At 73.0% G+C, this 57,671-nt stretch carries 38 protein-coding genes (2 of these 38 cut by a window edge); 25 read left to right on the top strand and 13 right to left on the bottom strand.

The genetic code is table 11. The annotated features are described in order from the left end of the window. The 6 genes from ACWD4U_RS22315 to ACWD4U_RS22290 form a co-directional block, all read left to right on the top strand. Positions 1 to 233, top strand: the 3' end of a protein-coding gene (locus ACWD4U_RS22315; RefSeq protein ID WP_363454070.1) for a carbohydrate ABC transporter permease. The gene continues 751 nt to the left of window position 1, outside the view; the window shows 233 of its 984 coding nt (coding positions 752-984); its start codon lies beyond the left edge, outside the window; the stop codon is at positions 231 to 233. A gap of 28 nt (positions 234 to 261) precedes the next feature. Next, positions 262 to 1,290: a LacI family DNA-binding transcriptional regulator gene (locus ACWD4U_RS22310; protein ID WP_363454072.1), complete on the top strand. Its 1,029-nt coding sequence runs from the start codon at positions 262 to 264 to the stop codon at positions 1,288 to 1,290. Positions 1,291 to 1,356: 66 nt separating this feature from the next. Then, positions 1,357 to 3,501, top strand: a complete 2,145-nt coding sequence (locus tag ACWD4U_RS22305) for a glycoside hydrolase family 36 protein (protein ID WP_363454074.1) — start codon at positions 1,357 to 1,359, stop codon at positions 3,499 to 3,501. A 120-nt stretch (positions 3,502 to 3,621) separates the two neighbouring features. Then, complete coding sequence (locus tag ACWD4U_RS22300; RefSeq protein ID WP_363454076.1) at positions 3,622 to 5,133, top strand: glycoside hydrolase family 43 protein; 1,512 nt, start codon at positions 3,622 to 3,624, stop codon at positions 5,131 to 5,133. 43 nt (positions 5,134 to 5,176) lie between these two features. After that, positions 5,177 to 6,922 (top strand): cellulase family glycosylhydrolase, encoded by a 1,746-nt coding sequence (locus tag ACWD4U_RS22295; RefSeq protein ID WP_363454078.1) that lies wholly within the window; start codon positions 5,177 to 5,179, stop codon positions 6,920 to 6,922. 39 nt (positions 6,923 to 6,961) lie between these two features. After that, a complete protein-coding gene (locus ACWD4U_RS22290; RefSeq protein WP_363454080.1) occupies positions 6,962 to 7,828 on the top strand; it encodes a zinc-dependent alcohol dehydrogenase family protein in 867 nt (288 codons plus the stop codon). A gap of 175 nt (positions 7,829 to 8,003) precedes the next feature. Here the strand turns inward: ACWD4U_RS22290 and ACWD4U_RS22285 are convergent, their stop codons facing one another. Then, positions 8,004 to 10,199, bottom strand: coding sequence for an MMPL family transporter (locus ACWD4U_RS22285; protein WP_363454082.1), 2,196 nt, complete (start codon positions 10,197 to 10,199; stop codon positions 8,004 to 8,006). Between the two features lie 262 nt (positions 10,200 to 10,461). Between ACWD4U_RS22285 and ACWD4U_RS22280 the strand changes: the two genes are divergently transcribed. From ACWD4U_RS22280 to ACWD4U_RS22270, 3 genes are all read left to right on the top strand, one after another. Continuing rightward, entirely contained in the window at positions 10,462 to 11,733 is a 1,272-nt protein-coding gene (locus ACWD4U_RS22280) for a sensor histidine kinase (RefSeq protein ID WP_363454084.1), read from the top strand. Beyond that, on the top strand, positions 11,730 to 12,428 hold the full coding sequence (locus tag ACWD4U_RS22275; protein ID WP_363454086.1) for a response regulator transcription factor: 699 nt from the start codon (positions 11,730 to 11,732) through the stop codon (positions 12,426 to 12,428). Before ACWD4U_RS22280 ends, ACWD4U_RS22275 begins: the two co-directional genes overlap by 4 nt. A gap of 283 nt (positions 12,429 to 12,711) precedes the next feature. Further along, complete coding sequence (locus ACWD4U_RS22270) at positions 12,712 to 13,653, top strand: hypothetical protein (protein ID WP_363454088.1); 942 nt, start codon at positions 12,712 to 12,714, stop codon at positions 13,651 to 13,653. Between the two features lie 129 nt (positions 13,654 to 13,782). Here the strand turns inward: ACWD4U_RS22270 and ACWD4U_RS22265 are convergent, their stop codons facing one another. Further along, on the bottom strand, positions 13,783 to 14,028 hold the full coding sequence (locus ACWD4U_RS22265; protein ID WP_449787270.1) for a putative Ig domain-containing protein: 246 nt from the start codon (positions 14,026 to 14,028) through the stop codon (positions 13,783 to 13,785). A gap of 707 nt (positions 14,029 to 14,735) precedes the next feature. On the opposite strand from ACWD4U_RS22265, the gene ACWD4U_RS22260 reads away from it, so the two are divergent. The 3 genes from ACWD4U_RS22260 (at position 14,736) to ACWD4U_RS22250 (ending at position 18,921) form a co-directional block, all read left to right on the top strand. Continuing rightward, a complete protein-coding gene (locus ACWD4U_RS22260; protein ID WP_363454092.1) occupies positions 14,736 to 14,915 on the top strand; it encodes a hypothetical protein in 180 nt (59 codons plus the stop codon). 1,527 nt (positions 14,916 to 16,442) lie between these two features. Continuing rightward, positions 16,443 to 17,576: a lytic polysaccharide monooxygenase gene (locus ACWD4U_RS22255; RefSeq protein WP_363454094.1), complete on the top strand. Its 1,134-nt coding sequence runs from the start codon at positions 16,443 to 16,445 to the stop codon at positions 17,574 to 17,576. A gap of 100 nt (positions 17,577 to 17,676) precedes the next feature. Continuing rightward, positions 17,677 to 18,921: a cellulose-binding domain-containing protein gene (locus tag ACWD4U_RS22250; protein WP_363454097.1), complete on the top strand. Its 1,245-nt coding sequence runs from the start codon at positions 17,677 to 17,679 to the stop codon at positions 18,919 to 18,921. Between the two features lie 29 nt (positions 18,922 to 18,950). On the opposite strand, the gene ACWD4U_RS22245 is transcribed toward ACWD4U_RS22250, so the two are convergent. Further along, positions 18,951 to 21,284, bottom strand: a complete 2,334-nt coding sequence (locus tag ACWD4U_RS22245; protein WP_363454099.1) for an RICIN domain-containing protein — start codon at positions 21,282 to 21,284, stop codon at positions 18,951 to 18,953. Between the two features lie 435 nt (positions 21,285 to 21,719). Here ACWD4U_RS22245 and ACWD4U_RS22240 point away from each other — a divergent pair, with 435 nt between their 5' ends. The 5 genes from ACWD4U_RS22240 (at position 21,720) to ACWD4U_RS22220 (ending at position 32,021) form a co-directional block, all read left to right on the top strand. Continuing rightward, a complete protein-coding gene (locus tag ACWD4U_RS22240) occupies positions 21,720 to 22,562 on the top strand; it encodes a hypothetical protein (protein ID WP_363454101.1) in 843 nt (280 codons plus the stop codon). Between the two features lie 73 nt (positions 22,563 to 22,635). After that, on the top strand, positions 22,636 to 24,750 hold the full coding sequence (locus tag ACWD4U_RS22235; protein WP_363454103.1) for a family 20 glycosylhydrolase: 2,115 nt from the start codon (positions 22,636 to 22,638) through the stop codon (positions 24,748 to 24,750). A gap of 172 nt (positions 24,751 to 24,922) precedes the next feature. Beyond that, complete coding sequence (locus ACWD4U_RS22230; protein ID WP_449787268.1) at positions 24,923 to 27,823, top strand: SpoIIE family protein phosphatase; 2,901 nt, start codon at positions 24,923 to 24,925, stop codon at positions 27,821 to 27,823. 114 nt (positions 27,824 to 27,937) lie between these two features. Then, complete coding sequence (locus ACWD4U_RS22225; RefSeq protein WP_363454106.1) at positions 27,938 to 29,077, top strand: ABC transporter substrate-binding protein; 1,140 nt, start codon at positions 27,938 to 27,940, stop codon at positions 29,075 to 29,077. 583 nt (positions 29,078 to 29,660) lie between these two features. After that, on the top strand, positions 29,661 to 32,021 hold the full coding sequence (locus ACWD4U_RS22220) for a M4 family metallopeptidase (RefSeq protein WP_363454220.1): 2,361 nt from the start codon (positions 29,661 to 29,663) through the stop codon (positions 32,019 to 32,021). A 58-nt stretch (positions 32,022 to 32,079) separates the two neighbouring features. Here ACWD4U_RS22220 and ACWD4U_RS22215 read toward each other — a convergent pair whose 3' ends face one another. The 3 genes from ACWD4U_RS22215 to ACWD4U_RS22205 all read right to left on the bottom strand — a co-directional run bounded on the left by ACWD4U_RS22215 (position 32,080) and on the right by ACWD4U_RS22205 (position 35,748). Continuing rightward, positions 32,080 to 33,525: an RICIN domain-containing protein gene (locus ACWD4U_RS22215; RefSeq protein ID WP_363454108.1), complete on the bottom strand. Its 1,446-nt coding sequence runs from the start codon at positions 33,523 to 33,525 to the stop codon at positions 32,080 to 32,082. A 429-nt stretch (positions 33,526 to 33,954) separates the two neighbouring features. Then, on the bottom strand, positions 33,955 to 35,085 hold the full coding sequence (locus tag ACWD4U_RS22210) for a substrate-binding domain-containing protein (protein WP_363454110.1): 1,131 nt from the start codon (positions 35,083 to 35,085) through the stop codon (positions 33,955 to 33,957). 183 nt (positions 35,086 to 35,268) lie between these two features. Then, the gene (locus ACWD4U_RS22205) at positions 35,269 to 35,748 is read right to left on the bottom strand and encodes an ATP-binding protein (protein ID WP_363454112.1); all 480 of its coding nucleotides are present in this window, start codon (positions 35,746 to 35,748) and stop codon (positions 35,269 to 35,271) included. 482 nt (positions 35,749 to 36,230) lie between these two features. Between ACWD4U_RS22205 and ACWD4U_RS22200 the strand changes: the two genes are divergently transcribed. Beyond that, positions 36,231 to 38,732, top strand: a complete 2,502-nt coding sequence (locus ACWD4U_RS22200) for an RICIN domain-containing protein (RefSeq protein ID WP_363454114.1) — start codon at positions 36,231 to 36,233, stop codon at positions 38,730 to 38,732. A 126-nt stretch (positions 38,733 to 38,858) separates the two neighbouring features. Here the strand turns inward: ACWD4U_RS22200 and ACWD4U_RS22195 are convergent, their stop codons facing one another. The 3 genes from ACWD4U_RS22195 to ACWD4U_RS22185 form a co-directional block, all read right to left on the bottom strand. Further along, entirely contained in the window at positions 38,859 to 39,917 is a 1,059-nt protein-coding gene (locus tag ACWD4U_RS22195; protein WP_363454116.1) for a substrate-binding domain-containing protein, read from the bottom strand. A gap of 68 nt (positions 39,918 to 39,985) precedes the next feature. Beyond that, entirely contained in the window at positions 39,986 to 40,408 is a 423-nt protein-coding gene (locus ACWD4U_RS22190) for an ATP-binding protein (protein WP_363454118.1), read from the bottom strand. Between the two features lie 210 nt (positions 40,409 to 40,618). Further along, positions 40,619 to 41,695: a LacI family DNA-binding transcriptional regulator gene (locus ACWD4U_RS22185; RefSeq protein ID WP_363454120.1), complete on the bottom strand. Its 1,077-nt coding sequence runs from the start codon at positions 41,693 to 41,695 to the stop codon at positions 40,619 to 40,621. 185 nt (positions 41,696 to 41,880) lie between these two features. Here ACWD4U_RS22185 and ACWD4U_RS22180 point away from each other — a divergent pair, with 185 nt between their 5' ends. Continuing rightward, positions 41,881 to 44,784 (top strand): polysaccharide lyase family 8 super-sandwich domain-containing protein, encoded by a 2,904-nt coding sequence (locus ACWD4U_RS22180; protein WP_363454122.1) that lies wholly within the window; start codon positions 41,881 to 41,883, stop codon positions 44,782 to 44,784. A 98-nt stretch (positions 44,785 to 44,882) separates the two neighbouring features. Further along, positions 44,883 to 45,959 (top strand): LacI family DNA-binding transcriptional regulator, encoded by a 1,077-nt coding sequence (locus ACWD4U_RS22175; protein ID WP_363454124.1) that lies wholly within the window; start codon positions 44,883 to 44,885, stop codon positions 45,957 to 45,959. Positions 45,960 to 45,969: 10 nt separating this feature from the next. On the opposite strand, the gene ACWD4U_RS22170 is transcribed toward ACWD4U_RS22175, so the two are convergent. Together ACWD4U_RS22170 and ACWD4U_RS22165 are read right to left on the bottom strand one after the other, a co-directional pair. Beyond that, a complete protein-coding gene (locus tag ACWD4U_RS22170) occupies positions 45,970 to 46,749 on the bottom strand; it encodes a sugar phosphate isomerase/epimerase family protein (protein WP_363454126.1) in 780 nt (259 codons plus the stop codon). 2 nt (positions 46,750 to 46,751) lie between these two features. Then, entirely contained in the window at positions 46,752 to 48,707 is a 1,956-nt protein-coding gene (locus ACWD4U_RS22165) for a DUF2264 domain-containing protein (protein ID WP_363454128.1), read from the bottom strand. A gap of 265 nt (positions 48,708 to 48,972) precedes the next feature. Between ACWD4U_RS22165 and ACWD4U_RS22160 the strand changes: the two genes are divergently transcribed. The 4 genes from ACWD4U_RS22160 (at position 48,973) to ACWD4U_RS22145 (ending at position 53,226) form a co-directional block, all read left to right on the top strand. After that, complete coding sequence (locus ACWD4U_RS22160; protein WP_363454130.1) at positions 48,973 to 50,322, top strand: ABC transporter substrate-binding protein; 1,350 nt, start codon at positions 48,973 to 48,975, stop codon at positions 50,320 to 50,322. Continuing rightward, complete coding sequence (locus ACWD4U_RS22155; protein WP_449787267.1) at positions 50,319 to 51,266, top strand: carbohydrate ABC transporter permease; 948 nt, start codon at positions 50,319 to 50,321, stop codon at positions 51,264 to 51,266. The genes ACWD4U_RS22160 and ACWD4U_RS22155 overlap by 4 nt, the downstream gene beginning before the upstream one ends. Then, complete coding sequence (locus ACWD4U_RS22150) at positions 51,263 to 52,123, top strand: carbohydrate ABC transporter permease (protein ID WP_363454132.1); 861 nt, start codon at positions 51,263 to 51,265, stop codon at positions 52,121 to 52,123. Before ACWD4U_RS22155 ends, ACWD4U_RS22150 begins: the two co-directional genes overlap by 4 nt. A 122-nt stretch (positions 52,124 to 52,245) precedes the next feature. Continuing rightward, a complete protein-coding gene (locus tag ACWD4U_RS22145; RefSeq protein ID WP_363454224.1) occupies positions 52,246 to 53,226 on the top strand; it encodes a hydroxyacid dehydrogenase in 981 nt (326 codons plus the stop codon). Positions 53,227 to 53,300: 74 nt separating this feature from the next. Here ACWD4U_RS22145 and ACWD4U_RS22140 read toward each other — a convergent pair whose 3' ends face one another. Further along, a complete protein-coding gene (locus ACWD4U_RS22140; RefSeq protein WP_363454134.1) occupies positions 53,301 to 53,504 on the bottom strand; it encodes a hypothetical protein in 204 nt (67 codons plus the stop codon). 131 nt (positions 53,505 to 53,635) lie between these two features. On the opposite strand from ACWD4U_RS22140, the gene ACWD4U_RS22135 reads away from it, so the two are divergent. After that, positions 53,636 to 54,703, top strand: a complete 1,068-nt coding sequence (locus ACWD4U_RS22135; protein ID WP_363454136.1) for a LacI family DNA-binding transcriptional regulator — start codon at positions 53,636 to 53,638, stop codon at positions 54,701 to 54,703. A gap of 227 nt (positions 54,704 to 54,930) precedes the next feature. Here the strand turns inward: ACWD4U_RS22135 and ACWD4U_RS22130 are convergent, their stop codons facing one another. After that, positions 54,931 to 57,671, bottom strand: partial view of an ATP-binding protein gene (locus ACWD4U_RS22130; protein ID WP_363454138.1) — the 3' portion only. The gene runs 136 nt beyond the window's last position; 2,741 of the gene's 2,877 nt are visible here — the last part of the coding sequence; its start codon lies beyond the right edge, outside the window; its stop codon occupies positions 54,931 to 54,933.

The following is a 57,671-nucleotide window of genomic DNA, read 5'->3' as shown; positions in this document are numbered from 1 at the left end:
CCACCGACGCCCAGAAGTGGCCGCTGCAGTACGTACTGCTGACCTACGTCAACCGTGGCAACGGCCTGCCCGGATCCGTGAACTCCGGCTTCGGCAGCACCCATGCGCAGACCGCGCCGCTGTCCCTGCAGATGGCCGTCGTGGTCCTGACCCTGGTCCCGCTGCTGCTGGTCTACCCGTTCATGCAGAAGCACTTCCGGGCCGGTGTGCTCACCGGCGCGATCAAGGGCTGAGCCGACACACACCGAAGGAAGTGGACCGATGGTGACCCTCGTCGATGTGGCCAGGTATGCGGGCGTGTCCGCCAGTACCGTGAGCTATGCGCTGAGCGGGAAGCGATCGATCTCGCGGAAGACCCGCGACCGCATCGAGCAGGCGATCGCCACGCTCGACTACCACCCCAACGCGGGTGCGCGGGCGCTGGCCGGGAAGCGGTCGCACATCATCGCCCTGATGGTGCCGCTGCACACCGAGGTGCACGTGCCGACCATGATGGAGATCGCCATCGCGGTCACCGTGGCGGCCCGCGAGCACGGCTACGACGTGCTGCTGCTCACCAACGACGAGGGCCCCGACGGCGTCCAGCGGGTCGCCGCCAGCGGCCTGGCCGACGGCGTCATCCTGATGGACGTCCGCCTGGACGACGAGCGCGTCCCCGTGCTGCACGCACGGGGCGTGCCCGCCGCGCTGATCGGCCTGCCCGCCGACCCGGCCGGACTGTCCTGCGTCGACCACGACTTCGCCACCGCGGGCGCCCTGTGCGCCGACCACCTCGCCGACCTCGGCCACCGCGACGTCGCCTTCATCGGCTACGGCAGCGCCGTCTACCAGCGCCACGCCGGCTACGCCGAACGCACCCTGACCGGCTTCCGGGAACGCGCCGAGGCCCGCGGCCTGCGGTCCTTGCACCGCCCCTGCGAGGGCACCTACGAGTCCACCGCCGGCACCCTGGCCAGGATCCTCGCCGACCGCCCCGACACCACCGCCTTCGTGGTCCAGAACGAACGCGCCATCGGCCCGCTGCTCTCCCTGCTCCGGGCCGGCGGGCGGACTGTCCCGGAGGACGCCTCGGTGATCGCGATCTGCCCCGACGTCCTGGCCGAACAGCACTCCCCCCGCCTCACCTCCGTCTCCAGCCCGAAGAAGGAACTCGGCCAACTCGCCGTCGACCAGGTCATGGCCAGGATCGACGCGCACGCCGAGGCCCGCGACCCGGAGGACCGACTCCTCCTGATGCCACCGGAACTGGTGGTCCGCGAAAGCACCGCCCCGGCCCCGCGCCGCACCTGACACACCGGCCGCGGCCGGCAACGCGCGAGCCGCCCCCGACGTGTCTCTCCGCCGAAGGAGGGCATCATGACCGACCCGCACGAGACGATCCGCTGGGGCCACGACGCCCTGGAGCTGGAGATCGCCCTGGACGACCAGGGGGCCGCTCGCCTGGTCCGGCTCGGCGCACCGGGAGAGGGGAGCACCGCCCCGCGCCCCGGCGCACCGCTGCCGCTGGTGGAGGTGACGACCGCCGGCCTCGGCCGCTACTGGTCGGGCCGACACCTCGTCAACACCGTCCTCGGCGCGCGCCTGCGCCACCGCTCGCACCACGCTGCCCGGGACGGCGACCAGCACGTGCTCACCGTCGAACTCCACGAGCCGGAGACCGGCTTGACCGCCGTGGCGGTCTACCGGTCGACGGACGGCCTGCCGGTGCTGCGCAGCGAAGTCCTGCTGCGCAACGAAGGGTCGCGGACGCTGCACCTGGAGTCGGTCGGCTCGCTCGTGACGGGTGGTCTGACCGGAGGCGCTCCGACTGCCCTGGACGATGCCGAGCTGCTGTGGGCGGAGAACGAGTGGTTCGCCGAATTCCGCTGGCAGCGCGAGCCGCTACGGGCGTCCTCGCCGGAGCGCAGCGGCCGCTTCCACACGACCGCCGGCCGCAGCACCCGTGTCGTGGCCGGGCAGGGCGTGTGGTCCAGCTGCGGCCGGCTGCCGATGGGCGGACTGACGGACCGTCGGTCCGGGCGGACCTGGCTGTGGCAGATCGAGCACAACGGCGGTGGCTGGCGCTGGGAGTGCGGGGTGCGCGACGACACCGCGTACGCCGCACTGTACGGCCCGAACGACGCCGACCACGGCTGGCGCCACCCGCTGGAGCCCGGCGCGGAGTTCCGCACCGTGCCGGTGGCTCTCGCGCTCTCCTCGGACGGTGGTCCGGACGGCGCCTTCGCCGCCCTGACCCGCTACCGCCGCGCCACCCGCCGCCCGCACCGGGACCACACCGAGCTGCCGGTGATCTTCAACGACTACATGAACTGCCTGATGGGCGACCCCACGTCGGACAAGCTGCTGCCGCTGGTGGACGCCGCCGCCGACGCCGGCGCGGAGTACTTCGTCATCGACGCCGGCTGGTACGCCGAGCAGGACGACAACTGGTGGGAGAGCGTCGGGGCGTGGCAACCCTCGGTCTCCCGCTTCCCCGGGCCGGGCGGGATCCACCAGGTGCTGGACCGCATCCGCGAGCGCGGCATGGTGCCCGGCCTGTGGCTGGAGCCGGAGGCGGTCGGGGTGTCCAGCCCGCTGGCGAAGTCACTGCCCGAGGAGGCGTTCTTCCGGCGCGACGGGCAGCGGATCGAGGAGGGCGGCGGCCGCCACCACCTCGACCTGCGTCACCCCGCGGCCCGGGCGCACCTGGACGCGGTGGTGGACCGCCTGGTCGGCGACTGGGGCGTCGGCTACCTGAAACTGGACCACAACACCGACCCCGGCTCCGGCACCAGCGCCCACCCCGGGGAGGCCCCGGCGGCCGGTCTGCTCGGCCACAACCGGGCCCAACTCGACTGGCTGGACGGCCTGTTGGACCGGCACCCCGAGCTGGTGCTGGAGAACTGCGCGTCCGGCGGCATGCGGCTCGACCACGCGCTGCTGTCCCGGATGCAGGTGCAGTCCACCAGCGACCAGCAGGACCTGCTGCGCTACGCCCCGATCGCTGCTGCCGCCCCGACCGCGGTCACTCCCGAGCAGAGCGCTTGCTGGGCGTACCCGCTGCCCGAGGACTCGCTCGACGAGGTGGCGTTGACCATGGCGAACGCGCTGCTCGGCCGCATCCACCTGTCCGGTCGGCTCACCGAACTCGCCCCGGAAGCACGGGACTTGGTACATGAGGCGGTCGCCGTCCACAAGTCGATCCGGGCCGACCTGCCGACGGCGCTGCCCGCCTGGCCGCTCGGGCTCCCGGGCTGGGAGGACGCGTGGATCGCCCTGGCGCTCCACACCCCCGCCACCACCTACGTCACCGCCTGGCGGCGCTCCGGCGAGGAGGCCGCCAGGGATCTCCCCCTGCCGCACCTGGCCGGCGCCGATGTCCGGGTCGAGGTGCTCTACCCGGCGGGCGGCAAGGCCTCCACCGCCTGGCGCGCCGAGACCGGTGACCTCACCCTGACCCTGCCGGCCGCCCCGTCCGCCGTCCTGCTGCGCCTCACCGAGGACCCGTCCGGCAGGAGTTGACGATCCATCAGGGGATCGCGCGTCCGGACCGCCGGCGTCCGACCGACCGGACCGGGTGCTCATCTGTCATGCCCAGATCACGCCCAACCCTGCACCGAAGCCCCGAAAGGAACCGACCGCGTGTCAGACCAGCCCCAGCCGACCGGCACCGTCCCCAACCCGGTGATCCCCGGCTTCCACCCCGACCCCAGCGTCTGCCGCGTGGGCGACGACTACTACCTCGCCTGCTCCAGCTTCGAGTACTTCCCCGGCATCCCCGTCTTCCACAGCCGCGACCTGGTCCACTGGCGGCAGATCGGCAACGCCCTGGACCGCCCGAGCCAGCTGCGGCTCCCGCTCGACAAGCCCTCCTCCGGCGGGATCTACGCCCCCACGCTGCGCCACCACGACGGCCGGTTCCACCTGATCGTCACCAACGTCAGCGACCGCGGCAACATGCTCCTCACCGCCACCGACCCGGCCGGTCCGTGGTCCGACCCGGTCCACATGCCCGGAGTCCCCGGGATCGACCCGGACCTCGCCTGGGACGAGGACGGCACCTGCTGGGTCACCGTGGCCGGCGTCTCGCAGGTCCGGCTCGACCCGACGACCGGCGAGGTCCTCGGCGAGCCGCAGCGGATCTGGTCCGGCACTCCCGGCACCCTCGCCCCCGAGGCCCCGCACCTGTACCGGATCGGCGAGTACTGGTACCTGATGATCGCCGAGGGCGGCACCGAACGCGGCCACGGCGTCTCCGTCGCCCGCGGCCGAACCCCGTCCGGGCCGTTCGAGCCCTGCCCGCACAACCCGGTCCTGACCCACCGCAGCACCGCCCGCCCCGTCCAGAACACCGGCCACGCCGACCTCGTCCAGGCGCCCGACGGCTCCTGGTGGATGGTGCTGCTCGCCGTGCGGCCGCGCGGCGGCACCCCTGGCTGGCACGTGCTCGGCCGGGAGACCTTCCTCACCCCGGTCGAGTGGGTGGACGGCTGGCCGGTGGTCGGCGAGGTCACCCTCGAACTGCCCACCCCCTCTTGGCCGTTGCACCCAGTGCCGGAGGTGCCGGCCCGGGACGACTTCGACCAGGCCGAGCTGGACCGGCAGTGGATCTCGGTGCGCGAGCGCCCGGAGCAGCTGTGCACCACGAAGGAACGTTCCGGCTGGCTGACCCTCCGCGCCGCCGGCGCCTCCCTCGACGAGCCCGACGCGGTGTTCGTCGGCCGCCGCCAGCAGCACCTCGCCTGCCGCGCCCGCACCCTGATCGACCCCACCGACGGCCGCGGCGGCCTGGCCGTCCGGCTGGACGAGGAGCACCACTACGAGATCGAAGCAGGCGGCGGCGAGGTGAAGGTCCTCGCCCGGGTCGGCTCGCTGCGGAGCGAGGTCGCCTCCGTGCCGGTGCCCACCGGAGCGGTGGTGCTCGGCCTGGAGATCGCCCCGGAGCCCCCGCGCGGCGCACGGACCGGACCGGACACCCTCTCCTTCGGCATCGAGGAGCCGGACGGCACCTTCACCGTGCTCGCCTCGCTCGGCGGCCGCTACCTGTCCACCGAGGTCGCCGGCGGCTTCACCGGCCGGGTCATCGGCATGTACGCCGCGGCCGGGACGGTCCACTTCGACCGGTTCGACTACGAAGCCATTCCGCTTCCCTGACCACCCGTCAGCTCTTCATCACTCCGCGCGAAAGGGACTACTCGTGAACGACGCACAGCAGACCGCACACCCGCGCAGCCGCCGACTCCGGTGGACGGCCGGCCTCGTGGTGGCCCTGGTCACCGCGGGCAGCCTCGCCGGCGGCACCGCGGTCGCCGCACCGGCCGACCACGCCAAGGACCGGCCCCGGCCGGTCCGGGTCCCGACCGACCCGATGGCCGCCGTGGCCCAGATGCAGCCCAGCTGGAACCTCGGCAACACCTTCGACGCCCTCCCCGACGAGACCTCCTGGGGCAACCCGCTCACCACCAAGGCCACCTTCGACGGCCTCAAGGCGCAGGGCTTCCGCAGCGTCCGCATCCCCGTCTCCTGGTACCCGCACCAGTCCGCCACCGCCCCCTACACCATCGACGCGGCGTGGATGGCGCGGGTCAAGCAGGTCGTCGACTGGGCCCTGGCGGACGGCCTCTACGTCGAGATCAACGTCCACCACGACTCCTGGCAGTGGATCGCGAACATGTCCGCCGACCACGACAACGTGCTGGCGCGGTTCGACGCGACCTGGCAGCAGATCGCCGCCGCCTTCAAGGACGAGCCGCGTGCGCTGCTGATGGAAAGCATCAACGAGCCGCAGTTCTCCAACGCGACCGACGCCCAGAAGACCCAGTACCTGCGGGAGCTCAACACCTCGTTCCACCGCATCGTCCGGGGCAGCGGCGGCCAGAACAAGGACCGCCTGCTCGTCCTGCCCTCGGAGGAGACCAACAACGCCCAGCACTGGCTCGACGACCTGTCGACCACGATGAACACGCTGCACGACCGCAACCTGGTCGCCACCGTGCACTACTACAGCTGGTACCCGTTCAGCGTGAACATCGCCAACGGCCCGACCTACGACGCCACGGCCCAGGCCGATTTGCACGACGGCTTCGCCCGGGTGCACAACACCTTCGTCGCCAAGGGCGTCCCCGTCTACCTCGGCGAGTTCGGCCTGCTCACCTCGCCCTACTCCGGCGTGGTCGAGCGCGGGGAGATGCTGAAGTACTTCGAGCACGTCAGCTACGAGGCGCGGGCCAACGGCATGACCACCGCCGTCTGGGATGCCGCCAACGACTTCCTGAACCGCTCCACCATGCAGTGGATGGTCCCCGAGATGAAGGCCCTGATCCAGACCTCCTGGCGGACCCGCTCGGGCACCGCCTCCTCCGACAACGTCTTCGTGCCGGCCTCCGGTGCCATCCCGGCGCAGACCATCACCCTGAACCCCAACGGGCTCTCGTTCGCGGGGTTGTGGCAGGGCGACACCCCGCTGACCCCGTCCCTCGACTACACCCTCAGCGGCGACCGGCTCACCCTGACCGCCGACGCCCTCACCCGGTTGGCGGGCGACCGCGCCACCGGCGTCAACGCCACCCTCGAGGTCCGCTACTCCAACGGCGTCCCGTGGAAGCTCTTCGTGCGCTCCTACGGCCAGGCAGTGCTGTCCGATGCCACCGGCACCATCGACGGGCTCACCATCCCGACCCGGTTCAACGGTTCCCTGATGGCCAACGTCGAGTCCACGTACGCCGACGGCACCGCCGCCGGCCCGGCCTCCTGGACCACCTACCAGTCCTTCGACAACTACCGCGCCGACTACGTCGCCGACACCACCACCGTCAAGGCCGACTTCCTCAAGTCGCTCAAGGACGACGCCCCCGTGACGCTCACCTTCCGCTTCTGGACCGGTGCCACCGTCACCTACCACCTCACCAAGTCCGGCACCACGGTCACCGGCACCGCCTCCTGACACACCACCAGGAGACCCCGGCGGGGCCGGGGTCTCCTGGTGTTCGAGGGGACGTCCGACCGAGGGCCGGAGGTCGTCGCGGTCGGCCCGGGCGCCGACCGGGTACGCGTCGGCGACCGTGTCGCCTCCACGCTCTTCCCGTCCTGGCAGGACGGCCCCTTCGCGGTCGAGCACCTCGCACAGCGCGGCGGCTCCCTGGACGGCCTGCTCACGGAGTTCGCGCTGCTCGACGCGGACTCCCTGGTGGCCGTCCCGGCGCACCTGTCGTACGAGGAGGCGGCGACCCTGCCGTGTGCGGCGGTCACGGCGTGGAACGCGCTCACCGGCGGCGGAGCGGGCCTTGGGCCCGGCCACACCGTCGTCGTACAGGGCTCCGGCGGTGTCTCCCTCTTCGCGCTCCAGTTCGCCAAGGCGCTGGGCGCGCGCGTGATCGCGACGACCAGCAGTCCCGCCAAGGCCGCGCGGCTGCGCGACCTCGGCGCGGACGAGGTCGTCGACTACTCAGCCACGCCCGACTGGGCCGCCGAGGTCCGCACGCTCACCAGCGGGCGGGGCGCCGACCACATCGTCGACGCCGCGGGCCTGCTCCGCGAGTCGGTCCGGGCCATCGCCATGACGGGCACGATCGCGTGCGTCGGTTTCGTCGGCGGAGCCGCCGTGCCCCTCGATCCCAGCGCCCTGTTCGCCTCCAACGCGACCGTCCGGACCGTCGCCGTCGGAAGCCGTGCGCAGTTCACCGCGATGAATGCCTTCATCGCAACGCACGGGCTGCGGCCGGTGATCGACCGTGTCTTCCCGTTCGACGCGGCCGTGGACGCCTACCGCTACTACATGACGGGCGGTCCGTTCGGAAAGATCGTCGTCAACCGCTCCGACACCTCCGCGCGGGTCGGGCGGCAGGGCTGACCGGCTGCAGGGCTGACGGTCGGTCAACACCCCGGTCGGCGAGGCGGCGTCAGGTCGGAGCGCCGATCGCCGGCGGGGTGGTCAGTCGACCGCGACGGTGTCCTGCGCGGCGCCGACGCGCCAGGCGCCGTGCTCCTTGACCAGGACGTCTAGCACCGTGGCGGTCGGGGGCTGGTCAGGGAACGGGGATCCGGTCCGGGGCCGGGGCCTGGACCGAGGTGGTGGGGCCGTGGCGCGGGGTGGGCCGCAGCGGCCACCAGAGGGTGCGGCCCAGGAGGGCGGCCACGGCGGGGACCAGGACCAGCGAGAGGACGACGGCGGAGAGCAGGATGCCGAGCGTCAGCGCGAAGGCGACCTGCTCGCTGCCCGGGGTGGTCGCGAGGGTGGCGAAGGAGCCGGCCAGCACCAGGCCCGCCGTGGCGATCGCCGGGGCGGTGTGGCGGACGGCTCGGGCCACCGCGCCGCGGACCGGCCCGGGGTGCTGCGTCTCCTCGCGGATCCGGTCGGTGATGAGGATGTTGTAGTCGGTGCCCAGGGCCACGACGAACAGGAACAGCACCAGCGGGAGGGTGAAGCTGACACCGGGCTTGTCCAGCAGGTGCTGGAACACCAGGGTCGAGGCGCCGAGGGTGGCGGCGAAGCCGAGCCCGACGGAGAGCATCAGCACCACCGGGGCGAGCAGGCTGCGCAGGAGCAGCAGCAGGATCAGGGCGATCAGGGCGGCCGCGACCGGGAAGACGATGGTCAGGTCGTGGTCGACGGCGCGGGAGATGTCGGCGAAGATCGCCGCCGTGCCGCCCACGTGGGCGCTCGTCCCGGCCGGGGTGTGCGCGGTCACCGCGGCGCGGACCGGGCCGGAGGCCAGGTCGCGGGCCCGCTGGCTCTGCGGCTCGGCGGTCAGGAAGAGGTCGATCCGGGCGGCCCGGTGGTCCGCGTTCAGGACGGTGCCGCCCACCTGGCCGACGCCCTCGACCTGGCCGAGCGCACGGGAGAGGCCCTCGAGCCGGCGGGCGTCCAGGGTGGCGCCGTCGGTGGCGGTGACGTAGACGCTGGTCGGGTCGGACACGCCGGCCGGCAGCGCGCGGGAGATCTCCGTGGCGGTCACGGCCGCCGGCGTCCCGGAGCCGCCGCCCTGCCCGTAGTCCATCCGGATCCCGGCCATCCCCGCGGCCAGGGCGCCGAGCAGCACGACGGAGGCGCCGAGCATCGCCAGCGGACGGCGGGCGACCAGGGCGCCGTAGCGGGCGGCGACGCCTTCGCGCGGTTCCCGGCGCAGGCTGCGGGAGGGCCAGAACATCCGGCGGCCGCAGGCGGCGAGCAGGGCCGGCATCAGGGTGAGGCTGCCCAGCAGCATGACCAGGACGGCGACGGCGATGGCCGGGCCGAGCGACCGGAACTGGCCGAAGCTCGCGACGCCCAGCGTCGCGAAGGCGGCCACGATGGTCAGCGCCGCCGAGGTGATCGCCGTGCCGACCCGGCCGGACACCTCGGCGGCGGCCTCGCGGGCGGGCTGGTCGGGCCGGGCCCGCAGCTGCTCGCGGAACCGGAAGAGCAGGAACAGCAGGTAGTCGATCCCGATGCCGAGCAGCACCACGGCGATCAGACCCGGGGTGGAGGCGTCCAGCTTGAGTCGGGTGAGCGCCGCGGCGCCGGCCACGGCCCCGTTGGCCGCGCCGCTGATCATGGCGACGGCGAGCAACGGCAGCAGCGCGGCGAGCACGCTGCGGAACACCAGGACGTTGAGCAGCACGATCAGGCCCATCACCAGGGCGCCGCCGATCGTCGTGGCGGTCCGGTTGGCGTCGGCGGTGTCGGCGGCCTCGGCCAGGCCGCCGGTGAAGCCGGTGCGCATCCCGGCCTCGCCGAACTGCGCGCGGGCACCGTCCCGGAAGGCGCGGTAGACGCTCTGGACGCCTTGGTCCGTGGCGTTCCCGGTCAGCTCGGCGGAGAGCAGTTCGAAGCTCCGGTCGGGGGCGACCATCGCCGGCGCGACCCGGGGGGTCTGGGAGTGGTCGGGCACCAGGAACTCCGGCTCGTCCTCCTTCCGGGGCATGACCACCCGGCGCTGCCCGAGCTTCGCCGCCTCCGCCTCGATCCGCTGCTGGTCGGCGGGGGTGAGGGCCTTGCCGTCGGTGCGGGCGACCAGCACCGTCACCGTGCTGGCGTCGGGCTTCACCCCGAACTGCTCCTCGGCGATCCGCAGCGCCGCGGCCGAGTCGTAGCTGCTGGGCAGGAAGTCGCCACTCTGCGACTGGGTGACGCGGGAGATCAGCATCGGGCTCAGCACGCCCAGCCCGATGCCCAGCACCACCCAGAGGGCGATCACCTTCCAGGCGTGTCTGGTGGAAAATCGGGTCAGTGCGCGGATCACGGTGTCCTCCGGCTGATGGACGCGAACGTCGGCTTCGGTACCGGGGGTTCCCGGCCGGTTTCCAGACCATCAGGTGAGAGGGGTGCCGGGCGTCCGGGCAGCGGACGATCCGGGGTCGGGGCCCCGCTCCCCCGGCCGGCCCGGAACCAGGACCGTGGTCCTGGTTCCGGGCCGGTCGCTCTCGGCCGCGGGGACCACGCCCGGCCCGGCGGGGCGATGCCAGAATGGGGGCATCATGGCTGATCAGCCCGGGAGGACCGAGATGAACGGGCGTCAGCGCCCCGGAGCGGACGCGGCAGCGCCGCCGAGCCGGACGGACGACGGCACGCCGAGCCGGACGGACGGCGGCGCGCCGGGACGGACGGACGGCAGCCCGTGGAGTCAACCCGACGCCTTGGTGGCCGTCACCGCCGGCGTGCTCGACCTGGTCGCCTACCTGCTCGTCAACCAGGTGGACGGCAGCCGCGGCGTCACCGCGTCGGGCTTCGTCCTCATCGTCCTGTCGAGCCTGCCCCTGCTCGCCCGGCGGCATCGTCCGGCGCTGGTGCTCTACGCCGTCCTGGTCCTCGAAGCGCTGATCAACGTGGTGGCTCCGATGGGCATCCACTACGGGGCCGTCCTGACGGTGGCCGTCTACTCGGCCGCCCGGCGCTGCTCCGCGCCCGTCACGGCGGCCGCCGGCGTGGTGACGGCGGTGACCACGATGCTGAGCCAGAGCCGGTTCGGCGCGCTGTCCTGGGAGGAGGTCCTCGCCCCCGTCCTCTCCACCGCGCTCGTGGCCGGCGCCGGCGCCGCGGTCTCCCGCTGGCAACGGCAGGTGGCCGCCAATCGCCAACTGCTGGCCGACCGCGCGGTCGCCGAGGAACGCCGCCGCATCGCCCGGGAGTTGCACGACATCGTGGCCCACCACATCACCACCATGCAGCTGATGGCCGGTGGCGCCCGGGCCAACCTCGGCAACCAGGAGGTGGTCCGGGACGCCCTGGTCACCCTGGAGTCCTCCGGACGGCTTGCACTGCGCGAGATGCGCCAGCTGCTGAACGTCCTGCGGGCCGGCGACGAACCGGACACCGTCCCGCCGTCGCCGCAGCCCGGGACGGAGGACCTCGAACGGCTGGTGGAGGATTCCCGCCGGGCCGGGCTGCCCACCGACCTCGACATCCGCGGCCCCCGGGTGCCGCTGCCGCCGACCGTCGGCCTGACCGTGTTCCGCATCGTCCAGGAGGCCCTCACCAACGCCCGCAAGTACGCGGGGCCGGCCAGCGCGACGGTCCGGCTGACGTACCGGGCGGACGGGATCACCGTCGAGGTGCGGGACGACGGCCTGGGCGTCACGCCCCAGGACGCCGGGCCGTCGGCCGGGGACCGCGGCGGGTACGGCCTGATCGGCATGCGCGAACGCGTCGCCCTGCACGGCGGCACGCTGGCCACCGGGCCCCGGCCGGACGGCGGCTTCGCCGTGCTGGCCGACCTGCCACTGGCCGCGGACGAGACCGCCGAGGCGGCCGTCCAGCACGGGAGGGTGGCCCGATGACCGCAACGACCACCGAGACGCCGACGACGATCCGGGTCCTGCTGGTGGACGACCAGCCGCTGGTCCGGCGCGGGCTGTTCCTGATCCTCTCGCCGGACCCGTCCTTCGAGGTGGTGGGCGAGGCCGAGGACGGCGAGCAGGCCGTCGCGCTCGCCCACCGGCTACGACCCGACGTCGTGGTGATGGACATCCGGATGCCGGTCCTGGACGGTGTCGACGCGACCGAGGTGCTGGCCCGCACCGTGCCCTCATGCAAGGTCCTCGCGCTCAGCACCTTCGACATGGACGAGTACGTGGTGGCCGCGCTGCGGGCCGGTGCCCACGGGTTCCTGCCCAAGGACGTCTCACCGGAGGACCTCGCCACGGCGATCCGCACCGTGCACGCCGGGGAGGCGGCGGTCGCCCCGCGCCTGCTCACCCGACTGATCTCCACCTACGTCCGGGCGCCCCTCGACAGCCCCCCGCCGCCCGCCGTCGCGACGGGGGATCTCACGCCGCGCGAGGTGGAAGTGTGGCGGCTGATGGCGACCGGCCTGGACAACTCCGGGATCGCCCGGGCGATGGACATCAGCAGCTCCACGGTGAAGAACCACATCACCAGCATCTTCGGCAAGCTCGACGTCCGGGACCGCGCCCAGGCGGTCATCGCGGCCTACGAGTCCGGCCTGGTCACCGCCCGTACGGGCAGCGATTGATGTCCTTGACGCGGACGCCGGAGACATCGCCGATGCGGGCGGCGGCGCAGCCGGCGAAGCGGACGATGTGACCCCAGCCGCAGTGGTGGTTGTGGGAGCGCTCGACCAGCGCGTTGGCGAGTTCGTCGAGTGCGTCCTCGGCTGCCGCGAGCCCTGAGCAGCGTGGCGATCCCGCAGTATGCCGTCATCATGACGGATCGTCGACCGTGTCCGAGCCACCTGCGGGCCCCGGTCCCCGTGGCGTCCTTCCCCCGGTTGTGGGTAGCGACCATACTCGACACTCGTGGACTCGGTGAGGCGGCAGACGCTCGACCGGGAACTGGCGCACGCGATGCGGACCGGGCCGTTCTCGGCGCTGCTGCACCTCGCGATCGAGGCCAGCGCCCTGACTCTGGATGAGTTGCAGTACCGGCTGACGGCCCACGGAGCCCGCGTATCGGTCTCGACCCTCAGTTACTGGCGCAGGGGGCGGAGCCGTCCGGAGCGGCCCGAATCGCTGCGCGCCGTCCATCTGCTGGAGAAGATACTCGACTTGCCCGAGTACGCCCTGACGGCTCAGCTCGGACCGCAGCGCCCTCGCGGCCGCTGGCTGACCCATCCCGCCGGCGGACTGGACCTGTCGGCGGCCTACGGCGGCGGTCCCGAGTTCGACGCGCTGCTGAACGACGTCGAGACCCCCGTCCACAACGGCCTGACCCGCCTGAGTGTCCACGACCTCTACTCCGTCGGGCCGACCCGCGAAGAGGTCGGTCTGACGACGCGCGCGGTGCTGCGCGCGCATGCGAACCGGATCTCCCGGTTCACGGTCACCTACCGGCAGGAGGATCCCGCCGCTCGGGCGCCTCGGCTGCGCGCTGTTCGCGGCTGCAGGGTCGGGCGGGTCCGGGCCGACGCCACGGCCGGCTTCCTGGTCGCCGAACTGGTGCTGGACCGGGTGCTGGACCGCGGCGACACGGCGGTCGTCGAATACGAGGCCTCGGACATGGCCTTCGGCGAGGTGGACTACTACTACCGCGTGTTCCCGGCGCCGGTGGGCGAGTACGTGCTGCAGGTACAGTTCGACCCCGCGGCGGTTCCGGCCCGCTGCTGGCGCTATGAGCGCAGCGTGGTCCGCGCGCCGGACCAGCGGGTACGGGAGGTGTGGGTCGGCGGGACCCAGTTGGCCCATGTGGTCGCCCTGGACGTGTCGCCGAGCGTGCTGGGAATGCGTTGGGAGTGGGACTGAGCCGACCGGACCGGACCGGACCGGGATGGAGCGCGGAGGCCGCCGGGCCCGGGACGGATCCGGGGCCCGGCGGCACGTTCCGGTGTCCGTGACGCGTTCAGCCCGACCGGCGCGCTGAGCCCGGACCGGTCAGAACACCTGGTAGGTGAAGGTCGTCGTGCCCGTGCCACCCCCGCTGTCGGTCGCGGTGACAGCCACCTGGAAGGCGCCGCCCGCGGTCGGGGTGCCGGAGATGCGGCCGCCCGGGGTGATCGAGACGCCGGGCGGCAGGCCGGTGGCGGTGAACGTCAGCGGCAGCCCGGCGCTGTCGCCGGCGCTGATCTGGATGACGGGGCCGTAGTACCTGGAGGCGTACTGGGTACCGGGGTTGTTCACGGTGACGGTGCCGCCCCCGCCGGTCCCGGTGACGGTCAGGGTGTAGGTCGTCGAGTGGGCGGTGCTCCCGGCGGTGCCGGTGACCGTCACCGAGTAGCTGCCGGCCGGCGTCGTCGCGCCGGTGCCGATGGTCAGGGTGGAACTGCTGCCGGCGGTGACCGAGGCCGGGTTGAAGGTCGCGTTCGCGCCGGAGGGCAGACCGCTGACGGACAGTTGGACGCTGACCGCGGAGCCCGAGGTGACCGCGGTGGAGACCGCGGACGTGACCGACTTGCCCTGGGCGGCGCTGCCGGAGGCCGGAGTGAGCGACACCGAGAAGTCGTCGGCCGGCGGCGGCGGGGGGGCTCCCGGCCTTGAAGGCGTCGGTGCCGGTCGGGGTGCCGAGCCCGGTCGGGCCGTCCCAGCCGGTGCCTGCGGTGCATATCGGTGCGCCACAGGGCCCGTTGGTGCCGGAGGTGACGTCGTTGAACTTGTCGGTGTGCGAGTAGGGGTAGGCGACCGGGTTGTCGCTCGCGCCCGGGACGCCGGCGAGGGCCCAGATCGACGAGATCACCGGCGTCGCGAGGCTGGTGCCGCCGTACTGGAGCCAGCCGGACTGGCCGTAGCTGTCGTAGATCGCCAGACCCGTGTTCGGGTCGGCGACCGCCGACACGTCCGAGGTCGCGCGCTTGGCGCAGGAGGTGTTCACGCCCTGCTGGTAGGCGGGCTTGGCGAAGCTGCCCGAGCAGCCGCTGCCGGTGCCGAGCGCGCCGGCCGTACTGCTGCCCCACACCGTCTCGGTCCAGCCGCGGGTGCTGTTCGCCTTCCGCAGCGAGGTGTCGCCGATGGCGACGACGGTGGGCGAGCTCGCCGGGTACTGGGTGTTGGCGCCCGACTTGCTGCCGTAGTCGCCGGTCGCCGCGGCGATCACCACGCCGGGGTGGTTGTAGTGGGCGTCGATGCCCGACGGGAGGTCAGACTCGGAGTCGGAGTAGCTGTTGGAGACGAACTTGGCACCGAGTTGCACGGCCTCGTCGACGGCCGCGCCGAGGTTGGTGTCGAGGTTGCTGTCGGCCTCGACCAGCAGGATGTGGCAGCCGGGGCAGGCCGCGCTGACCGCGTCGAGGTCGAGGGTGATCTCGGTGCCCCACCCGGTGTCGCCCTTGGGGTAGGCGGTCCCGCCCCGCTGGTCGACCTTCTTGAAGCAGCCGTTGGCGGTGGTACACGCCGACAGCCCGTACTGGGACCGGTAAGTGGCCAGGTCCGACTCGGCGTTCGGATCGTCGTAGGCGTCGACGATGGCGACGGTCTGGCCGCTGCCGGGGTTGGTGCCGAGGCCGTACGCGGACTGTATGTCGGCGGGGCCGTAGCCGTTGGGCACGGCGGGCTGGGCGGTACCGGACGCCGCAGCGCCGACCAGCTGTAACGCGTTGCAGTGGGCGTGCCCGGCCTGCACCGTCGCACAGGAGGCCGGGACCAGTCGGGGCGCGGGCGCGGCCGCGGCCGACCCGGTTTGGGCCGCCGCTCCGGCCGCGGTCAGGACGATGACCACCGCGCCGATGGGGAGGATGCGTCGCACTAAGAACTCCTGTTCGCTGGCTTCATCGCGGGGCGCTTCGCGGGCGCCGCCGTGGGGGTAAGGGCAGCGTCGAGGCTCAACGCCCTGATGAGAAGGCTGTTTCACAGGCGTGCGGCGGTTCGCCTGTCAAAACTGTGGAAGGGGCCGAATACTTCGAAACGACCGGAGTGGTCACCCCCCGGCTTTGCGGGGATGGCGGTGCCGAGCACCGTCAACTGCTGCATCACCGGGGGAACTCGGGGGACCTCTGCGCTTCGTCAGGCCGGAGCGGGCCGGGTTTTCGTGGTTCTGTCCCGCGGGGAGGTGTCTCCGGCCGCGCAGGCCCCTAGCTCGGCCCGCGCGCGGCAGCGGTGTGACGGGCGAACAGCACTGACGCCCGATCAGAGCCGGGCAGGAGAGGGCCCGGTCGTGCGCAACGCGGGCATCGCACGCCGCGCAGGCGAGTGCGGACGGCAGCTGCGCCGAGGTGCCGGCACTCCCGGTCCCGGAACGGCAGCCAAGCCCAGGCGCATCGCGGAACTCTCGCTCGCCCCAGAGGCCCATGACGCCGCACGCCCACCTCACGGCCACCTGCCTTCACGGCGGCCCGACCCGAGATCACCGCACTCGAACCGGCACCAGGCAGGAGCAGCAGCGCGGCGTCCGCTCAACTCGCCTTCCGGTCAATCGGATTGATCCATTCAGCCCCCGGAGACCTCCCCGTTTACACGCACTTGACGGCCCGTTACTTTGAGGCGTGGGAGCGCTCCCAAATTGGTGCTCACACATGGCATGAGCATGGCTTTTCCCCAGTCAGACGGCCTGCCCGGCCGGGACGGGACGGGCGGGCCCCCTCCACCAAGGTGGTGAAAGTTTCGTGTCACGACGCAAGTTCTCCTCGGTCGTCGCGGCCCTCGCGACCGCGGCCGCGACGATCTTCGCGCTGCTGCTCGGACTGTCCCCGGCGCACGCGCACGGTGTGGCGATGGTGCCGGGTTCGCGGACGTACCTGTGCTACCAGGACGCGCTCACCGGGACCGGTGCGCTGACGCCGACCAACCCGGCCTGCCAGGCTGCCGTTGCGCAGAGCGGGACGACCCCGCTCTACAACTGGTTCGCCGTGCTGGACTCCAACGCGAACGGGCGGGGCCAGGGCTACGTCCCGGACGGCACCCTGTGCAGCGCCGGCAACAAGTCGCCGTACGACTTCTCCGCGTACAACGCGGCGCGGGACGACTGGCCCAAGACGCACCTCACCTCCGGTGCCGCGATCGAGGTCGACTACTCCAACTGGGCTGCGCACCCCGGTGAGTTCCGGGTCTACCTGACCAAGCAGGGCTGGTCCCCCACGACTCCGCTGGCCTGGGCCGACCTGAGCCTGCTCACCACCGTCGCCAACCCGCCGCAGGTGGGCACCCCCGGGGTCGACGGCGGTCACTACTACTGGAACCTGAGCCTCCCGTCGGGCCGGAGCGGCGCCGCCGAGATGCTCATCCAGTGGGTGCGCTCGGACAGCCAGGAGAACTTCTTCTCCTGCTCCGACCTCGTCTTCGACGGTGGCAAGGGCGAGGTGACCGGCATCCACCTGCCGACCTCCTCGTCCTCCCCGACCGCCACTCCGACGGCGACGCCCACCGCCACCCCGACGACAAGGCCCACCGCCACCCCGACGGCAACGCCGACGCCGACCAGCACGATGCCGAGCAGCGGCTGCATGGCGACGTACAGCGTCGTCGGCACCTGGAGCGGGGGCTTCCAGGCCTCGGTCGAGGTGATGAACCACAACTCCTCGCCGATCAGCTCCTGGACGCTGAAGTGGCAGACGGGACCCGGCACCACGATCACCAACCTCTGGAACGGCACGCTGACCGCCGCCGGCAGCGACGTGACAGTGAAGAACGCGGCCTACAACGGCACCATCGCCGCGAACTCCAGCACCACCCTCGGCTTCACCGCCAACTCCACCGGCAACAACTTCCCGACCGGCTCCCTCTCCTGCACCGCCTCGTGACCCTCGCGCCGCGGGCCGGGAGCGCCGCACGCGGCGGCACCCCCGGCCCGGGGCCCGTACCACCCACAGACACGCACCCGATGACGTAAGGAGGTTCGGCATGGTGCGAAGTGACGCGGGAGCGCACGGCGGCCGACGGATGGTGTTCGCCGTGCTCGCCGTGCTCGCGGTGGTCCTCGGCTTGCTGGCCGGGTTCGGTCAGCGTCCGGCCTGGGGCACGGGCAGCGCGGCTGCGGCCTGCCAGGTGGCGTGGACGACCAACGAATGGAGCGGCGGGTTCACAGCGCAGGCATCGGTCACCAACTCAGGCCCTGCCGTGAGTAGTTGGAAGCTGACCTGGACGTTCGCCGCGGGCCAGCAGGTGACCTCGGCCTGGAACGCGCAGGTGAGCCAGAGCGGCACGAGCGTGACGGCGAGCAGCCTGAGCTACAACGGGACCGTGGCCGGCGGAGGTTCGGTGGCCTTCGGGCTGCAGGGCACCTGGTCGGGCAGCGACCCCGTCCCCACCGACTTCGCCTTCAACGGCGCGTCCTGCCAGGGCGGTTCGGGCACCACGTCCCCGACGCCCACCCCGACACCGACACCGACACCGACACCGACACCGACACCCACGCCCTCACCCACGCCCACGCCCACCCCCACCGGCACTGGGGGCACCGGCTGCGCCGGGGCCGTGGTGTGCTCGGGCTTCGAGGACCAGAGCGGCAGCAGCCTGACCGGTGACTGGGCCGTCGCCGCGCCCGACTGCTCGGGCGCCGGGGCGGTGACCGTCGACACCTCGGTCGCCCACGGCGGCGGCCGCTCGCTGCGGGTCAACGGCCAGGCCGGCTACTGCAATCACGTGTTCGCGGCGACGACCAGGAGCATCTCCGCCGTCGGCCCCGTGGTCCACGTCCGGTACTGGGTCCGCCACACCACCGCGCTGCCGCCCGACCACGTCGCCATGGTCACGATGGAGGACGCGAACGACGGCCACAAGCACCTGCGGCTGGGCGGGCAGAACGGCGCCCTGCAGTGGAACCGCGAGTCCGACGACGCCACGCTGCCCGCGCAGAGTCCGGTCGGCGTCGCGCAGAGCGTGCCGCTGCCGGTGAACCAGTGGGTCTGCGTCCGCTTCGCCGTGGACACCACCAAGCAGTCCATGGACACCTGGTTGAACGACCAGCAGGTGCCCGGACTGCACGACGACGGCGTCCCCACCGCGGACATCGACCAGCAGTGGCTCAGCCGCACCACCGCTCCGCGGCCGGTCACCCTGGACCTCGGCTGGGAGGCCTACGGCAACGGCGCCGACACGCTCTGGTACGACGACGTGGCCCTGGGTTCCTCGCCGATCGCCTGCTGAACCACGGGGGGACGCCGGGCTGGGAGAGGTCAGCCGACCCTGGTGAAGGACCAGGTCTGGAGGGAGGTTCCGGTGTTGGTCTGCTGGGTCAGGGTCGACCCGTTGGCGGTGCCGGAGGAGGTGAGGACGAGTCCGCTCGCCTTGTTGACCAGGGCGTAGGACGAGCCGCTCGGGACGATCGACCAGTGCTGGTTGGCGTTTCCGGTGCAGGTCCACTGGACGATCTTCGAGCCGGGAGCGGTGGAGCCGCCGGAGTCGTCGGCGCACAGGCCGGAGAGCAGGTTCCTGATCTCGAAGGAGCCGTCGCCGGACTGCGTGAAGGTCCAGCGCTGGTTGGTGCCGGTGTGGGTGCCCCAGACGATCAACTGGGTGCCGGGGGTGGTGGAGGACCCGGGGTCGTCCACCGCCACGCCGCCCTGGAGGATCTGGTAGACGCCGCCGGAGACGACGCCTCCGCCGCTGCCCGCGGGGTTCACGGTGAGGGTGAACGGCACGCTGTGGGCGGCGGACGCGCTCGTCCCGGTGACCGTCGCGGTGGCGGTGCCGAGCGTCGCGGTGGACGCCGCCTGCAGGGTCATCGTCGAGCTGCCGCCCGCGGTGACGGTCGCCGGGCTGAAGGAGGCGGTGACCCCGGCCGGCAGGCCGGTCGCGGACAGGGTCACGGTCTCGGCGCTGCCGGTGAGCAGCGTGGTGGAGACGGTCGCGGTGGTGGTGGCGCTCCGGTTGACCGTCCCGGCGAACGGGCTGTCGGTGAGCGAGAAGTCGTTGGCGGGTGCCTGGCCGCTGGTGAAGATCTCGTTGTACGGGGTGGCCCACTTGTCGTTGTTGGTCATGGTGGCGGTCAGGCCGAGGGCGCCCTCGACGGTCCGCGCGGTGCTGTAGTGGTCGTAACGGTTGCCGTCCTGGTAGCCGGCTTTGACGGTGCCTTGGGAGCCGATGGCCAGGGTCAGCACCTGGTTGGTCTGGCCGGGGCCGAAGGTGCCGTAGCCGCCCGCGCCGTCCTCGTCGAAGGTGAGCAGCAGCAGGGACTTCTGCTGGGTCCAGGCCGGCGAGTTGAACAGGGTGGGCAGGGTCTGGCTGAGCCAGGTGTCACCCGCGCCGATGCCGCAGTCCTCCATGTCGTAGCAGGAGTCGGGGTCGAACCAGACGAAGGCGGGGGTGGTGGCGGTGGCGGCGAGGTCGGTGGTGAGCAGTTGCGGCAGCGGCTGCCAGTGGGCCTGGCAGTAGGTGGTGTCGTTCTTCATCCTGGCCGCGTAGTAGAACGGCACGTCGTCGGGGGCGTACTCGCCGCTGCTGGTGGTCTGGCAGTTGGCGGTCTGGGTCTGGGTGTACTGCTTCCAGCTCTTGCCGGCGGCGTCGAGGTTGTCGCCCAGCCCGTTGTTGGTCGCGGTGCACGCCGGGTCGGTGATGCAGTTGGCGTTGCCGGTCTTGAAGCTGCGGCCGTAGGAGTTGCCGAAGGCGATCTGCTCGTAGTTCGGGTCCGAGTTGTGGGTGCCGGCGTAGTAGTTGGTCATCAGCGCGCCCTTGGGCAGCAGGGTGCCGTTGACGTACGGGGCCGCGCTGTTGCCGATGATGCCGGCGCCGCCGTCGAGGGTGTTCGAGGTGGCGGAGTAGTTGTTGTTCTCCATCATCACGACGAAGACGTGGTCGTAGGCGGGCACGGTGCTCGCCGGGACGGCGAGGGTGGGTGCGGTGACCGCCGTGTCGAGGGTGAGGGAGAGGTCGTCGGCCATCGCGCCGCTGTTCTGACCGCTGGTCAGGGTGAGGTCGACCGTGGTGAGGACGGACCTGGTGCCCGCCGGGAGCGAGGCGGTGGCGGTGCGCTGGAGGAACTTGGTGGTGTTGGCGCGGTCGGCGGCGGTGACCGGTCCGATGGCGGAGGTGCCGAGGGTCGCGCCGGAGGCGTTCCGGTAGGTGAGGGTGACGGTGGCCGCGTCGGCGGAGGTGGTGAGGCCGCCGAGCCAGCCGGAGAGGGTGGAGTGCACGCCGCCGGCGTCGATGGCGGCCGCTGCCGAGGAGACGTCGGTGCTCTGGGTCATCCGGGAGGTGCCGCGCGCACCGCCCTGGAAGTAGGCGCCGCCCTTGGTCGGCGAGCCGGGGGTGCCGGTCGCGGCGCCGATGGGGACGCCGTAGCAGTTGATCACCGGGTCGGCGAGGGTGATCTGCCACGCGGGGACGGTGGTCTCCTCCCAGCCGCCGGGGCTGCACTGGGAGGTCTCGGCGTCGCCGTTGAGCAGCAGGTTGGCGCTGGTGGTGGCGTGGGCGGTCGCCGGGAGTCCGACGATCACCGCCGTCGCGGCGAGCGCGGCGCAGGCGAGTGACCGCAGCGCGCGGTGGCGCGGCGGGGAGACGTTCTGGCGCAAGGGGGGTCCTCCGGAGTGGGGCCGGGCCGGGCGGCTCGGACTGTCCGGTAGTCAATCGGCAAGTTGTATGGACAAGTGGTCGCGCATCTTAACTGCACGTAAATCCACATGAACAAACATAGTCAAACATCGGCATGGCGGAGGATGGCACCTGTCCACCGAGCCGTCGACACCGGGCCGGACGCACTCGATTGTTGATTGCGCGAACACGGAATTCGCGCCCGGTGCTATGTCGCACTTCATGGTGTCGACGACCGAAAGCGCTGCGGGCGCATCCAAAACCCGTGCCACGATGGGACTTTGGGCTCGACTGTCGACGGGAAGATCACGACCTCGCAACAACCTGGACCGAACGGCCTCGCACGCCTCAGGCGCCCGTAGGTTTGCGCAAACATCTGAGCCGCACCTCGAATCGCCTTCCCCAGGGAGACTCCTGTGCACCTTCCCCGTTCCCTTCGCACCCCGCTGGCGGTCGCGGTGGCCGCGGCCTCCGCGCTGCCCCTCGTGGTGGCGGCGCAGGCCGAGGCCGCGCCCGCCGCCGGTTCCGCCGCCGTCTCCGTGAAGCGCCACAAGACGCTGGTGATCGGCATCGACGGTGCCACCTTCGCGAAGTTCGACAAGGCGCGGATGCCCGTCGTCAAGGGCCTGATGGCGGACGGCATGACCGCGACCAGCAACCTGTACGCGGCTCCGATGGCGCCCACGCTGTCCGGCCCGCTGCGCGGCTCGCTGCAGAGCGCCGTCGACGAGACCGCGCTGCCGTCCACGCTGAAGGGGTGGACGCACACGGCGCCGACCGGCTGGAGCATCGACAACTCGGCGATGCCGTCCGGCGGGGTGAGCGAGTGGCGGGGCTGGGCGTTCGCGACCGACGAGTTCTGGAGCAACACCGACCTCGGCCAGGGGCGGGAGGGCAACGTGCGCGCCCGTGACGTCTTCGCCGTCGCGGACTCCGACGAGTGGGACGACAAGGCGCACGGCGCCGGGCCGTTCGACTCCACGCTGATCAGCCCGGCGTTCCCGGTGACCGGCGGGGCGCCCGCGACGGTCTCGTACGTGACCGACTACCGGGTGGACGGCCCGCAGACCGGCGAGGTGTCGGTCTCCTTCGACGGCGGCGCCCCGCAGCTGCTGAAGTCCTACGGCGCGGACCTGAACGGCGTCGAGTCGCTGCCCGTCGCCGTGCCCGCCGGTGCCTCCACCGCCCGGCTCCGGTTCCGCTACACCGGCACCAACAGCTCCTTCTGGACGGTCGACCAGGTCACCGTCTCCCCGTGATCCGGCGCCGCGCTCCCCTCCCGCTTCCGCCCGCCCGGGCGGCTGTCCCGACGCTCAAGGAGTTCCCTTCCCGATGAGATCCCTCCGATCGGGGCGCTGTCTCGCCTTCCTCGGCAGCCTCGCCCTCGCCCTGCCCCTGTTGTACGCACCGACCGCCGCGGCGGTCACCACGGCACCCGCGGTCGTCCCGCAGCCGGTCTCCGAAACCGCCGTCACCGGCAGCGGCTTCACCCTCACCGCGCAGACCCCCGTCGACGTGGTGGGCACCGACGCCGACGCCACCGCCGTCGGCGGCTACCTGGCCGGGCTGCTCGCACCCGCCACCGGTTTCACCCTTCCGGTCGTCAACTCGGCGCAGCCGCAGGCCCAGGCGATCGTGCTGGACCCCACCGGCCCGGTCGGCCTGGGGTCCGAGGGCTACACGCTGACCTCCGGCAGCGGGGGCGTCACCGTGACCGCGCACGGCGCGGAGGGCCTGTTCCGCGGCGTCCAGACCCTGCGTCAACTCCTGCCCGCCGCCGCGGAGTCGCCCACCGTCAAGCCGGGCCCGTGGACGGTCGCGCCGGTGCAGATCTCGGACTCGCCCCGGTACGGCTACCGCGGCGTGATGCTGGACGTGGCCCGCCGGTTCTTCCCCGTCGCGCAGGTCAAGCGGTACATCGACGAGGCCGCCGCGTACAAGGTCAACATGCTCCACCTGCACCTGACCGACGACCAGGGCTGGCGGATCGCCGTCGGCGCGATCCCGAGCCTGACCACCGTCGGCGCGAGCACCCAGAGCGGCTTCACCGGCGGCACCTCCTGGTACTACACGGCGGCCGACTACCAGGACATCGTGGCGTACGCCAAGTCCCGGTACATGACGGTGGTCCCCGAGATCGACGGCCCCGGCCACAGCTGGGCCGCGCTGGCCTCGGTGCCGAACCTCAACTGCAACGACACCGCGCCGCAGCCGTACTCGGGCTTCGACGTGGGCATCAGCCTGTACTGCCTGAGCGACGCCCAGCACACCGCCAACGTCAGCACCTTCCTCACCACGGTGATCGGCGCGTTGGCGGCGCTCACCCCGGGCCCGTACCTCCACGTCGGCGGTGACGAGACCCCGCAGGCCACCACCTCCCAGTACGCCTCGTACGTCTCGGCGGCCACCGCCGCGGTCGGCGCGAACGGCAAGACGGTGATGGGCTGGCACCAGTTGGGCCAGGCCGCCGTCCCCGCGAACAGCGTGATGCAGTTCTGGGGCGACGCCGCCGACCGGGCCTCGGTCGGCACCAAGAGCGAGACCAAGAGCATCAGCGCGGTCCGCAACGCCGTCGCCCAGGGCGCCAGGTTCGTGATGTCGCCGTCCGACCACGCGTACCTCGACATGAAGTACGACTCCGCCACGCCGTACGGGCTGAGCTGGGAGGGCTACGTCCCGGTCCAGAAGGCGTACGACTGGGACCCGACCACCAGCACCGCCAAGACGAGCGGCACCGGATCCGTCGTCCCGGCCGGCCAGATCGCGGGCGTGGAAGCCGCGCTGTGGGCCGACCGCGCCTACGCCGGCAGCACCAGCCTGCCGACCTCCACCAGCCAGTTCCCGCAGCCCTCGGTGTACGCGGACTACATGAGCTACCCGCGCCTGCCCGCCGTCGCCGAGATCGGCTGGTCGCCGCAGGCCACCCACGACTGGACCGGCTTCCAGCAGCGCCTCGCCGCGCAGGGCCCGCGCTGGGACGCCGCCGGCATCGGCTACTACGCCGCCCCGGACGTCCCCTGGCCCGCGCCCTCCGGCGGCCTGAACGGCGTGCACACCCTCACCACCGGCGGCCAGGCCCTGGAGGTCCCCGGCAGCTCGACCACCCCCGGCACCCACCTCGACACCTGGACCCCGCTCGGCAACGGCAACCAGAAGTGGACCTTCACCCAGCAGTCCGACGGCTCGTACACCCTCGTCAACGGCACCTCGGGGCTCTGCGCCGACGTCGACGCGGGCTCGACCTCGCCGGGTGCCGCGATCATCCAGTGGACCTGCACCGGCAACACCAACCAGCGCTGGCGCGTCACCGCGCTCACCGGCGGCGGATACACCGTCGCCTCGGTCAAGAGCGGCCTGCTGCTCACCACCGCCTCCACCGCCAACGGCGCCCAGGTGACCCAGCAGACCGACACCGGCTCGGCGCTCCAGCACTGGACCGTCGGCTAGGGGTTGGCTTCGGATCACGTCGGATCGGCGGGCGTCTCCCCCGGCTCACGGGAAGGGCGGGGGCCCGTCGGCGACTGACGAGCTGCCGTCGAGGCGCGTGCCCCGGCGGCATGGTCGGCCACGGTGGGTGACGTTCCTTGCCAGGCCGAGACGGAGCGTGATTAATGGGTACATGAGGCCGAATTCGGTCAAGCCGTGGGATCGGCTGTCCCGCCGATCCGGTGCAGCCGAGCCCGTCGATCCGGCCCCGGCCGGTTCGACGGACCACCCGGCCGGGGCCTCCGGGCCGGGTGGTGGCCGGCCCAGGGCCTCGCGGAGCTTCGCCCGGGAGGTGTTCCTCCTCCAACTGCTGCTGGTGCTGGTGCTGATCGCCGGGGCGCTGGCGGCGGTCGTGGTGCAGACCCGTCGGGAGACCACCGCCGACGCCCGGCACCGCTCGATCGCCGCCGCCGAGGCCTTCGCGCACGCCCCGGGACTGCCCGCGGTCCTGGACAGTGCGGATCCCACCGCGACCCTGCAGCCGCTCGCCGAGGACGCCCGGAAGGCCGCCGGCGTCGACGCGATCATCGTGTACAAGCTGAACGGCATCACCCTCACCCACAGCGACCCGGCGCAGATCGGCAAACACGTCATCGGCCCGTACGCCCAGGCCGCCCAGGGCAACGCCTTCACCAGGACCTTCCGGGGAGCACTGGGCCCCTCGGTGGTCTCGGCGGTGCCGGTCAAGGACGCCACCGGCAAGGTCGTCGGCATCGTGTCGGCACCGGTGACCGTGGAGTCGGTCCAGCACGCGGTCAACCGCCAGCTGCCGCTCTTCCTGGCCACCGCCGGTCTGGCCGTCGCACTGGCCGCGGGCGGCACGGCTCTGATGAGCCGTCGGCTGCGCCGCCAGACCCACGGCCTGGGCCCGACCGAGATGACCCGCCTGTACGAGCACCACGACGCGGTGCTGCACGCGGTCCGCGAGGGCGTGCTGATCACCGGCGGCGACGGCCGGTTGCTGCTCGCCAACGACGAGGCCCGGCGGCTGCTGGACCTGCCGGCGGACGCGGAGGGACGCCACGTCGACGACCTGGGCCTCGACCCCCGAACCGCCGAACTCCTGCACTCGGACCGGATCGCCAACGACGAGGTGCATCAGGCGGCCGACCGGCTGCTGGCCCTGAACAAGCGGTCCACCACCCCCTTCGGCGTGCACCGCGCCAACGTGGTGACCCTGCGCGACACCACCGAACTGCGGGCCCTGACCGGGCGGGTGGAGGTGGCCCGGGAGCGGCTGCGGCTGCTCTACGAGGCCGGGATGCGGATCGGTTCGACGCTGGACGTGGCGCGCACCGCGGAGGAGCTCGCCCAGGTGGCCGTCCCGGGCTTCGCCGACGTCGTCACCGTCGAACTGCGCGACCCGGTGCTGCGCGGCGAGGAGCCCGACGGGCGGAGTGCCGGGCTGCGCCGCACCGCCATCGCCGGGCTCACCGAGGACCACCCGCTCTACCCGGTCGGCCGGCTGATCGACTTCGTGGGCACCACGCCGATGGCGGCCGGCATCGCCGAGGGACAGTCCGTGCTGGAGCCGGACCTCGCCGCTGCCGACGGCTGGCGGGCCCGGGACCCCGAGCGGGCCGCGCAGATCCTCGAGTACGGCCTGCACTCCCTGCTGGTGGTGCCCCTCCAGGCCCGCGGCACGGTCCTGGGCCTGGTGAACTTCTGGCGGGCCGGAGACTCCCCCGCCTTCGACGGGGACGACGTGTCCTTCGCCGAGGAGGTCGCCGGCCGGGCCGCGTCGTGCATCGACAACGCGCGGCGCTACACCCGCGAGCACGCCATGGCGGTGGGCCTGCAGCGCAGCCTGATGCCCCGGGGTCTTCCCGAGCAGGAGGAGCTGGAGGTGGCCCACCGCTACCTGCCCGCACGGGCGGGCGTCGGCGGTGACTGGTTCGACGTGATCCCGCTGCCCGGGGCGCGGGTCGCACTGGTGGTCGGCGACGTGGTGGGACACGGCATTCACGCCGCGTCCACCATGGGCCGCCTGCGCGTCGCCGTCCACAACTTCTCCGCCCTGGACCTGCCGCCGGACGAACTGCTCAGCCACCTGGACGAGTTGGTCGCCCGCATCGACGTCCAGGACGAGGCCGGGCCCTCGGCCGACGACACCGAGGACCGGACCGGCCGCCCGGTCGGCGGCGCGGCGGACCCGTCCGGCTCCGCGGTCGGCGCCGACGCCGACGTCCCGGCGATCACCGGGGCCACCTGCCTCTACCTGGTCTACGACGCGGTCTCCGGGCAGGTCACCGCGGCGACCGCGGGCCACCCCCCGCCGGCGGTGGTGCACCCCGACGGGACGGTGGCCTTCCTGCGTCCGCCGGTCTCCCCGCCGCTGGGCCTCGGCGCCGGCCTGCCCGTGGAAACGGCCGTGACGACGCTGCCCGCGGGCTCCCGGCTGGTGCTCTACACGGACGGGCTGCTGGGCAACCGCCACCGCGACCTGGACGCCGCCCTGGAGTCCCTGGGCCGGACCGTGGGCGGGCCGGGCCGCTCGCCGGAGGCCGTCTGCGCCGCCGTGATGGACGGCCTGCCACCGGACCGGCCCGAGGACGACATCGCCCTGCTGGTCGCGCAGACCCGGCTGCTCGACCAGGAACGGGTGGCCGAGTGGGAGGTGCCGAGCGACCCGGTGGCGGTGGGCCCGGTCCGCAACGCCTGTGCGCGCAAGCTGGCGGACTGGGGCCTGGACGACATCTCCTTCGGCAGCGAGCTCATCCTCAGCGAGCTGATCACCAACGCCGTCCGCTACGGCAAGGAGCCGATCCGCGTGCGGCTGCTCCACACCCGCACCCTGATCTGCGAGGTCTCCGACGGGAGCAGCACCGCTCCGCACATCCGCCGGGCCAAGGACACCGACGAGGGCGGCCGCGGCCTCTTCCTGGTCGCCCGCTACGCCCAGCACTGGGGGACCCGCTACTCCGCCAGGGGCAAGACCATCTGGTCCTCGCAGGCGCTCGACGGCAGCGGAGCCCCGGGCGACGAGGCGCTGGGGGCGGACCTGCTCGGCGACTGGGACGACCTCGAGCTCTGAGGCCGCTGAGTACACTGAACGCAGTGTCACCGCGCACGGGATTCCGCTACGCACCGTGACGATCGGGAGACCGTGCGGCGGCCGAAGGTCCGCCGATCGCGCCGTGGAGGCGTCATGGTCACTCCCCGCCGAGGCCGAGCAGCCGTGCTGGCCGCCTGTCTGTGCTTCGTGGCCGCCGGGCTGGGCGCCTGCGGGCAGGGGGACACCGGCCCCGTCCCCGCGGCGCAGGCCGCCTCGGCCCAGGCGGTGGGCGGGATGGACGCGCTGATCAGGCAGGCGCAGGCGGAGGGCCAGCTCAACACCACCACCCTGCTGCCCCGTTGGGCGAACTACGGCGGCCTGATGGACGGGTTCGCGAAGAAGTACGGGATCAAGGTCGTCAACGACAACCCGGAGGGCTCCAGCCAGCAGGAGATCGACGACATGAAGCGCTTCCACGGCCAGCCGCAGGCGCCGGACGTCCTCGACCTCGGCGACTCCTTCGCCCAGTCCGCGGCGGACCAGGGCCTGCTGGCCCCGTACCGCACCGCCAGGTACGACCGGATCCCGACCAACCAGAAGGACCACCTGGCCCGCTGGTCCAACAACTACGGCGGCTTCGTCGCGATCGGCTGCGACGCCGCGCGGGTCAGGACCTGCCCGGAGTCGTTCGCCGAGCTGCTCGACCCGCAGTACAAGGGCATGGTCGCGCTCACCGGCGAGCCCACCACCGCCGGGTCGGCCTTCGCGGCGGTGTACGCGGTCGCCCTCGCCAACGGCGGTTCGTACGACAACATCCAGCCCGGCATCGACTACTTCGCCCAGCTGAACCGGATCGGCAACTTCAACCACGCCAACTCCAGCGTGGACGCGATCGCCAGCGGCCAGACGCCGATCAGCGTGGAGTGGGACTACCTCAACCTCCAGCACGTCGACGGGCTCCGGGCGGCGGGCGTGGACTGGAAGGTGTCCATCCCGTTCGACGGCAGCTTCGCGCAGTACTACGCGCAGGCCGTCAACAAGGACGCCCCGCACCCGGCCGCGGCCCGGTTGTGGGAGGAGTACCTGATCTCCCCGGAGGGCCAGAACCTGCGGCTGGTGGACTTCGCGCGTCCCGTCCTGATGGACGTCATGGCCGCCGAGGGCACGCTGGACACCTCGCTGTCCTCGAAGCTGCCGACGGTCGAGGGCACGACCACCTTCCCCACCCAGAAGCAGCTGACCTCCGCGCTGGCGGTGGTGAAGGCCAACTGGCCCGCCGCCGTGCCGAAGTGACCGGGGCGGCCGTCCGTTCCGCTGTCGCACGGCTGATGTCCGCGTGAACATGCGCTGAATTCCGGCCACTTGGGCGCGACGCCCGGCCGCCGGGCCGCCCCTTCCCGCGGACCGGCCCGGCGGCGGCTCGAAACGACGTGACGATCCGGTAGGCCGCCGCCGCCACGCCGGGCGCCGCCCGCCGGTCGGCGCCCTCGCGACCGACCCACCGAACCCCTGCCACCAGGTCTTGCTCCGGTAGTGCCGCCGCCGGCCCGGCAGGGCGCGGGCGGCCCGGGCGGGTACCGGTCGGGGCCGGCGCACCCGCGGCCCCGGTGGGGCGCGGGACTTCGGGCCGGGCACCCCCGGGGCCGCCTTTCGGACAACTCACCTTCCGTCAGCTGACATGGCCGCGCAAACATGGAACGCTTCGGGCTGGCTCGGCTGGCCCGACTCACCTGGCTCCAACCGGAGTTGAGGCCCAGTCAGCCTGTCGCCCCACTCCGCCGGCCGGCTCCGACGCCGGCCGTCCCCACGAGGAGTCCCGTTGAGTCACGTCCCCAGAAGGGCGGTCAGCGCAGCCGCGCTCACCGCCACCGCGGCCATGGTCGCCGTCGTCCTGCCCGCCGGCGCGGCCGCCGGCGCCGACCAGCTCGGCAGCCTGCGGCTGCCCGCACAGAACCGCGCCGCCGACCCCACCCCCCGAGCGGGCGCGGCGCAGGTCGCGCTGAGCCCGAGCCGGCAGCAGGAACTGCTGGCCGACGCGCACACCCGCCGCGCGACCACCGCCCGGGCCCTGGGCCTGGGCGCGCAGGAGGAGTTGGTCGCGAAGTCCGTCACCCAGGACGCCGACGGAACGCTGCACACCCGCTACGAGCGCACCTTCGCCGGACTGCCCGTGCTCGGCGGCGACCTGGTCGTCCACACCGCGCCGGACGGCTCCACCAAGGGCGTCGACCGGGCGAGCTCCGCCACCGTCGCGGTGCCCTCGACCGTCGCCGTCACCTCCGCCGACTCCGCCCGGGCCTTCGCCCTGGGCCGGGCCAAGGCGAAGGGCGGGAAGGACGCGAAGACACCCTCGACCCGCAAGGTCGTCTGGGCCGGGTCCGGCACTCCGGTGCTGGCCTGGGAGAACACCGTCGGCGGCCTGCAGGACGACGGCACCCCGTCCGAGCTGCACGTGATCACCGACGCGAAGACCGGCGCCGAACTGTTCGAGTACCAGGGCGTCGAGACCGGCGTCGGCAACAGCCAGTACTCGGGCCAGGTCACCATCGGCACCGCCGGGTCCGCCGGGTCGTACACCATGACGGACAACTCCCGCGGCGGGCACAAGACCTACGACCTGCAGCACGTCGAGACCGACGACGTACCGGGCACGCTGTTCACCGACGCGGACGACGTCTGGGGCAACAGCCAGACGAGCAACGCCCAGACCGCCGGCGTGGACGCCCAGTACGGCGCCCAGCTCACCTGGGACTTCTACAAGAACGTGATGGGCCGCAACGGCATCCGGAACGACGGCGTCGGCGCCCACAGCCGGGTGCACTACGGCGACTCGTACGTGAACGCGTACTGGTGGGACGGCTGCTTCTGCATGACCTACGGCGACGGGGACGGCAACACCAACCCGCTCACCTCCATCGACGTCGCCGCCCACGAGATGACGCACGGCGTCACCTCCGCCACGGCCAACCTGAACTACAGCGGCGAGTCCGGCGGGCTGAACGAGGCGACCTCCGACATCATGGCCACCGCCGTGGAGTTCTGGGCCGACAACGCCACCGATCCGGGCGACTACCTGATCGGCGAGAAGATCAACATCAACGGCGACGGCACGCCGCTGCGCTACATGGACAAGCCCTCCAAGGACGGCTGGTCCCAGGACTACTGGTCCTCCGGCGTGGGCTCCAACGACGTCCACTTCTCCTCGGGCGTGGCCAACCACTGGTTCTACCTGGCGTCAGAAGGCAGCGGCGCCAAGCGGGTCAACGGCGTCGACTACAACTCCCCCACCTACGACGGCCTTCCGGTCAACCCGATCGGGCGGGACGCCGCCTCCCGGATCTGGTTCCGGGCGCTCAGCACCTACATGACCTCGACCACCGACTACGCGGGCGCCCGCACCGCGACCCTCCAGGCCGCCGCCGACCTGTACGGCGCGTCGAGCCCGACCTACAAGAACACCGCCAACGCCTGGGCGGCGGTCAACGTCGGAGCCCGGATCACCCAGGGCGTGACCGTGACCAACCCCGGCGACCAGGTCACCAGGACCGGCACCGCGGTGAGCCTGCAGCTGAAGGCCGTCAGCAGCAACCCCGGGGCGCTGACCTACACCGCCACCGGCCTGCCCGCCGGCCTGACGCTCAACTCCGCCACCGGGAAGATCACCGGCACCCCCACCGTCCAGGCCCTGAGCACCGTCACCTTCACCGCCAAGGACACCACCGGCGCCCTGGACACGGTCTCGTTCCTGTGGACCACCTACACCATCGGCCAGTGCACGCCGGCGCAGGTGCTCGCCAACCCCGGCTTCGAATCCGGCCAGGTGGCCTGGACGTTCGGGTCCACCTCCCGGGTGATCGACTCCACCAACCCGTACACCGCTCCGCGCACCGGCTCGTGGAAGGCCTTCCTCGACGGCTGGGGCGACACCCACACCGACACGCTGTCCCAGACCGTCTACATCCCCTGGGGCTGCAAGGCGACGCTCAGCTTCTGGGTGAACATCACCACCCAGGAGGGCACCACGACCGTCGCGTACGACAAGCTCACCGTCCAGGCCCAGGGCAACGTGCTGGCCACCTGGTCCAACCTGAACGCGACCAACGGCTACGTCCAGAAGACCGTCGACCTGTCCGCGTACGCCGGGCAGTACGTCAACCTGCAGTTCGTCGGCAAGGAGGACCTCGCCGCCCGGACCACCTTCCTGATCGACGACACCGCGCTCAACCTCGGTAACTGACAAGCCCCTTGAGCCGGAGCGGGTGCCCCGCGGGGCACCCGCTCCGGTCCGTTCGTTCTCAGGCGGTGGTGCGGGTCCAGGTCTGGTTGGCGCCGCCGTTGCACGCCCACTGGATCAGCGCCGCGCCGTCGCCGGTCGACTTGTCGGCGACGTCCAGGCACTTGCCGCTGACCGACGCGACGAGGGTGAAGGCGGTGCCGGTGCTCTGCGGCTTCCAGAGCTGTCCGAGCGAGGCGGCGTCGCAGGTGTTCTGGACGACCTTCGCGCCGTCCTCGGTGGACGCCCCGTCCACCGAGGCGCACTTGCCGCTGTAGCGGTTGACCAGCTGCACCGCCCCGCCGCCCGTGTCCTTGAACCAGTACTGCTGGTTGAGGCCCCAGTTGCAGCCCCACTGGTCCACCTTCGCGCCGTCGGCGGTGGACCAGTCCGCGAGGTCCACGCACTTGCCGCTGTGTCCCGCCGACAGCGTCTCCCAGGGGCCGCCCACGCCGGAGACGGTGCCCCTGGCCGCGTTGATCGCGACCTCCGGGAAGTACTCCATGCTCAGCGTGGTCGCGGTGGGGAAGGCCAGCGGCAGCCACACGTACCGGGAGTCGTTGACCATGCCGCCGAAGGAGTTGCCCCAACGGTCGCCCAGGTAGAGGTAGTCGGTGGAGGCGGTGCCCTGCACCGGCAGCACGTAGGCCGTCTGGGAGCCGAAGGTGGTGGAGTCGCCGACGTCCTTCAGGTCGCTCCAGTGGCCGGTGACGCTGGTGGCGGTGCCGTACTTCTGCTGGTTCGGCGACCAGCCGGTGGCCCCGGAAGTGAGCAGGAAGTACACGCCGTTCCGCTTGAACATCGCGGGCGCCTCGCGGGACTGACCCACCCACAGGTTCTGCACCTGGGCGTCGATGCTCTTGTAGTCGGCGCTCAGGCGGTAGACGTGCAGGTCGCGGTTCTCGTTGGAGGCCGAGATCATGTACGCCGTGCCGTCGTCGTCCTTGAAGAGCGTGATGTCGCGGGACATCTGGTCGCCGAGCGGACGGAAGCTGCCCTGCCACGCGTAGTCGCCGTCGACGGTCTTGGAGGTGGCGACGGCGGCCCGGGCCTCGCCGTAGTCGGTGCTGTTCTCCTTGTGCATCCACATCACGAACTCGCCGGTGGTGCTGTTGAAGATCACCTTGGGGCGCTCGATGTTGGCCGAGGCCAGCTCCGGGTTGGTGGCCTGGGTCAGCACGTGCCGGCGGAACTGCCAGGTCTTGAGGTCCTTCGACCGGTAGACCGAGACGTAGTGGAAGGTGTTGTCGGCGTTCCGGTCCTCACCGAACAGGTAGTAGTACCCGCCGACCTTGATGACACCGCCGCCGTGGGCCTGGACGGCCTTTCCGGAGGCGTCCGTGAACTGGCTCGCGTTCGCCACCGTCACGTCGACACCTGCCGCGACGGCGGGGTCGCCGACTCCGAGTGCGACGGTCGCGACGGCCAGCAGGGACGTGAGCAGGAGAGTCTTCTTCTTACCGGGCATGGTCGTTCACCTTGCGTGAGTGGAACAGGGTGGGGCCCCCGCCGGCCGTGAGACTCCTCCGCATGTTGGCGCAATCACGACCTCAGGAGGCAGATTGTTGGAGGGCGGACCCGGCCACGTCAAGAGCAGATGACGAGGATGTTTCCGCCGGCCTCCCGGCCCGCACAAGGTGCCCGGCACGGCCGCGGCGAGCTGCCGATGCGGACAACACCGCAGCTCATGGACGAAGTTGGGCAGCGGAGTCGACCACCCGACCGGCTGCGGCGCCGCCTCGGACCCGGCACTTCCGCGCAGCGACGCAAGGCCGGGGCTTGACCTCCGGCCGCCCGGTGGTGACACTGGGCGCACCTCGCCGATGGTTGCGCAAACATGATGTCGCGCACGAACCGGCGGACGCCGGCACCCGGCAAGGCCGTCCCGAGGGCTCCGTCAGTCCGGCGTCGGCGCGGTCTGCGGGCGGCCGGCGCCGCAGGAGTCCCGGACGGTGATCGCCGGGCGCAGCAGGACCTGCCGCGGGGAGTCGCCCGGGTGGGCCAGGCGGTTCAGGAGCAGCGCGGCCGCGGTACGGCCGAGCAGGTGCTTGGGCGGGGCCACGGCGGTCAGCGGGATCTCGGCGGTGTCGGCGATCTCGTCGTCGTAGGCGACCAGCGCGAGGTCGTCCGGGACGCGCAGCCCGACCCGCCGGGCGGCGGCGGCCACCAGGGCCGCCTGCCGGTCGCCGAAGCAGACCGCGGCGGTGGCACCGACGCGGCGCAGCCCGGCCAGGCAGCGGTCGGCCGCGGCCGGGCTCCACTCCTCCAGCGCGGCCTGGAACTCGGTGGTGGGAAGCCCGAGTTCGCGGATGGCCTGGTGGAAGCCGCTGGCCACCGGCTGCGCGGTCGGGCTCGGGATGCGCAGCACCAGCCCGATGATCCGGTGGCCGAGCCCCGCCAGGTGCCGGACGGCGTCGTAGCCGCCGGCCTCGTGGTGGGTGCAGACGCTCTCGGTGGGGTCGCCGAGGCCCGCTCCCCGGCGCTCGACCAGGACGGCCGGCGCCGGGAACGCGGCGAGCCGGGCCAGGTACGCCTCGGGGGTCTGCGGACCGGTCAGGGTGGGCGCGAGCAGCAGCCCGTCCGCGCCCGCGGCGACCATCTCGGTGACGGCCGCGATCTCCCGGGCCTGGTCGTAGCCGGAACAGGCGAGCACGGTGCGCGCCCCCGCCGCCGCGAGCTCCTCCTCGATGCCCTGCAGGACGCGGGGGTAGTAGAAGGCGGTGTTGGGCACGACGACGCCGATCAGCGCGGCGCGGCCACCGGCCGGTCTCGGCGCGAGGACGTAGGTGCCCGAGCCCTGGCGGCGGACCACCAGCTCCTCGGCGACCAGTTCGGCGACGGCGCGGCGGACGGTGCTCACCGAGGCCCGGTGGGCCCGGGCGAGCTCCGGCTCGGTCGGCAGCCGGCTTCCCGCCGGCCAGCGGCCCTCGCCGATCTCGCGGCGCAGGCGGTCCGCCAGGGTGCGGAACTTCAGCCCTCGGACCTCGGGGGCCGCGGCCTCCGACGGTCGGCGAGCCGAGCCGGTCATGGGCACTCCCTGGTCCATCGCCTGACGGAGCGTGTTCCGACCGCGGTCGCCGCTCCTGCCAGGATTGTGCCGGATGGCTGCGGTAACCCCGTTCGCCCGGGGCGCATGAATGGCCGATGAATCCGGTGCGGGCCCGGCGGATCCAGCGGGCCCGCGTCCCGTGGGGAATCCGCGGCGTCGCTCTCAGTGACCGGCGGCGGCGCTCGCCAGCGGGATCGTCGCGACCACCCGCGTCCCGGTGCGCTCGAACCACACGATGCAGGCGGACGCGTACGCGCGCACCAGGCTCAGGCCGCGCCCTCCGCAGCTCTCGGCCCACCCGCCCGGCCGGTCGGCCGCAGCCGCCGCGCAGGCCGAACGCCACTGCCCCCGGTCCCGCACCTCGACGGTCAGCCCGCGGCGGTCGACACCGAGTCGCACGGTCACGTCCGAACTACCGCTGTGCCGGACGGCGTTGGCCGCCAGCTCGGTCACGATCAGCGCCACCGCCTCGTCGACGCTGCCCGGAAGCGCCCACTGCCGGACGACGTCGCGGGCGAACCGCCGGAGCGCGGGCACCGAGTCCGACACCGCGGGCAGGACGCGGACGGCCGTCCCGCCGCGGATCGCGCTCGGCGCGGGGCGTTCGAGGGTGGCGGTCTGGTGGTGGTCGGCGGTGAACATCCGGGGCTCCTGGGCTGCTGGACGGCTCCTGACTCAACGGTGCGCGCCCGGCGCCGCCGAAACCATGGCGGTTCGCCGGTATGCGGATACCCATTCGGGACGACGGGGTGGGGCGAGGACGCCGGGCCGGGGCGGGGGCAACCCGGCGGGCGCCGGACCCGGCTGGGCGGGTCGGCTCGTCGCCGTGCTCCAGCTCCGGATCGGCCACTCCCGGCTGGAGCGGGCAATCATCTGCAATTCATGTGCTGCCTGCTGGTTGTCCGGGCGCGCCGCCGATCCTAGGTTTCTGCACGTCGGGCGGGTCGGCTGGAGTCGGTCCGACCCGCAGTCCGTCGAGGGACGCACCCACCGGGACCCCTCGTCGGCCGCCCTGCGCAGCGGCCCCCCATGCCTCCCGCCGATCGGGCTCCCTCGCCCCCACGAAGAGGACGCACATGCCATCTCGAACCACACGGCGGTCCCGTACCGTCCTCGCGGCCCTGGTGCCGCTCGCTCTCGCGGTCGCCACCCTCGGCCCCGAGGCGGCGTCGTCCGCTCTCGCGGCGACGCCGACGTACACGGTCACCACCGGTGCGACCGGTACCTACGCATACGCCGACGACACCGCGGCGTGGCCGTTCGTCGACAGCGACGGGAAGTTCTACTTCCAGTCCTCGCACTCCCTGTACGCGGGCAAGGACAGCCGCGCCTGGCAGTTCTGGACCGGGACGGACATCGACACGGGCGTCACCAAGGCCCCGGTCTCCTCCACCCCGGACAACGCCGACACCACCGTGCGCTGCAACACCAGCCCGACCGGCCTGATGTCGAGCTACGACCCGCGCGGCTCCCAGACCGCCGGGTACGCCGAGCGGAACTACTGCGATCTGGTCGGCACCTGGATCGACCCGGACACCGGCGACTGGTACGGGGCCGTGCACAACGAGTTCACCCCGTCCCCGTTCGGCGACGGCCTGCACTACGACTCGATCGACTACGCGCAGTCCACCGACCACGGCGCCACCTGGACGATCAAGGACCACATCATCACCTCGCCGTTCACCACCTGGCGGGCCAACGACCAGCTGTTCACCCTGGCCTCCGACGGCAGCGTCCGCACCGGCGGCGGACAGTGCCTGGACATCAGCGGCGGCGGCACCACCGCCGGCACCGCGGTCGGCCGGTACGGCTGCACCGGCAACGCCAACCAGAAGTGGACCGTCACCGGCGGCACCCTGGTCAACCCCGCCTCCGCCCTGTGCCTGACCGCCGCCGGCACCGGCCCGGGCGCCGCCTTCACGATCCAGGCCTGCTCCGGCGCGGCGACGCAGCGCTTCACCACGCCCGCCGCCGGGGCCAAGGGACAGCTCAGCCTGGCCGGGACGCCCGCGAGCTGCGTCGACTCCACCGCCACGGTCAAGCTGGCCGTCTGCAACGACCCGACCAAGGACGGCCGGGACCAGTTCCCGAACCAGACCTACTACTACGGCGACGGCGACCCGAAGCTGTTCGTCGACACCGCCTCCGGGTACTTCTACCTCTACTACGACACCCAGATCCTGAACACCGCCGGCGGCGGCCGGGTCGACCTCGGACACGTCGCCCGCGCCCCGATCTCCGCCAAGTTCGCGCCGTCCTCGTGGAAGAAGTGGTACGGCGGCAGCTGGACCCAGCCCGGCGTCGGCGGCAAGGAGACCGACCTGGTCCCCTCGGACGGGACCAGCGCCGGCTACCTCGACGACGCCTACAACCCGTTCAACACCGGCACCACCGCGCAGCAGTTGAGCACCGGTCAGCTGCCCGGCGCCCCGCCGCTGGCCCGGATGAACGTCACCTACGACGCGTACCTCGGCCAGTACCTCGGCATGCCGCGGCCGGAGAACCCCACCACCTCGACCCCGCTGCACATCTACGCGACCACCGACCTCGCCACCCAGAAGTGGACCGACATCGGCACGGTCACCAGCCCCAGCGGCGGCGCCTGGTACCGCTCGGTGCTGGACGCGACCGGCAAGACGTCCAACTACCTGATCGGCAAGACCTTCCGCAACTACTGCATGTACAGCTGCACCCCGACCAGCAGCGGCGCCCAGTGGGTCAGCACCACGATCGACACCGACCCGACCAACCTGCCCACGCCGCCGGTGCGCCCGGGTACCGCGTACCGGATCGCCGCGGGCAACGGCCAGTACCTCGCCCAGTCCGGGTCCGGCCTCACCACGACGGTCGGCGGCGCCGCCCCGTCGCAGGGCTGGAAGTTCACGGCCACCGGTGACGGCTTCTTCACCATCGCCAACGCCGCCTCCGGGCAGAACCTCGGCGTCAACGACACCGCCGACTCCGGGCGGGCCTGGGGCGCCCCGCTCACCCTGGGCACCGGCAGTGGCACCGGCGCGCAGTGGTTCGTGCAGAGCATCAAGGACGCCGGGCTGCCGGCCGGCAGCTACCGCCTGGTCAACCGCTACAGCGGCCAGGCGCTCAGCCTGACCGCGGGCACCGGCGGCGCCACCACCGCCCCGCAGCGCGACTGGGCCAACCCCGGAACCTCCGGCGACACCCACGCGGTCGCCGCCCAGACGCTCGCCTTCCCGGTGCTCGACCTCCTGCCGGCCGGCAACCTCGAGTCCGGCGACCTGGCCGGGTGGAGCGTCCACAACGCCGCCGTCGTCACCGACGCCGCGGCCCACAGCCCCGGCCACGACCTGCGCCTGCAGTCCGGGGCGGGCGACTACGCGACGATGGAGTACACCGTCACCGGGCTGGCGCCCAACACCACCTACACCTACGCCGGCTGGGTCCGCGCCGACTCCGGCAACACCACCAGCTTCGGGGTGAAGAACTACGGCGGCGCCCAGCTCACCGCCCACACCGCCGCCACCGGCTGGACCGCGCAGTCCGAGACCTTCACCACCGGCCCGAGCAGCACCTCGGCCACGGTCTTCTGCTACCTGCCGTACTCGTCGGCCACCTCCACCTGCGACGACCTCAGCCTGACGATCGGCTGACCCGCCCGAGACCCGGGGCCCGCACGCCACCGCGTACGGGCCCCGACCGAGAACCCGGGGCCCGCACGCCACCGCGTACGGGCCCCGGGCGTTTCCCGGTCCGGCGCCGGCCGGTGTGCGGTGCGGTCAGGGCTTGCGGCAGGAGCCGCGGACGGTGAGGCGCGGGAGGAGGTCGATGCGGTGCGCGGGCAGCGAGGGCGCGCCGTTGATCCGGCGCAGCAGGAGGTCCATCGCGGTGGTGCCGACCGCCTGGCGCGGCGGGGCCACCGCGGTCAGCGGCGGGGCGGCGAGGGCGGCGAACACGTCGTCGTACGAGATCAGTGCGAGGTCGTCGGGCACCAGCAGACCGCGGGCCCGCAGCAGCATCGGCAGCTGGATGGCCTCGCGGTCGTTGTGGACGAGGGCGGCCGTGACGCCTCCGGCGACCGCCTCGGCGATCCGGTCGGCCAGCCGTTCGAGGGCGGCCGTGCGGGCCTCGGGGACGGCGGGGTCCCGGACGTCGAGGACCGGCCGCGGGTCGAGGCCGAGGCACCGGACGGCGTCCTGGTAGCCGGCCCGGATCCGGTGCGCGGTGCAGGTGTCGTCGCGGGCGGCGAGCAGCACCGAGCGGTGCCCGAGGGAGGCGAGGTGGCGCAGCGCGAGCAGGACGCCGTGGCCGTGGTCGGAGCCGACCGCGTCGAGCGCCGCGCCGGGACTGCCGGGGGCCGGACGGCGCTCGATCAGGACGGCGGGGACGGGCAGCTCGTCGAGCCACTCGTAGCCCTCGCGCTCTCCCGGCCGCCAGTTGGGGCTGAGCAGCAGCCCGTCGACCCGGGAGGCGAGCAGGTGGTCGGTCTGGGCACGGTCGTCCCTGGCGTCGTAGGAGGCGATGCCGAGGACCAGTCGGGCGCCGCGGGCCGCGGCCCTGGCGCCCGCGATGACCTCGTCGAAGTACGAGCCGACGGTGGGGACGAGCATCCCCACCACCGGGAGCCGGGCGGTCTCGGCCGGGTCGGCCGCGGCCGCGGCGGTGACCGCGCCGTGCGAACGGTGCAGCCGGCCGGCCGCCGCCAGCGCGGCGACGTCCCGGCGGACCGTGACCGCGGGTATGCGGAGCCGGTCGGCCAGGTCGACGACCCGTACCGTCCCGAGCTCGCGGACCACCCCGAGGATCAGGGTGTGCCGCTCCGACGACGGTATGGCCATCGAGTCCTCCCCTACTGGTACGAACGGAGACCGGATCAATGTCTACCATTCGATCCAGTATCGATCAATTAAGCAGCCACTCCGCCGACCACCCAGCGGCAGACGCCGCACCACGGCCCGTCCGGGTCGGGGAGCGGGAGCTCGGCGGCGACCAGGGTCCCCGCGGCGGTCGCCGTGACCTCGCAGTGCGCCGCGAAGGCGTTCACCAGGTCCAGTCCCCGGCCCGAGCAGCGCTCCGCCGCGGCCTCGGGCCCGGCGGGCCGCGGGGGGCGCCAGCAGCCGAAGTCCTGGACGTTCAGCACGAGTCGGCCGCTCCCCGCGGAGATCCGCAGGACCAGGTCGGCGCTGCCGCTGTGCCGCACCGCGTTCGAGGCCAGCTCGGTCACGATGAGCCGGACCGCCTCCTCGACCGCCTCGGCCAGACCCCACTGCCGGACCACCCGGCCGGCGAAGCGCCGAAGGACGGGGACCGAGGAGGCCTCCGCCGCCATGACGCAACCGATCACTCGGACCCGGGCCCGGCACCCGCATCCCCGGGGCGGAAGGGCGGGGGAGAATGCCTGCTCAATGCTGGTCATGGGGACTCCTCGGCGCTATGACATGTCCCCACGCTAGGTCGACCGAACGATCGAGTCAACGCATCCTGGTCATTTGCTCATCACTTGGTCGAAATGAACACATGCGATATCCCCGGTCCGCCGTCAGCCCCGTACCGGGCCCGTGCTCTCCCGCACCACCAGGTCCACCTCGACGTCGACGGTGCGCGGCGGCGTGCCGTCGGCGACGTCCGCCAGGATCAGGTCCATGGCGCGCGCCCCCGTCCGTTCCAGCGGCACCCGCACCGTGGTGAGCGCCGGACGGACGTCGAGCGCGCACGGCAGGTCGTCGAAGCCGATCACCGACACCTCCTCGGGTACGGACCGGCCGAGATCGTCCCGGAGCGCGGCCAGCGCACCGACCGCCATGCCGTCGTTGAGCGCGAGGACGGCGGTCAGGTCCGGTCGGCGGCCGAACAGTTCGCGCGCGGCCGCCCCGCCGCCCGCCCGGGTGAAGTCGGCCTCGACGGTGCAGTCGGCGTCCGGCACCTGGCCCCGCTGCTCCAGCGCCCGCCGCACTCCCGCCAACCTCTGTCGCACGGTGATCAGTTCGGACGGGCCCGCCACCACGCCGATCCGCCGGTGCCCCAGCTCCCACAGGTGCGCGATCGCCCGCTCGGCGCCGCCGCGGTTGTCCGGCGCGACGGTGTCCGCCTCGACGCCGTGGTCGCCGATGCAGGCGACCCGCCCGCCGTCGCCGGTGAACCGGGCCAGGCTCTCGGCGAGTCGTCCGGTGAACTCCCGGTCGGCGAAGCCGCTGCCGCAGAGCAGGACCGCCCGGGCGCGCTGGTCGTGCAGCCGGCGCAGGTACTCCAGCTCCAGCCGCGGATCGCGGAAGGTGGCCGCCACCATCACCATCAGGTCGTGCTCCCGCGCCGCCTTCATCACACCGGTGGCGATCGCGGCGAAGTACGGGTCGCCGATGTCGTGCACGATCAGGCCGACCACCGAGGTCCGCGCCCGGGCCAGCGCCTGGGCGGGCGCGTTGGGGGTGTAGTTCAGCTCGGCGGCGGCCGCCAGCACCCGCGCGCGCAGTTCCTCCCCCACCGCGCGTCCGCCTCCGCCGTGGAGCACCCGGGACGCCGTGGCGATCGAGACGCCCGCGTGGTCGGCGACCCGCTGCAGGGTGACGGCCCGGCCGGGGCGGTGCGGGACGTTCCTCGATCCTCCACTGCTCGCCATCTGCGTACCGTACCGGACGGCAAGCGCTTACCAAGCCCGGTCGAAAGCGTTGACGCCCTCTCTGGAAAGCGCTTACCCTCCTGGCTATTCCGCCCGGGGGGGCTCGTCAAGGAGGACGCCCTATGGACATCGGCCACCCCACCTCTGGCCTCGGGAGCACCCCTGTCGCACCGAGCAGGCGCCGTGTGCTCCAGCTCGGAGTCGCGGCCGCCGCGCTGGCCGCGGGCTCCCAACTGCTCCGCCCTTCCCTCGCCCGGGCCGCCGACGCCTTCGACGCGATGCGCGCCACCTGGGTCCAGCTGCTCACCGGGACCGGCTTCGACCCGGCGGCCGCACCGTACGCCGCCGCGCTGACCACGCTCGGCTCGCAGGCGGGCTCGTTCCAGAGCTCGATGGCGCCCACCACCGGCTCGCTCTGGCCCGACCTCCCGATCGGCACCGTCTCCGCCAATGTGACGAGCTGTTACGTCCGGCTGCGCACCATGGCGTTGGCCCACACCCAGCCGAACACCGGGCTGACCGGCAACGCCGCACTCGCCACCGCGATCACCACCGGCCTGGACTGGTTGCACGCCAACGCGTACACGCCCACCACGACCACCTACAACAACTGGTGGGACTGGCAGATCGGCGCGCCGCAGCGCCTGCTGGACACCTGCCTGCTGATGTACCCGCAGCTCACCGCCGCGCAGATCACCAACTACTGCTCGGCGGTCGACCACTTCGTCCCCGCCTCCGCCGTCGCCGCCTACACCGGCACCAGCACCGGCGCCAACCGCGTCGACCTGTGCCGGACGATCGCGCTGCGCGGCGTGCTCGGCAGGAGCTCGGCCTCGCTCACCACCGCCCAGCAGGCACTCTCCCCGGTCTTCCCGTACGTGCTGTCCGGCGACGGCTTCTACGCCGACGGCAGCTTCCTCCAGCACACGTACATCCCCTACGCCGGGACCTACGGCGACGTGCTGCTGAACGGCCTGAGCAAGCTGTTCACCCTGTTCGCGGGGACCTCCTGGGCGATCACCGACCCCGGTGTGCAGAACGTCTACACGGCGGTGACCACCGCCTTCGCGCCCTTCGTCTTCAACAGCCTGGTGATGGACGGCGTCTGCGGCCGGGCGATCAGCCGCGGCATCTCGAAGAGCGACCCGCTGCAGCTCCAGCAGGACGACCACACCCGCGGCCACGGCGTGGTCTCCGACATCCTGCGGCTGGCCACCTCGGGGCTCGCCTCGCCCGCGCAGTCCGCCGCCTGGAAGTCGACGGTCAAGGGCTGGCTGCAGCGCGACTACTACGAGCCGCTGCTGAACAACCCCGGTGTGGAGATCCCCGAACTCGCCCGCGCCCAGGCCCTGTTGAACGACTCCTCGGTCACCGCCGCCGCGGAGCCGGTGAACAGCCGGGTGTTCGGCATGGACCGCGCGGTCCACCGCCGCCCCGCCTGGGCGGCCCAGTTGAGCATCTGCTCCGCGCGCACCACCTTCTACGAGACCGGCAACGGCGAGAACCTCAAGGGCTGGCACCAGAACAGCGGGATGCTCTACTGGTACGGCGACACCTACGGCAACGGCCAGTACTCGGACGCCTTCTGGCCCACCGTCGACCCGTACATGCTGCCCGGCACCACGGTCTCCACCCTCGCGCTCGCCGATGCCGCGGGCGGCGCCTGGGGCGCCTCCCACCCGAACAGCGCCTGGGCGGGCGGCGCCACCGACGGCACCTACTCCGTGGTCGGCCAGGACGTCCGGGGGCTGCAGTCCACCCTGACCGGGAGGAAGTCCTGGTTCCTGCTGGACGACTCCGTGCACTGCCTGGGCGCCGGCATCACCTGCACCGACGCGGCCGCCGTCCGCACCACCGTCGACAGCCGCAACCTCGGCCCGAACAACAACCAGGTGTTCACCGTCGACGGCACGGTCCAGCCGGCCACCCTCGGCTGGAGCCAGACCTTCACCAATCCCGGGTACATGGCGATCGGCGGCATGGGCGCCTGGGTCTTCCCGGGCGGCGGGACCGTCAACGTCAAGCGCGAGGCCCGCACCGGCGCGTGGTCCGACGTCAACACCGGCAGCGCCACGACCGCGATCACCCGCAACTACCTCTCGATGTGGTTCGACCACGGCACCAACCCGACCGGCGCGAGCTACAGCTACCAGCTGATGCCCGGCGCCACCGCGGCCACCGCGGCCGCCCGCGCCGCGAACCCGAACGTCACCGTCCTCGCCAACACCGCCACGGTGCAGGCGATCAGCGTGCCCTCGCTCGGCCTGACCATGGCCAACTTCTTCGCCGCGGGCAGCGCCGGGCCGCTCACCGCCTCGGGCCCGTGCTCGGTGCTGGTCCGCGAGCAGGGGGGTGCGATGACCGTCGCGATCTCCGACCCGACCCGGGCCGCCACCACCGTCCAGGTCACCGTCGCGCGTTCCACCTACAAGTCGGTCACCGCCGCCTCGGGTGTCCAGGTGCTCACCACCGCCGGGCAGGTCGTGTTGCTCGCCGAGACCGGCGGCACCCAGGGCGCGAGCCGCACCGCCACCGTCTCCTCCTCGGGCACCGCGCCGGCCTCCACCACCGCCGCCCAGCTGAGCGCCACCGCGAGCAGCTACGTCCGGGACGGCTCGTACGGCAACACCAACTTCGGCAACGCCACCACCATGGTGGTCAAGAACACCAACGCCGCGAACAACGGCTACAACCGCCGGTCGCTGCTCAAGTTCGACGTCTCCGGCGTCAGCGGCACGGTGTCCCGGGCGGTGCTGTGGGTGTACGGCAACGTGCAGGACTCGGGCGGGGCCCTGTCCACCCTGCAGGCCTTCGCCACCGCCTCGGACGGCTGGACCGAGACCGGCGTCACCTGGAACACCGCACCCGCGCTGGGCGCGGCGCAGGGCAGCGGTCCGGTCTCCACCGGCTACGACTGGATCGCCCTCGACGTCACCGCCGCGGTCGCGGCCGCCCAGACCTCCGCGGGCGGCACCGGCACCGCCTCGCTCGCGGTCTTCCAGCCGCTCGGCGCGGTGGGTCTGGCGGCCGTCCTCAACACCCGCCTGAACTCCGCGAACCCGCCCCGGCTGGAGGTGGTCACCGGCTGAGGACCGCCGGGTCGATGCGGAGCCCTGGGCTTCCGGCGGATCGAATGATACAAATTGATCCGAATCGAGAGCGCAGGTCCAGCCACGGGAGTGACGCCATGACCATCACGGCCGAGCAGCGCCGGGCGCGCATCCTGGACGTGGTCCGCGAGCTCGGCACGGTGCGGGTCGCGGAGCTGGCCGACCGCATCGGCCTGGCCGCCGTCACCGTCCGCCGGGACGTGGCGGCCCTGGCCGACGCCGGGCTGCTGCGCCGCACGCACGGTGCGGTGTCGCTCCCGCGTACGGAGGCCGCGCCGGGCCGGGCGGCCGGACACGGCCGGGTGGTGGGCATGCTGGTGCCCACCGTCGGCTCGTACTTCGACGAGATCATCGACGGCGCCCGCTCCGCCGCGGCGGCGGCGGGCGCCCGGCTGGTGCTCGGCATCTCCGCCTACGAGTCCTCGGACGACCCCGCCCAGGTGGAGCAACTGCTCGACGCGGGCGTCGACGGTCTGCTGCTCACCCCGAACTGGACGTCCGCGGGCCGGCCGGAGAACAGCGCGTGGCTGTCGGAGCTGCGGGTGCCCGCCGTGCTGGTGGAGCGCCGGGCGGCACCCGACAGCCCCTTCGCCGAGCTGGACTCGGTCGGCTCCGACCACCACCACGGCGTGCTGCTGGCGCTGCGGCACCTGTCCTCGCTCGGCCACCGCGCGGTGCAGCTGGCCGCGCGGGCGGACACCTGGACCGCCCACCACGTCCGGAGCGGGTACCGGGAGGCGGTGGAACTGCTGGGCCTGGAGCCGCGCCCGGTGGTCGACATCCGCCAGCCCGGCGGCGACATGGAGCAGGTCGCCGCCCGGATCGCCGAGGGCGTGGCCGACGGCGCGCGGGCGGTGCTGGTCCACAACGACCAGGACGCCATCCAGCTGGTGCCGCTGCTGCGCGGGCGCGGCCTGCGGGTGCCCGACGACCTGGCGGTGGTCTCCTACGACGACGTGTTCGCGGCGCTCGCCGCACCGCCGCTGACGGCGGTGGCCCCGCCGAAGCGGACGGTGGGCTCGGCGGCGTTGGACCTGCTGCTGCACCGGCTGGACAGCGGCCCCGAGCTGCCGGTCCACCACGTCGACCTGCTGCCGGAGCTGAAGGTCCGCACCTCCTGCGGCGGCGCCGCCGGGAGCGGCGCCGCCCGCTGAGGCGCGGCGGTCAGCTCCGCAGGGCCCGCAGGTACCCGGCCCCGGGGCCGAGCAGGCCGCCGAGCGGCGCGGCGTCCGGGTACCACGGCGCCTCGTACTCCCAGGACACCCAGCAGTCGGACGGCAGCAGCCGGACGCAGTCGCCGATCGGGAGGCTGCCCGCGCCGAGCGGCACCGGCGTGAGGTCGGAGCGGCCGAGGACGTCCTTGACCTGGACGTAGCCGAGGTGGGGCCGCAGCGCGCCCCATGTCGCGGACGGGGTCTCGCCGGCCAGCCGGGTGTGCAGCAGGTCCCACAGCGCGCCGACCGCCGGGTGGGCGACGAGGTCGAGCAGCCGGGCGACGTCGCGCCCGCCGCGGTGGGAGTCGTGGGTCTCCACCAGGACGCGCACGCCCAGCGCCGCGGCGCGGTCGGCGACGGCGGCGAGGCGGCGGGCCGCGCGCTGGTCGGCGTCGGCGGGCAGCCCCTCGCCGCCCTTCGGGAACACCCGGACGTGGCCGGCGCCGAGGTCGGCGGCCAGCTGGAGCTGGTCGAGCAGGGCGGCGACCACCGGGCCGTCCTCGCCGGGGGCGGCGACCCCGACGTAGCCGGCCACGGCGAGCGGGGTGAGGCCTGCCCGGTCGAGGGTCCGGCGGGCCCGTTCGCGGGCGGCGGTGCTGAGCTCCGGGTGGACCGGTTCGCCGGGGGCGCAGCGCAGTTCGAGTCCGGTCCAGCCGTGCTCGTCGGCGAGCCGGATCACCTCGGCGAGCGGGCGGCCGGGCAGTCCGAGCGTGGAAAAGGCGAGTCGCACGATCAGTCCTTCCGGCGGACGGTGGGACCGTCCGGGTCGAGCGAGGCCTCGTGCGTGCTGCCGTCGGGCCAGACCACCCGGATCAGCGTTCCCTCGGTGGACACGGAGGGGCCGTCGAAGGGGTGGGCGGCCGAGCGGGAGAGGCGGGCGACGGAGAGGAACAGCGACGGTCCGACGCCGGTGCGGCCCGTGAGCACGGGCAGTGCGCCGATCGGGCCGAACGCGGTGCCGGCCGGCACGCGGACGGTCGCCGCGGCGGTGTACCCCTCGACCTGGTGCAGGACGGAGGTGAGCCGGCCGGCCTCGGCCCCGGAGAGCGGGCCGTCCGTCCACGTCATCGCCCCGGCGAGCGGGCCGTCGGTCCAGGTCTCGGCCGCGGTGCCCGCCACGGCCCAGCCGCTGTGCCGGACCTCGGTGCCGGGTGCGGCACCGGTGACCAGGTGGGCGTGGACCTCGTCGGCGCCGTGGGCGAGGACCAGCGAGGTGACGCTCACGCCGGGCAGCTCCGCGCCGGCGATCCGCGGGTGGTGGGCCGAGGCGGCCCAGCCCGGCCCGGCGCCGAGCGGCCGGATCCGGCCGCGCTCGCTGAGCTCCCCGTCGACGACCACGCCGAAGTGGTTGTCGGGCCGTCCGGCGGGCAGCGGCCCGGTGGCGGTGGAGTAGCCGAGCCGGGCGTACAGCGGGTCGTCGTCCAGCACCTGGTCGGCGGGCTGGTCGTCGCTGCCGTGGTTGTGCAGGCGGACCAGGCCGTCGGCGGCGGTGGACTGGATCAGCCAGCCCGGCTGCGGCAGCGGGTGGACGGCGTCGGCGCGCTCGACCGGCGCGGCCTCCTCGGGCGCGGTCCACACCGGGTGGTCCGGGGGCAGGAGGAGTCCGACGAACCCCTTGCTGGCCCAGTACGGCGAGGCCGGCCCGGAGTAGGGCTGGACCAGTGGCGGGTAGGGGCCGTACCAGCCGAGCGAGAGCAGGCCGTCCGGGTCGGTCGCGCCGCGGTCGAGGAAGTGGCGCAGGGCGCCGGAGGCGAGGCGGCGGGTGGCGCCGGGGGTGAGCGGGCTGTGGCCGGTCAGCGCCGCGGCCCACAGCGGGGCGGCGGCGGCGAAGCGGTAGGTGAGCGAGCGGCCCTGGTGCATCGGGGCGCCGTCGGCGCCGAAGGTGCGGGCGTAGCCGTCGAGGTGGGCGGCGAGGCGGCGGCCGTAGGTGTCGAGCAGGGCGCGGTCGCCGCTCAGGTGGGCGTGCAGCACGGGGTAGAGGTGGAACGCCCAGCCGTTGTAGTGGTCGAAGGCGCGGGGGCGGCCGTCGGTGTACCAGCCGTCGCCGCGGTACCACTGTTCGATCTTGGCGAGTCCGCGCTGCACGGCGGCCTCGGCGGCGCCGTCCTCGTCGAGGCCGGCCTCGGCCAGCAAGCCGCCGACGGTGAAGGGGAACAGCCACCAGTTGTTGTCGACCGGCGTGTGGTGGAGGGCGTCGGCCAGCCAGGCCCGGACCCGCTCGCGCACCTCGGCGTCGAGCCGGTCCCAGAGCCAGGGCCGGGTCAGGCGCAGCGCGAGGGCGATGGAGGCGGCCTCGACCATGGGCTGGTTGCGATCGCCGATGGCGAGCCAGGAGACCTGGTCGTGGTCGGTCAGCTCGCGGTCGGTGGTGGGGGTGCGGGTGCCGGCGTCGAGTCCCTGTGCGTAGCGGGCGAGCAGGCCGTGCGGGTCGTCGCCGCCGGCGCCGGCGATCCGGAAGGCGGCCAGCAGGAAGGTCCTGGCGTAGCCCTCCAGTCCGTCGGAGCGGGTGCCGGAGATGCTGGGGCGGGGGCCGGGGAGATTGATGAGCGCGTGCTCCGGTCCGGCGAACGGTCGGACGGCGGCCAGCAGCGCGTCGGCGGCGGCCTCCCAGTGCGACCTGGTCCAGCCGGTGCGGGGGCTGAGGGCGCGGTCCTCGGGCGGGAGCGCGGGCAGGGGTGCTGAACGCATGACCAATCGGATCAACCATCCAGATTTTTTGAGCGAATGATCTGATGATGATGGGCACAACCCGCCCCATCGCCCCTCATGCCAGGATCGTTACCAGAAAGTGGCCCGCAGAAGTCGTATCGATTGAGATCACTTGATCCTCGGCTCTTGACTCCGATCCCATGCGGTCGCAAGATGGCCACACCGCCGGGCTGATCCCCCTTCCTCGCTCAGCGATCCGGCCCCCCTCTCGGGCATCCCCGACCCCCTCCACAGGAGCCGTGCCATGTCTGCTTCTCGCACCTCCGGCCGCAGAGCCCTCCGCCTGACCGCCACGCTCACCGCCTCCGCGCTCTCGATCACGCTGCTCGCGGCCTGCGGCAGCGGCGGCAGCTCGGACGCCGCCCCGGCGAGCGACGGCCAGCCGGTCACCATCACCTTCTGGGGCTGGGCCAAGGGCACCAAGGAGGTCGTCGACGCGTTCAACGCCTCGCACAAGGACGTCCAGGTCAACTTCGAGCAGATCCCGTCCGGTGTGGCCGGCGGTTACGCGAAGATCTCCGACGCCTCCAAGGCCGGCAACGCCCCCGACGTGTTCAACGTCGAGTACGCGGCGCTGCCGGACTTCGTCAGCCAGGGCGCCGTCCAGGACATCACCAAGCTGGTCTCCACCGACCTCAAGGCGAAGTACCTGCCGCAGGCCGTCGAGCTGACCACGCTGGCCAAGGCGCAGTGGGCGCTGCCGCTGGACGCCGCCCCGCAGGCGCTCTTCTACCGCAAGGACCTGTTCGAGAAGGCCGGCATCACCACCGCGCCGCAGACCTGGGACGAGTACCGCGCGGACGCCCAGAAGCTGAAGGCCGCCAACCCGAACACCCGGATCGGCACCTTCTTCCCGGACGACCCGAGCACCTTCGAGGCGCTGTCCTGGCAGGCCGGCGCGCACTGGTTCACCGGCCAGCAGGACACCTGGAGCGTGGACATCAACAGCAGCCAGACCAAGTCGGTCACCGACTACTGGCAGCAGATGGTCGCCGACGACCTGGTCCGCGTGCAGCCGTCGTTCAGCCAGCAGTGGACCGCCTCGCTGCAGAAGGGCGAGACCGCCGCGTACCTCGGCGCGGCCTGGGGCGGCGGCGTGCTGAAGTCCACCCTGGCCTCCACCCCGGACGCCTCCGGCAAGTGGGCGGTCGCCCCGATCCCGAGCTGGGACGGCAAGCCGGCCAGCGGCATGCTCGGCGGCTCGGTCTTCGCGGTCTCGAAGAACAGCAAGAAGGCCAAGGCCGCCGTCGAGTTCGCGACCTGGGCCACCACCACGCCCGAGGGCATCAAGGCGCGCATCGCCTCCGGCACCTCCTCGCTCTTCCCGGCCGACCCGGAGCTGATCCCGTCCGCCAAGGCCGCCTTCAACACCGACTTCTACGGCGGGCAGGACATCTACTCGGTCTTCGTCGACTCCTCCAAGTCGATCCGGCCGGGCTGGACCTGGGGCCCCACCATGGGCCTGACCAACAACGCCATGAAGGACGTGTTCGGCAAGCTCGGCCAGGGCGGCACCATCCAGTCCGCGGTCGACGCCGCCCAGCAGGGCACCATCGCCGAGCTCAAGAACCGCGGACTCAAGGTCGCCCAGTGACCGACCGCACCACCGGCACCACCGGCCCCTCCCGCGCCGCCACCGTCAGGCGGCGCGGGAGGGGCGGGGCCCCCGCCCTCCTGCTGGCCCCGTTCTTCGTCCTGTTCACCGCGGCGACGCTGGTCCCGATCGGCTACGCGGTGTACCTGAGCCTGTTCACCGAGCGCCGCTCGGGCCTCGGCTTCGGCGCGCCCGAGACGGTCTTCACCGGACTCGCCAACTACGGCCGCGCGCTGGGCGACCCGGCGTACCGCGACGGCTACCTGACCATCGCCCAGTACTGCCTGCTGTACATCCCGGTGATGGTCTGCCTGTCGCTGGCGGTGGCCCTGCTGCTGGACTCGGTGCTGGCCCGCGCCAAGCGCTTCTTCCAGCTCGCGCTGTTCCTGCCGCACGCCGTCCCCGGCATCATCGCGGCCCTGGTGTGGACGTACCTGTACACGCCCGGCATCAGCCCGGTGCTGGACGCCCTGAGCGGCGCCGGAGCCCAGCTCGACGTGCTCGGCCACCCGCTGCCCGCCGTGGTCAACATGGCGGTCTGGGAGTGGACCGGCTACAACATGATCATCTTCTTCGCCGCCCTGCAGGCCGTCCCCCGCGAGGTCCTGGAGGCGGCCGTGGTCGACGGCGCCGGCGCCCTGCGCACCGCGTTCAGCATCAAGGTCCCGCTGATCAAGGCGTCGATCGCGATGGTCGGCCTGTTCACCGTCATCGGCTCGCTCCAGCTCTTCACCGAACCGGTGATCCTCCGCGGCGCCTCCCCGGGCGTCACCAGTACCTGGACCCCGAACATGTACGCCTACACCGCCGCCTTCGAGCGCAACGACTACGGTCTGGCCGCAGCCGCCTCCGTGCTGCTCGCCCTGGCCGCGGCGCTGCTCTCCTACGTCGTCACCCGGGCCACCCGGGGCCGCTCCGCGCGCCGGACGGAGGCCACCCGATGAGCACGCACGCCAAGCAGCACCGCCCCTGGGCGCTCTCCAAGGCCGCCGTCAACGGCGCCCTGGTCCTGGTCACCCTCTACACCCTGCTCCCGCTCGGCTGGCTGCTCACCGCCTCCGCCAAGAACACCCCCGACCTGCTCGGCGGCAACACCCTCACGCCGGGCAACTTCCACCTCGGCCAGAACCTGCACGACCTGGCCACCGCGGACGGCGGCATCTACTGGCGCTGGTACCTCAACTCCCTGCTGTACGCCGGGGGCGGCGCCCTGCTCTGCGCGTTCATCTGCGTCTGCGCGGGCTACGCCTTCGAGGTCTACCGCTTCCGCGGCAAGGAGAAGCTCTTCGGCCTGGTCCTGGTCGGCGTCCTGGTGCCCACCACCGCGCTGGCCCTGCCGATGTACCTGCTCGCCTCCGAGGTGGGGATCGTCAACACCTTCTGGGCCGTCTTCCTGCCCAGTCTGGTGTTCCCGTTCGGCGTGTACCTGTCCCGGATCTTCGTCGCCGGCTACGTGCCCGGCGAGGTCCTGGAGGCCGCCCGGATGGACGGCGCCGGGGAGCTGCGCACCTTCTGGTCGATCGGTCTGAAGATGGTCATGCCCGGCTTCGTGACCGTCTTCCTGTTCCAGTTCACCGCCATCTGGAACAACTTCTTCCTGCCGCTGGTGATGCTCTCCGACACCAAGCTCTTCCCGGTCAGCCTGGGCCTCTACTCCTGGAACAGCCAGACCCACGCCGAGCCGCAGTTCTACCCCCTGGTCGTCACCGGGTCACTGCTCGCCGTGCTCCCGCTCGTCATCGCCTTCGTCGCCCTGCAGCGGCACTGGAAGGCCGGCCTCACCGCGGGAAGCGTCAAGTGACCTCGCCCGCCCCCGGCTTCGCAGACCCCTCGGAGAATCGCGTGCCCCAGCAGTCCACCGCAGCCGCCCGGTCCGCCGCCCCGGCGGACCCCGAGCGGCGCCGCCCGCGGGCCGTGCTGGCCATGCACCCGCAGCTCGCCCCGCAGCTGATCGACGCTCCGGCGATGGCCCGGCTCACCGGCCTCGCCGACCTCGACCCGTCGCTGGTGGTCGACGACTTCACCACCCCCGCGGCCGCCGCCGCGCTGGCCGACGCCGACGTCCTCGTCACCAGCTGGGGCTGCCCGCCCCTCGACGAGGCGGTCCTGGCGGCCGCACCCCGGCTGCGCGCCGTCATCCACGCCGCGGGCTCGGTCAAGCACCACGTCACCGACGCCTGCTGGCAGCGCGGCCTCCAGGTCACCTCCGCCGCCTGGGCCAACGCCCTGCCGGTCGCCGAGTACACCGTCGCCGCCGTCCTGTTCGCCAACAAGCAGCTGCTGCGGCTGGCCGCCGACTACCGCGAGCTGCGGGCCCGGCACGACTGGCAGGCCGCCTACCCGCGGATCGGCAACTACCGCCGCACCGTCGGCGTCGTCGGCGCCTCCCAGATCGGCCGCCGGGTGCTCGAACTGCTCCGGCCGTTCGACCTGGACCTGCTGCTGCACGACCCCTTCCTCGCGCCCGACGAGGCCGCCGCGCTCGGCGCCCGTCTGGTGGAGCTCGACGAACTGTGCACGCTCAGCGACGTGGTGAGCGTCCACGCGCCCGAGCTGCCCGCCACCCGGCACATGATCGACCGCCGCCGGCTCGCCCTGCTGCCCGACGGCGGCACGGTGATCAACACCTCGCGCGGCTCGCTGATCGACCAGGAGGCACTAGTCGACGAACTGGTCACCGGGCGTCTGCACGCCGTCCTGGACGTCACCTCACCCGAGGTGCTGCCCGAGGACTCGCCGCTCTACGACCTGCCGAACGTGCTGCTCACCCCGCACGTCGCCGGCTCCATGGGCACCGAACTGCACCGGATGGCGGCCGCCGCCGTCGACGAGCTCGCCCGGTTCGCCGCCGGACTGCCCTTCGCGCACCCCGTGCTGGCCCAGGAGATCCACCGCACCGCCTGACGGCGCGCTGACCCGCCGTCAACACCTGAGCGCCTACCGCCCCGAGGGGTGGTAGGCGCTCCGTCGTCGGTCCGTCAGCTCAGCGGGCGGCAGAGCAGCGCGTCCGGGACGCCGTAGTGCAGCCACCTCCAGGTGCAGGCGACGCCGGCGACGTACTCGTTGTCGGCGCACTGGCCCATGTAGTACCCGGGCGCCCAGTCACTGCCCACGTACCGCTCGTCGGCGACCTTCACATACGCGGCGCCGCCGGGCGCGGGTTTCCGGCGATCGTCGCTCACGCTTCACCCACGGGCCTCGATTGGCGCACGTACCATCGGTGCTTTCGATCAGCGCGTGACCGAGTGATACTTATTTGCGCACCACACCACCGAGGTCCGGCCCGACGTCCCGGGCGGCGATAAGGGGAGCCATGACCATCACCGCCGAACAGCGGCGCGCCCGGATCCTCGAAGTGGTCCGGGAACTGGGCACGGTCCGCGTGCTGGAGCTGGCGGCCCGGATCGACACGGCTCCGGTGACGGTGCGCAGGGACGTCGCCGCGCTCGCCGAGAGCGGCCAGCTGCGCCGCTCGCACGGGGCCGTCTCCCTGCCGCTCGGCGACGCCGCACCCGGCGCCGCCGTCGGACGCGACCGGGTGATCGGCATGCTGGTGCCCACCGTCGGCTCGTACTTCGACGAGGTGATCGACGGGGCGCGCACGGCGGCCGCGGCCACCGGCGCCCGGCTGGTGCTCGGCATCGCCTCCTACGAGGCCGCGGACGACCGGGCCCAGGTCGGCCAGTTGCTCGACGCCGGCGTCGACGGGCTGCTGTTGACCCCGAACTGGCACCCGGGCAGCGACCCGGCGGACGCGGCGTGGATCCGCGAACTGCCGGTGCCGGCCGTGCTGGTGGAACGGCTCGCCGCCCCCGGCAGCGCCGCGGCCGACCTGCCCGCGGTCGGCTCCGACCACCGCCACGGCGTCCTGCTCGCCCTGCGCCACCTGGCCTCGCTCGACCACAAGTCGGTCCTGCTGGCGGCCCGCGAGGACAGCTGGACGGCCCACCAGGTGCGGGCCGGCTACGCCGAGGCCGTGCGCCTGCTGGACCTCGAACCCCGACCGGTGATCGACATCCACCGCCCGGGCCTGGACACCGAGGCCGTGGCCGAGCGGATCGCCGAGGCGGTCGCCGACGGGGTACGCGCGGTGCTGGTGCACAACGACCACGAGGCGATCCAGCTGGTTCCGGCGCTGCGCGCCCGCGGCCTGCGGGCGCCCGACGACCTCGCGCTGATCTCCTACGACGACGTGTTCGCCGCCCTGGCGGCCCAGCCGCTCACCGCGGTCGCCCCGCCCAAGCGGGCGGTGGGCGCGGCCGCCGTGGAGCTGGTGCTCCGACGGCTCGCCACCGGTCCGGACCTGCCGGTCCACCACGTGCGGCTGCTGCCCCGACTCAAGATCCGGACCTCCTGCGGAGGCGACACCCGCGAGCAGTGACGCCTCGCGGAGTGGGCCGACGGCCGGTCGGAGGAGGGGGCTTCCGACACCGGCCGTCGGCGGCCCGGGTGCCGGACCTTCCCGACCCAGCCCATCGGCCCCGAACCGCGGCGGATGGGCCCGTTTGCGCGCGAGCGTCCGCCACACCCGACAATCTACGGATCAGGATCGGATCAAGTCAACATTCGAGCTTCATTTGAACATCAAGTGGTCATTTGATCTGAGCGTCAGTGGTCCTGGCGCAGCTCCTCGTAGGCCCGCCCCACGCGCTTGCGGGTGGTACCGAGCTTCCTGAGCACCTTGGCGACGTGGTGCTCGACGGTGCGCGGCGACAGGAACAGCGCGTCGGCGATCTGCTGGTTGGTGGCTCCCCCGGCGAGCAGCTCGGCGACCTGGTGCTCCCGCGGCGAGAGGTCGCCGCCGTAGCCGCGGCGGCCGGGTGCGGGCCGGGCCAGACCGAGCTCGCGCAGGCCGTGTTCGCAGCGCGCGGCGTCGGCGGTGGCGCCGAGCTCCGCGAACGCCGTCAGCGCCTCGGTGACCAGCGCGGAGGCCGCGGCCGGGTCGGCGCCGCGCAGGGCGACGCCCTGCCGTTCCACCGCCCGGGCCCGCTCGTACGGGCGTCCGATCGCCTGCCACCTCCGGGCGGCGGCGGCGTAGTGCCCGACCGCGGCGTCCGGCTCGGCGTGCTCGGCCAGCAGGCCGAGGGCGAGCTCCAGGTCGGCGGCGGCGGCCGGGCTGTCCCGCCCGCCGACGGCGCGCTCGACCTCGCCGGCCAGCTGTTCGGCGGCCGCCCGCTCGTCGCAGGCCAGCGCAGCCTCGACGGCGACCGGCACCAGGCCGGGCGACTTGGCCCAGGTCCCGGCCCGCCGCAGCAGGTCCACCGCCGGCGCGGCGACCGCCCAGGCCCGGGCCGGCGAGCCCTGGGCGAGGTGAACGGCGCCCAGGCCGGCGGCGGCCCGCAGGGCGACGCTCACCGCGAGCTGCCGCTCCCCCGCCTCCGCGGCGCTGCCGAACTGCTCCAGCGCCGCCGCCCGCTGCCCGCGGGCGGCGGCGAGGAACCCGGTCACCAGTGCGCGCTCGGTGTGCGGGACGGCGATGCCGGGGAACTCGTCGATCAGCGCGTCGAAGCGTTCGTCGATGCCCTCCCAGTCCCCCGCCAGCGCGGCCAGCCGCAGCAGGGCGACCCGCGCGTAGCACGCGACGAGCGGGCTGCCGGCCCGTACGGCCAGGCCCTGGGCCTCGGTCATCAGGGCCGTCGCCCGCCGGTCGTGGCCGAGTTCGATCGCGGCGTCCGCGATGTTGTGCAGGGCCCGCGCGGTCTGCCGGACCACCTCGGGGTCGTCCGCGTGCCGGGGCAGCTGCTCGGCCAGCGCCCACACGTCCTGGTCTGCCAGCCAGGTCAGCAGCGTCAGCCGGGAGGCCCGGACGGCCGCCTTCACCGCCTGGTCCGGGCTGTCCCCGACGGTGTCCTCGGCGCGTTCGATCCAGTGCAGGCCGTGCTCGACGCCCTTCCGCTCGTCGAAGGCCAGGGCCAGCAGCGCCCGGGCGGCGCGTTCCGGGCGGGCCCGGAGCTCGTCCGCGGCCCGGGCGACCTCGCGGAATCCGGCCAGGTCGTCGGCCTCGTTCAGCAGCAGCAGGCCGTGGGCGAGGCGGATCTCGCCGCGGATCTCCACCGGGAGCTGGGGGTCGGCGAGCAGGCGGCGCAGCAGGCGGGCGTTGGTGGCGAAGTCGACGCCGTTGGCGGCGATCCCGGCCAGCGCCAGAGCCGCGCGGGAGCGCTGCTCGCCGGCCAGCCGGGGCTCTTCGAGGAGTTGGTGGAGCAGGGTCGCGGCGGTGCCGGTGTCACCGACCGACACGGCCTGCTCGGCCGCGTCCTGGGCGCGCACGAGCCACGCCTCGCGGTCGCCGGCGGCCTGGGTGTGGTGCGCGATCTGCACCAGCCGCGGGGGTGTGCGGGCCTGCAGGGCCGCCACGGCGCGCCGGTGCAGGCGGACCCGCGCGGGTGCGGGGATGTGCCCGTAGGCGACCTGCTGGGCGAGGACGTGCCGGAACACGTACCGGCCGTCGTCGGCCTCGCGCAGCACGGACGCCTGGAGCAGTTCGATCAGCGCCCGGGCGCCGTCGGGCGCGTCCAGCCGGGCGATCGTGGCCAGCAGGTCCTCGTCGGCGGGTACCGCCAGCACCGCGGCGGCCTCGGCGACCGCCCCGGCCTCGCGGGACAGCATGCCGAGGCGCTCGGTGACCGCCTCGCTGAGACCGCGCGGCACGTCCGCGTCCTGGAGGCGGGCGGCGGCGTCCGCGTACCCGTGGGTGCGGCCGTGTTCGGCGAGGGTGATCAGGTCCTCCTCCGCCACCAGCGGCAGCCCCTCGCTGCGCTGGTACAGGGCCGTGCCCAGGTGCGCGGTGGCGTCGGGTCCCATGGCGGCGACCGCCAGTTCCTGGATGTCGGGCTCGGCGAGCGGGCCGAGCCGGATGACGGTGCCGCTGGTGCCGGGCGGGTGGCGGTAGGCGGCGCCGAGGACGGCGCTCTTCGGCGGGAGGTCCTCGGCCCGGTAGGTCAGCACCAGGCTGAGCTGCGGGGGCAGGTCGCGCGCCAGCAGCAGGAGCAGGTCGCGGGTCGCCTCGTCCACCCAGTGCAGGTCCTCGACCACCAGCGCGGTCGGTCCGAGTGCCCCGAGGAGCGAGCGCACCGCCTGCACCAGGCGGAAACGCTGCGCGGAGGCGTCCAGCGGCTGGGAGGGCGGCGGCGGGAGCCGGTCGGCGAGGTCGGGCAGCAGCGGGGCGAGCGCGCCGGCGGTCGGCGGGAGCGGGCTCTCGGCCCGCTGGAGGTCGGCCCGGCGCAGGGCGTCCACGACCGGCCCGTACGGCAGGGGTTCCCGCAGGGGGTGGCAGAACCCGGTCAGCACCTGGTGGCCGTTGCGGGCGAGCACCGCGGCGGCCTCCCGGATCAGCCGGGACTTGCCGACCC

Source organism: Kitasatospora sp. NPDC002522 (assembly GCF_053595195.1).
This window is presented reverse-complemented; position numbering and strand designations above follow the sequence as displayed.

Coding starts and splice junctions, on each gene's coding strand:
- ACWD4U_RS22280 (WP_363454084.1), top strand. CDS start 10,462: ATGAACGGGCGTCAGCGCCCCGGAGCGGACGCGGCAGCGCCGCCGAGC.
- ACWD4U_RS22230 (WP_449787268.1), top strand. CDS start 24,923: ATGAGGCCGAATTCGGTCAAGCCGTGGGATCGGCTGTCCCGCCGATCC.
- ACWD4U_RS22250 (WP_363454097.1), top strand. CDS start 17,677: ATGGTGCGAAGTGACGCGGGAGCGCACGGCGGCCGACGGATGGTGTTC.
- ACWD4U_RS22235 (WP_363454103.1), top strand. CDS start 22,636: ATGAGATCCCTCCGATCGGGGCGCTGTCTCGCCTTCCTCGGCAGCCTC.
- ACWD4U_RS22135 (WP_363454136.1), top strand. CDS start 53,636: ATGACCATCACCGCCGAACAGCGGCGCGCCCGGATCCTCGAAGTGGTC.
- ACWD4U_RS22145 (WP_363454224.1), top strand. CDS start 52,246: ATGCACCCGCAGCTCGCCCCGCAGCTGATCGACGCTCCGGCGATGGCC.
- ACWD4U_RS22175 (WP_363454124.1), top strand. CDS start 44,883: ATGACCATCACGGCCGAGCAGCGCCGGGCGCGCATCCTGGACGTGGTC.
- ACWD4U_RS22205 (WP_363454112.1), bottom strand. CDS start 35,748: ATGTTCACCGCCGACCACCACCAGACCGCCACCCTCGAACGCCCCGCG.
- ACWD4U_RS22195 (WP_363454116.1), bottom strand. CDS start 39,917: ATGGCCATACCGTCGTCGGAGCGGCACACCCTGATCCTCGGGGTGGTC.
- ACWD4U_RS22210 (WP_363454110.1), bottom strand. CDS start 35,085: ATGACCGGCTCGGCTCGCCGACCGTCGGAGGCCGCGGCCCCCGAGGTC.
- ACWD4U_RS22305 (WP_363454074.1), top strand. CDS start 1,357: ATGACCGACCCGCACGAGACGATCCGCTGGGGCCACGACGCCCTGGAG.
- ACWD4U_RS22165 (WP_363454128.1), bottom strand. CDS start 48,707: ATGCGTTCAGCACCCCTGCCCGCGCTCCCGCCCGAGGACCGCGCCCTC.
- ACWD4U_RS22220 (WP_363454220.1), top strand. CDS start 29,661: ATGGTCGCCGTCGTCCTGCCCGCCGGCGCGGCCGCCGGCGCCGACCAG.
- ACWD4U_RS22275 (WP_363454086.1), top strand. CDS start 11,730: ATGACCGCAACGACCACCGAGACGCCGACGACGATCCGGGTCCTGCTG.
- ACWD4U_RS22215 (WP_363454108.1), bottom strand. CDS start 33,525: ATGCCCGGTAAGAAGAAGACTCTCCTGCTCACGTCCCTGCTGGCCGTC.
- ACWD4U_RS22150 (WP_363454132.1), top strand. CDS start 51,263: ATGAGCACGCACGCCAAGCAGCACCGCCCCTGGGCGCTCTCCAAGGCC.
- ACWD4U_RS22190 (WP_363454118.1), bottom strand. CDS start 40,408: ATGGCGGCGGAGGCCTCCTCGGTCCCCGTCCTTCGGCGCTTCGCCGGC.
- ACWD4U_RS22185 (WP_363454120.1), bottom strand. CDS start 41,695: ATGGCGAGCAGTGGAGGATCGAGGAACGTCCCGCACCGCCCCGGCCGG.
- ACWD4U_RS22225 (WP_363454106.1), top strand. CDS start 27,938: ATGGTCACTCCCCGCCGAGGCCGAGCAGCCGTGCTGGCCGCCTGTCTG.
- ACWD4U_RS22160 (WP_363454130.1), top strand. CDS start 48,973: ATGTCTGCTTCTCGCACCTCCGGCCGCAGAGCCCTCCGCCTGACCGCC.
- ACWD4U_RS22310 (WP_363454072.1), top strand. CDS start 262: ATGGTGACCCTCGTCGATGTGGCCAGGTATGCGGGCGTGTCCGCCAGT.